The 57,671-nt window shown below is 30.1% G+C and carries 48 protein-coding genes, 1 pseudogene and 1 other annotated feature (1 of these 50 running past the window's edge); of the genes and pseudogenes, 35 read left to right on the top strand and 14 right to left on the bottom strand.

Annotated features, from left to right (window positions below):
* From L3B96_RS21425 to L3B96_RS21410, 4 genes are all read left to right on the top strand, one after another.
* Window positions 1-857 carry the 3' portion of a DUF5050 domain-containing protein gene (locus L3B96_RS21425; protein WP_238948517.1) on the top strand. It extends 550 nt beyond the left edge of the window, so only the last 857 of its 1,407 coding nucleotides appear in the window; the start codon falls outside the window, past its left edge; the stop codon is at window positions 855-857.
* 177 nt (window positions 858-1,034) lie between these two features.
* The gene (locus tag L3B96_RS21420) at window positions 1,035-2,120 is read left to right on the top strand and encodes a MupG family TIM beta-alpha barrel fold protein (RefSeq protein WP_238948516.1); all 1,086 of its coding nucleotides are present in this window, start codon (window positions 1,035-1,037) and stop codon (window positions 2,118-2,120) included.
* A gap of 223 nt (window positions 2,121-2,343) precedes the next feature.
* Complete coding sequence (locus tag L3B96_RS21415) at window positions 2,344-3,129, top strand: pseudouridine synthase (protein WP_238948515.1); 786 nt, start codon at window positions 2,344-2,346, stop codon at window positions 3,127-3,129.
* A gap of 306 nt (window positions 3,130-3,435) precedes the next feature.
* Window positions 3,436-3,774: a DUF2500 family protein gene (locus L3B96_RS21410; RefSeq protein ID WP_238948514.1), complete on the top strand. Its 339-nt coding sequence runs from the start codon at window positions 3,436-3,438 to the stop codon at window positions 3,772-3,774.
* Between the two features lie 2 nt (window positions 3,775-3,776).
* Here the strand turns inward: L3B96_RS21410 and L3B96_RS21405 are convergent, their stop codons facing one another.
* Window positions 3,777-4,568 carry a helix-turn-helix domain-containing protein gene (locus tag L3B96_RS21405; protein WP_238948513.1) on the bottom strand — a complete coding sequence of 264 codons (792 nt, stop codon included), beginning with the start codon at window positions 4,566-4,568 and terminating at the stop codon, window positions 3,777-3,779.
* Between the two features lie 255 nt (window positions 4,569-4,823).
* Between L3B96_RS21405 and L3B96_RS21400 the strand changes: the two are divergent.
* From L3B96_RS21400 to L3B96_RS21360, 9 genes and pseudogenes are all read left to right on the top strand, one after another.
* A pseudogene (locus tag L3B96_RS21400) lies at window positions 4,824-6,217 on the top strand (MATE family efflux transporter).
* Between the two features lie 461 nt (window positions 6,218-6,678).
* A complete protein-coding gene (locus L3B96_RS21395) occupies window positions 6,679-8,313 on the top strand; it encodes a hypothetical protein (RefSeq protein ID WP_238948512.1) in 1,635 nt (544 codons plus the stop codon).
* 584 nt (window positions 8,314-8,897) lie between these two features.
* A complete protein-coding gene (locus tag L3B96_RS21390; protein WP_238948511.1) occupies window positions 8,898-9,614 on the top strand; it encodes a CoA transferase subunit A in 717 nt (238 codons plus the stop codon).
* An 11-nt stretch (window positions 9,615-9,625) separates the two neighbouring features.
* Window positions 9,626-10,279: a 3-oxoacid CoA-transferase subunit B gene (locus tag L3B96_RS21385; protein WP_275297306.1), complete on the top strand. Its 654-nt coding sequence runs from the start codon at window positions 9,626-9,628 to the stop codon at window positions 10,277-10,279.
* A 330-nt stretch (window positions 10,280-10,609) separates the two neighbouring features.
* A complete protein-coding gene (locus tag L3B96_RS21380) occupies window positions 10,610-12,178 on the top strand; it encodes an ABC transporter substrate-binding protein (protein WP_238948509.1) in 1,569 nt (522 codons plus the stop codon).
* Between the two features lie 83 nt (window positions 12,179-12,261).
* Complete coding sequence (locus L3B96_RS21375) at window positions 12,262-13,215, top strand: ABC transporter permease (protein WP_238948508.1); 954 nt, start codon at window positions 12,262-12,264, stop codon at window positions 13,213-13,215.
* A 5-nt stretch (window positions 13,216-13,220) separates the two neighbouring features.
* Complete coding sequence (locus L3B96_RS21370; RefSeq protein ID WP_238948507.1) at window positions 13,221-14,072, top strand: ABC transporter permease; 852 nt, start codon at window positions 13,221-13,223, stop codon at window positions 14,070-14,072.
* A 4-nt stretch (window positions 14,073-14,076) separates the two neighbouring features.
* Window positions 14,077-15,048, top strand: coding sequence for an ABC transporter ATP-binding protein (locus L3B96_RS21365; protein WP_238948506.1), 972 nt, complete (start codon window positions 14,077-14,079; stop codon window positions 15,046-15,048).
* A 64-nt stretch (window positions 15,049-15,112) separates the two neighbouring features.
* Window positions 15,113-16,087: an ABC transporter ATP-binding protein gene (locus L3B96_RS21360; RefSeq protein ID WP_238948505.1), complete on the top strand. Its 975-nt coding sequence runs from the start codon at window positions 15,113-15,115 to the stop codon at window positions 16,085-16,087.
* A gap of 203 nt (window positions 16,088-16,290) precedes the next feature.
* Here L3B96_RS21360 and L3B96_RS21355 read toward each other — a convergent pair whose 3' ends face one another.
* Both L3B96_RS21355 and L3B96_RS21350 read right to left on the bottom strand, forming a co-directional pair.
* On the bottom strand, window positions 16,291-18,534 hold the full coding sequence (locus L3B96_RS21355; RefSeq protein WP_238948504.1) for an FtsX-like permease family protein: 2,244 nt from the start codon (window positions 18,532-18,534) through the stop codon (window positions 16,291-16,293).
* Window positions 18,534-19,232: an ABC transporter ATP-binding protein gene (locus L3B96_RS21350; RefSeq protein WP_238948503.1), complete on the bottom strand. Its 699-nt coding sequence runs from the start codon at window positions 19,230-19,232 to the stop codon at window positions 18,534-18,536. Before L3B96_RS21350 ends, L3B96_RS21355 begins: the two co-directional genes overlap by 1 nt.
* 520 nt (window positions 19,233-19,752) lie before the next feature.
* Here L3B96_RS21350 and L3B96_RS21345 point away from each other — a divergent pair.
* Together L3B96_RS21345 and L3B96_RS21340 are read left to right on the top strand one after the other, a co-directional pair.
* On the top strand, window positions 19,753-20,469 hold the full coding sequence (locus L3B96_RS21345) for a ferric reductase-like transmembrane domain-containing protein (protein ID WP_077830827.1): 717 nt from the start codon (window positions 19,753-19,755) through the stop codon (window positions 20,467-20,469).
* A gap of 524 nt (window positions 20,470-20,993) precedes the next feature.
* A complete protein-coding gene (locus L3B96_RS21340) occupies window positions 20,994-21,143 on the top strand; it encodes a hypothetical protein (RefSeq protein ID WP_170816456.1) in 150 nt (49 codons plus the stop codon).
* 761 nt (window positions 21,144-21,904) lie between these two features.
* On the opposite strand, the gene ilvN is transcribed toward L3B96_RS21340, so the two are convergent.
* Window positions 21,905-22,210, bottom strand: coding sequence for an acetolactate synthase small subunit (ilvN, locus tag L3B96_RS21335; protein WP_012058856.1), 306 nt, complete (start codon window positions 22,208-22,210; stop codon window positions 21,905-21,907).
* Window positions 22,203-23,885, bottom strand: coding sequence for a biosynthetic-type acetolactate synthase large subunit (ilvB, locus tag L3B96_RS21330; RefSeq protein ID WP_238948502.1), 1,683 nt, complete (start codon window positions 23,883-23,885; stop codon window positions 22,203-22,205). Before ilvB ends, ilvN begins: the two co-directional genes overlap by 8 nt.
* 144 nt (window positions 23,886-24,029) lie before the next feature.
* Window positions 24,030-24,289: a binding site (T-box leader), on the bottom strand.
* 491 nt (window positions 24,290-24,780) lie between these two features.
* Between ilvB and L3B96_RS21325 the strand changes: the two genes are divergently transcribed.
* The 7 genes from L3B96_RS21325 to panC all read left to right on the top strand — a co-directional run bounded on the left by L3B96_RS21325 (window position 24,781) and on the right by panC (window position 34,198).
* Entirely contained in the window at window positions 24,781-26,721 is a 1,941-nt protein-coding gene (locus L3B96_RS21325; protein WP_238948501.1) for an ABC-F family ATP-binding cassette domain-containing protein, read from the top strand.
* A 68-nt stretch (window positions 26,722-26,789) separates the two neighbouring features.
* Complete coding sequence (locus tag L3B96_RS21320) at window positions 26,790-26,999, top strand: hypothetical protein (protein WP_065416726.1); 210 nt, start codon at window positions 26,790-26,792, stop codon at window positions 26,997-26,999.
* Window positions 26,996-30,253, top strand: coding sequence for an SNF2 helicase associated domain-containing protein (locus L3B96_RS21315; protein ID WP_238948500.1), 3,258 nt, complete (start codon window positions 26,996-26,998; stop codon window positions 30,251-30,253). The genes L3B96_RS21320 and L3B96_RS21315 overlap by 4 nt, the downstream gene beginning before the upstream one ends.
* Before the next feature lie 33 nt (window positions 30,254-30,286).
* Window positions 30,287-30,994, top strand: coding sequence for an MgtC/SapB family protein (locus L3B96_RS21310; RefSeq protein ID WP_077831483.1), 708 nt, complete (start codon window positions 30,287-30,289; stop codon window positions 30,992-30,994).
* Between the two features lie 369 nt (window positions 30,995-31,363).
* Window positions 31,364-32,353, top strand: a complete 990-nt coding sequence (locus tag L3B96_RS21305; RefSeq protein ID WP_039771024.1) for a DUF2520 domain-containing protein — start codon at window positions 31,364-31,366, stop codon at window positions 32,351-32,353.
* Window positions 32,353-33,180 carry a 3-methyl-2-oxobutanoate hydroxymethyltransferase gene (gene panB, locus L3B96_RS21300; protein WP_065416729.1) on the top strand — a complete coding sequence of 276 codons (828 nt, stop codon included), beginning with the start codon at window positions 32,353-32,355 and terminating at the stop codon, window positions 33,178-33,180. The genes L3B96_RS21305 and panB overlap by 1 nt, the downstream gene beginning before the upstream one ends.
* A 175-nt stretch (window positions 33,181-33,355) precedes the next feature.
* Window positions 33,356-34,198 (top strand): pantoate--beta-alanine ligase, encoded by an 843-nt coding sequence (gene panC, locus L3B96_RS21295; RefSeq protein ID WP_238948499.1) that lies wholly within the window; start codon window positions 33,356-33,358, stop codon window positions 34,196-34,198.
* A gap of 74 nt (window positions 34,199-34,272) precedes the next feature.
* Here the strand turns inward: panC and L3B96_RS21290 are convergent, their stop codons facing one another.
* A complete protein-coding gene (locus tag L3B96_RS21290) occupies window positions 34,273-34,434 on the bottom strand; it encodes a hypothetical protein (protein WP_238899173.1) in 162 nt (53 codons plus the stop codon).
* A gap of 132 nt (window positions 34,435-34,566) precedes the next feature.
* On the opposite strand from L3B96_RS21290, the gene panD reads away from it, so the two are divergent.
* Window positions 34,567-34,941, top strand: coding sequence for an aspartate 1-decarboxylase (gene panD, locus L3B96_RS21285; RefSeq protein WP_012058819.1), 375 nt, complete (start codon window positions 34,567-34,569; stop codon window positions 34,939-34,941).
* A gap of 55 nt (window positions 34,942-34,996) precedes the next feature.
* On the opposite strand, the gene L3B96_RS21280 is transcribed toward panD, so the two are convergent.
* Window positions 34,997-35,326 (bottom strand): hypothetical protein, encoded by a 330-nt coding sequence (locus L3B96_RS21280; protein ID WP_238899174.1) that lies wholly within the window; start codon window positions 35,324-35,326, stop codon window positions 34,997-34,999.
* 411 nt (window positions 35,327-35,737) lie between these two features.
* Here L3B96_RS21280 and L3B96_RS21275 point away from each other — a divergent pair, with 411 nt between their 5' ends.
* The 3 genes from L3B96_RS21275 (at window position 35,738) to L3B96_RS21265 (ending at window position 38,888) form a co-directional block, all read left to right on the top strand.
* Entirely contained in the window at window positions 35,738-36,259 is a 522-nt protein-coding gene (locus L3B96_RS21275; protein WP_238948498.1) for a hypothetical protein, read from the top strand.
* A 187-nt stretch (window positions 36,260-36,446) separates the two neighbouring features.
* On the top strand, window positions 36,447-36,887 hold the full coding sequence (locus L3B96_RS21270) for a hypothetical protein (protein ID WP_012058816.1): 441 nt from the start codon (window positions 36,447-36,449) through the stop codon (window positions 36,885-36,887).
* 468 nt (window positions 36,888-37,355) lie between these two features.
* The gene (locus L3B96_RS21265) at window positions 37,356-38,888 is read left to right on the top strand and encodes a glycosyltransferase (RefSeq protein WP_012058815.1); all 1,533 of its coding nucleotides are present in this window, start codon (window positions 37,356-37,358) and stop codon (window positions 38,886-38,888) included.
* 134 nt (window positions 38,889-39,022) lie between these two features.
* Here L3B96_RS21265 and L3B96_RS21260 read toward each other — a convergent pair whose 3' ends face one another.
* On the bottom strand, window positions 39,023-40,909 hold the full coding sequence (locus tag L3B96_RS21260) for a collagen-like protein (protein ID WP_238948497.1): 1,887 nt from the start codon (window positions 40,907-40,909) through the stop codon (window positions 39,023-39,025).
* Between the two features lie 224 nt (window positions 40,910-41,133).
* On the opposite strand from L3B96_RS21260, the gene rfbA reads away from it, so the two are divergent.
* From rfbA to L3B96_RS21235, 5 genes are all read left to right on the top strand, one after another.
* The gene (rfbA, locus tag L3B96_RS21255; protein ID WP_012058813.1) at window positions 41,134-42,048 is read left to right on the top strand and encodes a glucose-1-phosphate thymidylyltransferase RfbA; all 915 of its coding nucleotides are present in this window, start codon (window positions 41,134-41,136) and stop codon (window positions 42,046-42,048) included.
* Window positions 42,049-42,050: 2 nt separating this feature from the next.
* The gene (rfbC, locus tag L3B96_RS21250) at window positions 42,051-42,626 is read left to right on the top strand and encodes a dTDP-4-dehydrorhamnose 3,5-epimerase (RefSeq protein ID WP_238948496.1); all 576 of its coding nucleotides are present in this window, start codon (window positions 42,051-42,053) and stop codon (window positions 42,624-42,626) included.
* Window positions 42,627-43,044: 418 nt separating this feature from the next.
* Entirely contained in the window at window positions 43,045-43,818 is a 774-nt protein-coding gene (locus L3B96_RS21245; protein WP_012058811.1) for a hypothetical protein, read from the top strand.
* 394 nt (window positions 43,819-44,212) lie between these two features.
* Complete coding sequence (locus L3B96_RS21240; protein WP_087701998.1) at window positions 44,213-45,352, top strand: aminotransferase class V-fold PLP-dependent enzyme; 1,140 nt, start codon at window positions 44,213-44,215, stop codon at window positions 45,350-45,352.
* 66 nt (window positions 45,353-45,418) lie between these two features.
* The gene (locus tag L3B96_RS21235) at window positions 45,419-47,155 is read left to right on the top strand and encodes an NAD(P)/FAD-dependent oxidoreductase (protein WP_238948495.1); all 1,737 of its coding nucleotides are present in this window, start codon (window positions 45,419-45,421) and stop codon (window positions 47,153-47,155) included.
* Between the two features lie 95 nt (window positions 47,156-47,250).
* Here the strand turns inward: L3B96_RS21235 and L3B96_RS21230 are convergent, their stop codons facing one another.
* Both L3B96_RS21230 and L3B96_RS21225 read right to left on the bottom strand, forming a co-directional pair.
* Window positions 47,251-48,345 (bottom strand): DegT/DnrJ/EryC1/StrS family aminotransferase, encoded by a 1,095-nt coding sequence (locus L3B96_RS21230; RefSeq protein ID WP_238948494.1) that lies wholly within the window; start codon window positions 48,343-48,345, stop codon window positions 47,251-47,253.
* Between the two features lie 11 nt (window positions 48,346-48,356).
* A complete protein-coding gene (locus L3B96_RS21225) occupies window positions 48,357-48,764 on the bottom strand; it encodes an FdtA/QdtA family cupin domain-containing protein (RefSeq protein WP_012058807.1) in 408 nt (135 codons plus the stop codon).
* Between the two features lie 322 nt (window positions 48,765-49,086).
* Here L3B96_RS21225 and L3B96_RS21220 point away from each other — a divergent pair, with 322 nt between their 5' ends.
* Genes L3B96_RS21220 through L3B96_RS21205 form a run of 4 tightly spaced genes read left to right on the top strand, consistent with a single transcriptional unit; the run spans window position 49,087 to window position 52,396 of the window.
* Entirely contained in the window at window positions 49,087-49,842 is a 756-nt protein-coding gene (locus L3B96_RS21220) for a class I SAM-dependent methyltransferase (RefSeq protein ID WP_012058806.1), read from the top strand.
* 17 nt (window positions 49,843-49,859) lie between these two features.
* Window positions 49,860-50,537 carry an acetyltransferase gene (locus tag L3B96_RS21215; RefSeq protein ID WP_012058805.1) on the top strand — a complete coding sequence of 226 codons (678 nt, stop codon included), beginning with the start codon at window positions 49,860-49,862 and terminating at the stop codon, window positions 50,535-50,537.
* A 4-nt stretch (window positions 50,538-50,541) separates the two neighbouring features.
* Window positions 50,542-51,453, top strand: coding sequence for a hypothetical protein (locus L3B96_RS21210; protein ID WP_238948493.1), 912 nt, complete (start codon window positions 50,542-50,544; stop codon window positions 51,451-51,453).
* Between the two features lie 7 nt (window positions 51,454-51,460).
* Window positions 51,461-52,396: a GNAT family N-acetyltransferase gene (locus L3B96_RS21205; RefSeq protein WP_238901316.1), complete on the top strand. Its 936-nt coding sequence runs from the start codon at window positions 51,461-51,463 to the stop codon at window positions 52,394-52,396.
* A 191-nt stretch (window positions 52,397-52,587) separates the two neighbouring features.
* Here the strand turns inward: L3B96_RS21205 and L3B96_RS21200 are convergent, their stop codons facing one another.
* The 4 genes from L3B96_RS21200 to L3B96_RS27340 all read right to left on the bottom strand — a co-directional run.
* The gene (locus L3B96_RS21200) at window positions 52,588-54,213 is read right to left on the bottom strand and encodes a glycosyltransferase (RefSeq protein WP_238948492.1); all 1,626 of its coding nucleotides are present in this window, start codon (window positions 54,211-54,213) and stop codon (window positions 52,588-52,590) included.
* A gap of 75 nt (window positions 54,214-54,288) precedes the next feature.
* Window positions 54,289-55,428, bottom strand: a complete 1,140-nt coding sequence (locus tag L3B96_RS21195) for a glycosyltransferase family 61 protein (RefSeq protein WP_238901314.1) — start codon at window positions 55,426-55,428, stop codon at window positions 54,289-54,291.
* A 223-nt stretch (window positions 55,429-55,651) separates the two neighbouring features.
* Window positions 55,652-56,704: a glycosyltransferase family 2 protein gene (locus tag L3B96_RS21190; RefSeq protein ID WP_238948491.1), complete on the bottom strand. Its 1,053-nt coding sequence runs from the start codon at window positions 56,702-56,704 to the stop codon at window positions 55,652-55,654.
* Window positions 56,705-56,969: 265 nt separating this feature from the next.
* On the bottom strand, window positions 56,970-57,671 hold a 702-nt coding region (locus tag L3B96_RS27340; protein WP_275297301.1), incomplete at its 5' end, for a collagen-like protein.

The following is a 57,671-nucleotide window of genomic DNA, read 5'->3' as shown; positions in this document are numbered from 1 at the left end:
CTAATTCATCAGGCAATATTGTAAATGATGGAATGGCTGTAGAAGATAATGATTATATATATTATATAAATAGGGTAGGAGATGTCTATGGAGCAGCTCCTGATTATTTGTACAAAATAAGGAAAAATGATCCTCTTAGGAAAGATTTATGTGATTTAAGTTACAATACACAATTAATTCCAAATAGAGTATGGAACCTTAATCTTGTAGACGACTGGATTTACTATAGCAATTGGAAAGATGCTTTTCACCACAGTATAAATAAAGTTAAAACAGATGGAACAGAGGACACATGCATAGCAAATGAGGCAGTAGGAAATATGTTTGTAGAAGGCAATTGGATATATTATGTTAAAAGAACTAATTCACATTCAATTGATTTAAATAATATATACAAAATATCTTTAGATGGCAGTTGTAGAATTAAACTTAATTCATCTGCTACAGAGGATATGACTGTAAGCAATGGATTGATATATTACACCAATATATCTGATGGATATAAAATCTACAAAATGAGATTAGATGGAAGTGAAAATACAAAAGTATGTGATGATGAAACTTTATTTATGACTGTTTGTGGAGATACTGTTTTTTATAGCAACAAATCAGATAGTGATAAGTTATATAAAGTAAATGGAGATGGAACAGGAAAAGCTAAGTTATCTAATGACAAAGCTACTTTTATAAATGCACGCAAAGATTATGTCTATTATGTGAATTATTCAGATAATGAAAATCTTTATAAAATTCCAGTTGGAGGTGGAAGATCTGAAAAGATTACTAACGAATATGGAACTAATATAACAATTTTAGACGATAAAATATTTTTTAATGGTATGTTTTATAATAAATAAATCACGTCAATTAAATAGAGAAACACTATATTTAAAATGATTGTCAGTGAAAATCTATAAGAAAATATAGATAGACCAAGTGAGACATGAATCTATGCATATAACGCTCCGAAATAAGGAGTATGCTTTATATGTTGTTTATCTATAACAAAAATTTTAATTAAGGGAGAATTTTTAATGAGAAGGCTAGGAATATCAGTTTATCCTATGCACAGTAGTGCAAATGAAATAGAAGATTATATAAAATTGGCATATAAATATAATTTTAAAAGAATTTTCACATGTCTTTTATCATTTGATGGAAGTAAAGAAGTAATAATCAATAATTTCAAGAAAATAATACAATGTGCAAATGAAAATGATATGGAAGTAATAGCAGATATAAGTCCTAAAGTATTCGATGAACTTGGAATTGATTATAAGAATTTAGATTTTTTTAAGGAGCTAGGACTCTATGGTATAAGACTTGATCTTGGATTTACTGGTTTAGAGGAATCTATTATGTCATTTACAAGTAAGAAATTGAAAATAGAATTAAACATGAGCAATGGGACAAAATATATAGATAATATATTCTCTTATATGCCAAATGCAGATAATATATTAGGCTGTCATAATTTTTATCCACACAGATATACAGGATTAAGCTATGAACATTTTATAAAAACCAGCAAGCAGTTCAAATCGTTAGGAATTAGAACAGCAGCATTTATTTCATCTCACAGTGCAGATCATGGTCCATGGCCTGTAAACGATGGATTATGCACTCTTGAAATTCATAGAGAGCTTCCAATAACAATTCAAGCAAAGCATTTATGGACATCTGACTTAATAGATGATGTAATTATTGCAAATGCCTTTGCTAGTGAAGAAGAATTAAAAGCATTAAGTGAAATAGATCCTTATGTTTTGACTTTAAATTGTGAGATAAATAAAAATGCACCTGAAACAGAGAAGAAAATAGTGCTTGAAGAATTTCATTTTAACAGAGGAGATGTATCTGATTATTTAATAAGATCAACTCAAAGCAGAGTTAAATATAAAGACCACAATTTTGAAATATTTAATACTCCAGATATAAGAAGAGGAGATATTATTATAGAAAGTTCATTATATGGACATTATGCAGGAGAAATGCAGATAGCTAAAAAGCCTATGAAAAACTCTGGCAAATCAAATGTAGTAGGAAGAATCGCAGAGGAAGAACTGTTTTTGATTGATACAATAGCTCCATGGCAGAAATTTAAATTAGTAAATAATTAATGAAAAAGATGTTATAATCTATATAGATCAAATTGAAATAAAAGATTTATATGCTTTAAAAAGTTTATTATATTGAGATTTACTTTAAACTATGGATATCCAAATTAATAATTATATTTGCAGAATACAATTTATGATTAGATTTATTAAATAACAAGTTGAAATTAGGGACAAGTTAATTTAATTTTTTAGATTTTTTACATAGGAAGAGATGTGACGATATATGCGATTAGATAAATTTCTAGCAGAATCAGCTGTTGGAAGCAAAAAAAGTGTCAGAAATTATATTAAAGAAGGTATGGTAAAGGTAAATAAAGAGTTAGTTACAGAGCCTGCAATGGAAATTGATGAAAACTGTGATGTCATTGAGTATCTTAATAAGATAGTTAAATATACAGGAAAATTATATTACATGTTTAACAAACCAGCAGGTTGTATTACTGCAAAAACTGATGAGATTCATAAGACCGTATTTGATTTTTTAGGCGAAGCTGGTACGAAAGGAATATTTCATGTTGGAAGGTTAGACAAGGACACAGAAGGATTATTGTTATTTACAAATGATGGAGAATTTGAACATAAGGTCATGTATCCAGAAAAGCATGTTGAAAAAACTTATTTCTTTTGGGCATTAGGTTCTTTAAGCGAAGAAGATAAGAACCAATTAGAGCAGGGAACTTATATTGGACAAGGTAAAATATTAACTAAGCCTGCAAGAATAGAAGTAGATAAGTTTGGCGTATATGAAGATCTTAAACATGAAATGGCCACCAATAATGTGAACAATATAAACTCAAATCATCATACGCAGCCAGTCGTTTCTGGATATCTTACTATTTCAGAAGGACGCAAGCATCAAGTAAAGCGTATGTTAAAGTCCGTAGGCTGCTACGTTGTATATTTAAAGAGAATTTCAATTGGTGGACTAGCTTTAGACAAATCACTAGAGAAAGGCCAGTATAGGTCTTTGACAGAGTTAGAAATTCAAAAGGTGTTAGGAAATTTATAAAGTAGCTGATAATTAATAAGCTAAAATTTTTTGCATTTAAAAAAATCTTAGCTTTAATTTTTAACAAAATATGTATTATAAATAGAAGTTTAATTCATTAAAATTTATTTCGAAAATTTCTTAAATATTGACTTTATTTTAGCATAAATAACGCTTAATAGGTTAATTAATGTAAATTTATGATATAATGGGTATAAATTCGATAAGTATTAAATAAATAAGTTATCAAAATCAAGTTAAAATCAATGAAATGTAGAATTTAAGCTAAAGTAATAGAGTTTTAGAAAGATAGGAAGTGGGTTAATCATGATTGGATTTCAGCTAATATTTTTTGTTTTCGTAGCTTTTATAATTTTTATAAACATCAGTAAATATATTAAAAATGAAAACTCACCAATTATATCCACTAAGGCAAAATTAATTAAGAAGAAAAAAGAAACGTGTACAAATACAGACATCAATGGAGTTATGACAACTACTGAAAAGTTAATTTTAGAATTTGAGTTAGACACTGGGAGTGAAATTAAATTTACAGTTGGAAGACGTGTCTTCAAAAATGTTCCAGAACATGAATGGGGAACATTAACTTTTCAAGGAACACGCTTTTTAAAGTTTAACTCATCAAATGGGGTTGTTGAAAAATAGCATCATATACCTGTTCTAAATTTTGTAGGAGTAAGAGCAGTTAGTTCTTTAAAAATTCTGTTAAAATTTCGCTGACTTTCAAAGCCACATTCTAAAGCTATAACGGTAACTGGAAGGTCTGTTTCGCTAAGGAGTTTTTGAGCTTTATTTATTCTCAATCTATTTATGTAATCATTAAATTGGTAGCCAATCTTATTTGAAAAAATTCTTGAGAGATAAAATTTGCTGAAACCTAAATCTTTCGCTATACTATCTAGTGAAATTTTCTCATGGTAATGAATTTCAATATATTTAAGTAGATTTTGCATTGTACTGTTATAAAAAGTGCTGCTTTTTTTAAATGAAAAATGCGAATCAAGCTTTCCAAGTATGGTGTATAAAAGCCCTTTAATAACATATTTATTATTAGAACTTGTATATTCGTCATGGAGCATATATAAAAGAGAACTTACCCCATCATCGACAATATTTTTTGACATAAATGGATTCTCCAGTGTTTTGTCCATTCGTATACCAAAGAAGCTACGTGTAAGATCTGGTGAGAAAATAAATAGAATAATTTTTGAAAATCCATCACTATTAAAAGTATGTATATCATTAGGGAAACATATAGAAACCTCACCAGCCTTAAGGCAGCGCTGAGTATCGTTTATTGTAACTTCTATAGAGCCTTCAATAACATAAGCTATTTCTACATATGGATGTAAATGTGGAGGAAAACTGAAATTTTCTAAAATTTTTGAACTAAAAAAGTTTCGATCACCAGATTTGTTCGCTTCAAAAAAGGGATACATATAAGACCTCCAAATATTTAATATATATAATTAGTATGTAGATAGTTTAATGGTATTACAAGACATTGATATAAACACAATCCTTGCAAAATTCTAAGAAGACCAATTGCAAAATAATACATACTTAAATTAAATTTAACATAAAAAATATAACATGCACTGCAATATATGTCTATATTGGGTTAATATATTGCCAGCTTAATTTGTTAAATCCATGTAATATTGAAGTAAACAAAAGAAGGAGAGTTTTAAATTATGTCTGTAAAATATGTACATGATATGACTGAAGGTAATGAAGTTTCCCATATTATGAAATTCACTTGGCCAATGCTTATAGGCAATGTATTTCAGCAGTTTTATAACTTGATTGATTCAATAGTTGTAGGAAAGTTTGTTGGTGCTAATGCTTTAGCCGCAGTAGGTGCTTGTGGATCTCTAAGTTTTCTTTTTTTCTCTGTATGCTTGGGATTGTCTGTTGGTATAGGTATAATCATTTCTCAATATTTTGGAGCCAAGAAGGAAGAACAAGTAAAGAGAGCCATTGCCAATTCAACTTATGTGATTGGTGCATCTGGTGTTGTTATGAGTATATTAGGAGTTGTTTTTGCTCGTCAAGTTTTACAAATTTTGAATACACCACCTGAAATTTTAAATGATTCTGTAGCTTTTTTAAGAATAGCATCAGGAGGAATGATCGCTGTAGCATCCTATAATGCTATAGCAGCAATACTTAGAGCATTAGGTGACTCCAGTACACCTTTAGTTTTTCTAATTATTTCTTGCGCAATTAATGTTGTATTAGATTTAATCTTTGTTCTAAAATTTGGACTTGGTGTATCAGGTACTGCCTATGCTACTGTTATTTCTCAGGCATGTGCAGCAATTGGCTGCTTGGTATTTGCCTTGATCAAGAATCCATATTTTAAATTAAAGAAAGAACACTGGAAAATAAGTGAATTAATCATAACTAAATGTATAAGGATTGGAGTACCTGTAGCAGCTCAGAATTCACTGATTGCTGTTTCATTAGTAGCGCTTCAGAGTGTAGTAAATGGATTTGGAGAGACAGCTGTCGCAGCATTTACAGCTACTAGTAAAGTAGAACAGCTAATACAGCAGCCGTTCAATTCATTAGGGGCAGCTATGTCTACATTTGCAGGTCAAAATATGGGAGCTAATAAACTTGATAGGGTAAAAAAGGATATCACAAAAGCATTTTAATAGTAGCTGGATTTAGCCTTTTAGCATTTATTGCAGCTCAATTTGGCGGTCAGGCTATAATGGAAGTGTTTGTTAAAGATGAATCAGTAATAAATCTTGGAGATAAAGCAATAAGGATTACAAGTTGTGCATACTTTCCTCTTGGAATGATTTACGTTACAAGAGGTGTACTCAATGGTACAGGGGATGCATTTTATGCTATGGTTAATGGTTTTGTTGAAGTGGCTGGAAGAGTTGGATTTTCAAGTGGATTAGCTATGATTCCTTTTCTAGGAGTGTGGAGCGTGTGGGTAACTAGTGGACTTACTTGGACTATTACGGCTATAGCAAGCGTAATACGTTACAGGCAAGGTAAGTGGCAGGATAAATCCATAGTTAAACCAGTTGAAAAAACTATAGAGTACAAAAAGTGTGCTGAGAGCAAGTAAATGAATATCCTATAAAGTGCTGTAAGCAAAAGAAGAACAAATTAAAATAATTTTAGGGCAAATATTGACTACAAAAAGGCTGCGTTTTTACGTAGCCTTTTTATTTGGAAATTTACGTTTTATCTGTAGCATATAGTTAAAAATATCCCAACTAGAAATAATGAGTATGATTTTTTTGAGGCCATCATCTTGTATGAAACTTGTAAATATAAACAACTTAAGAATTAGAGTTATTAGATGAATATACTTGTAAATTTGTTAAGACTTTAAGTTCATATATTCACTAGAAATCATAAATATATTTGTGGAGAAAACATTTATGATTTCGGTGAGGTATACGTATAAGTATAGATTATAGTTGGTTTATCTATATACATAAATTAATTAGAATAGTATAATCATTCTGTTAATGATATTTTAGTAAAAGTAATTTTTAACTTTACTTTTAGGGAGGAATTGTTTTGTCAGAAAAAAATAAAAAATATAATATTACTAAAGCTTCAAATTCGAAAGTTAACGAGAGTTCAGGAGCTATAGTTGAAGCTGAAAAGCCTTTATCACAGTCAATGTTATGGAAATTGCAGACAGAATTCTTTGCAAACCAAGGGCCAGAGGCTTGGATTAAAGGTATTGTGCCACAATATATAACAACCAATCCGTATATCGCAAACCAATACGCTAAAACTGTCTTTGGATATTTGCGAGACTATGTTGCAAGAGAAGATATAGATAAAAATACTGTCATATATATTATGGAGCTTGCAGCAGGAGTTGGACGATTTACTTATACGTTTCTAAAAAGATTTTTACATATGATTGAAAATTCTTCGTTAAAAGATATAAAGTTTAAATACATAGTAACGGATTTTGCTGAAAGAAATATTGAATATTGGCAGAATCATAGCTTTTTAACTCCTTATTTCGAAGCTGGTATACTTGATTGTGCAACTTTTGATATATCTAAGGATGATGAAATTAAACTTAGACATAGTGGTGAAGTATTAGCAAAAGGGAAAATGAAAAATCCTTTAATTCTATTTGCTAATTATACTTTTGACAGTCTTCCACAAGATACTTTTTATGTTAATAACGGAGAGATTTATGAAGGAGTAATAACAATAACTTCTCCAGATGAAAAAGGAGATCCTAATGATAAATCAATTCTTGCAGGATTAGATTATTATTATACAGATAAAAAAATTGATGGGAATAGTTATTACGAAGATAAGAAATTAAATGATGTTTTGATGCATTACAAAAATTCTTTAGAGGATACAGCATTCTATATGCCTATAATTGGATTAAGATGTATTTCAAGATTAAGAAAGTTGTTTAATGATGACGTGATTCTAATATCTGCTGATAAAGGTTATAAGAATGAAGAAAGCATGGATAAAAATTATCATCCATTTTTATCAAAGCATGGATGTATTTCTATGACGGTAAATTTTCATGCTATAGAGTTATATTTTAAAGAACTCGGCGGAAAAGCAATACATAGTATATATGAACACGAAAACATAAATGTGTCTCTATTTATGGTAAGTAGTAGTAATAATGATTTTATTGAAACTTCAATGGCTTACAATGAAGTTATAGAAAGTGTGGGGCCAGATGATTTCTATATAATGAAAAAAGCAATTATGCCTTTGAGTAACTCCTTGACTACTAAGGAACTTTTGACTTTTCTAAGATTTACAGTATGGGATTCAAGAACTTTGCTTGAGTTATACAATATTTTAATTGAAAGAATAGAAAATGAAGAAGACTTCCCTAAAGATGAATTTGCTGATGCAATCAATAAAGTTTGGGAATACTATTTCCCTATTGGTGAAGAAGGCGACTTAGGATATTATTTTGGTTCTATATTAGGTTATCTTGGCTATGATAATGATGCACTAAAGCTTTTAGAATCTTCACTAGACTTTTATGGTGAATGCCCAGAAACAAATTACGAAATTGCACTTTGTTATTATAATTTACAACAAATTGATAAAGCCTTAGAGTATACAGAGAAATCTATTGGATTAGATCCAGATTTTGAACAGGGTAAAAACTTAAAGAATATAATTGAAGATATATTAAGCAATAACTAAAATTTTGATTAAACTTCATTTATTCTTAAAAAGATTCTAATAAACCTTTAAACCTTTTTAAGAATAAATGAGTTTTTAATGATTTAAATAAATACATCTTCAAATGAAAGTGTTTTCAAATGAAACATTTTTTAAATAAAAAAAGTTAACAATATACATGCATTAAAAAGTGCGAAGCACAACCGAAAATTTTTATAATTTATAGGAAACATGCAGGTTTAGTGCATTAAAAGATTATTATAAGAACAGATGTGAATTAGGGAAAATTATTCTAATTCACATCTATTTTTTTACTCAAGAGCTCAGTGAAATTCAAATCAATTATTTTATTTAATAAACTTATAACTCATAATGTCATATAAATTGAAAATGGTGATTCTTATATACTTCCATATGTTACAAAATAATTTATAAAAACTTATTAGACGTTATTCTTTCGGTTTTTGGATTTAATTGGAATATAAATTCATAAATAATAATATTATTATAACAGTTAAATTTCTAAAAGGGATAATTGGTCTTAAATAATAATTTTTCTTTTATAATCGATAGCATATTATAAAAATCTGGAGGTGTATAGAGAAATGACAAAGATTAAGACAGTACAGGAAGCAATAAAAAATATTAAAGATGGCATGAAGATAATGACAGCAGGTTTTTTAGGAGTGGGTGCTCCATTAAAGATGATAGAGGAGCTAGCGAATACAAATATTAAGGATCTTACACTTATTCAAGCTGTATCAGCTCAACCAGGGGAGACTCATGATGTTGGTATGCTCATAGCAAATAAACAAATAAAAAAATTTGTAGGTGCACATATTGGGACTTGCCCTGAAGCACAAGAACAATATAATGCAGGCACATTAGAAGTAGAATTTATACCTATGGGAACCATAGTTGAATGTATACGAGCTGGTGGAGCTGGACTTGGCGCAGTTATAACACCAACTGGGCTTGGTACAGAAATTGAGAATGGAAGAGATAAACTTATTGTAGATGGAAAGGAATATTTAGTATTTCCAGCTATAAAAGCAGACGTTGCATTAATTAAAGGTTGTAAGGCTGATAAGTTCGGAAATATTTTATATAGAGGAACAACAAAAGGAACAAATACCAGTATGGCACTTGCTGCTGATTTAGTTATAGCCGAAGTGGATGAAATCGTTGAAGTAGGTGAAATCCCTCCTGATAGTGTTGGAACACCGGGTATATTAGTAGATATAATAGTTCAAGGTGATTCTTTTGAAGATAGAAGAAAATATTTTGAAGATTTATGGACAAGAACTAATAAAATGAGATAGGGGTGAAAATGATGAATGGTAAAGAGATAATTGCAAGAAGAATCGCAAAAGAATTTAAAGAAGGAATGGTTGCTAATTTAGGATTCGGTATACCTAATATGGCTGCCAATTATTTACCAAAGGGAATGGAAATAACACTACAATGTGAAAATGGCGCATTGAAGTTTGGCGCAACTCCAAAGATAGGAGAATCTGACCCAGATCTAGCTAATTCAGGTGGATCTCCAATCACTTTACTACCAGGATCATCAACCTTTGATATGGATTTATCTTTTGCAATAATAAGAGGTGGGCATGTTGACATAACTGCATTGGGCGCTTTAGAGGTGGATCAAGAAGGAAATATTGCAAATTGGAAAATACCTGGAGTTTTTTCGCCTGGTATGGGAGGAGCAATGGATCTTTTAGTGGGAGCGAAATATGTAATAGCTGCATTAAGCCATAATGATAAAAAAGGGAACTCAAAAGTATTAAAAAAATGTACATTGCCTTTATCGGCTGCCAAATGTGTCAATCTAATAATTACAGATAAAGCGGTTATGAAAGTTACAGATAAAGGATTAGTTCTAATAGAAGTAGCACCAGGTTTAACTGTTGATGAAGTGTTGAAAACAACGGATGTCGATTTGATAATAGATGATAATGTTAAGGAAATGGAAATATAATAAAATGATTAGCGCATTGTTCAATATGAATATGCGCTTTTCTTATTTTCAAGAAATTCGTATTAAATTAAAATTTTTCAGCGCATATATAATAAAAAATCATTAAGGAATATTATTTATTTAGATGAAAAAAACGGTAAAAAATATATTGACAAAGTAATTCTGAGTGATATAATCGGAATATAAACCCAGTAAATCTATAAGAATTATGTGAATATACAATAAAAAAAGAAAAGCAGATCTCCATAAAGCTTGCTATTCTAATTGTGTAGTTGTTTTCATAAAATTTTACGAGGGGATTTTATAAGCATAATTTAAGGGGGAAAATAAGTGAAAATAGGAAAGTTATCAAAAATTTTAATAGTAGGAATTGCTGCAATATCTATATTAAGCGGATGTGGAAAGACAAGCAGTAGTGCTAAAACTGAGGCAAGTGCTTCAAAATCTGATACATTCACATATGGGATTGATGGAGATCCAGGTAATTCAGTAAATGTAATAACGACAAGTGATCGTTATGGATTGATGGAAATAAAAGCATTATATTCACCACTTTATATGTATAATTCAGATAAAGTTGAGTATTTCCTTGCAGAAAGCATGACGCCATCTGAAGATAAACTAACGTATACGGCAAAGCTAAGAAAAGATGTTAAATGGAGCGATGGTGTAAAATTTACAGCTGATGATGTAGTTTTCACGTATAATGAGATGCTAAATGAAAAAAATGCTGGTTGGGCGTATAGTCAGCTAATATTTAATGGAAAACCAGTAAAAATCGAAAAGATTGATGATTATACTGTTAATTTCGTTCTTCCAGAAGTTAGTGCCCCAGCGATGGAGCTTTTAGGAGATATTTTTATAATGCCTAAGCATGTATATGAAGGAGAAACAAATTTCGAAAATAGTGAAAAGAATGCAAAGCCAGTGGGTACTGGACCTTATAAATTAGAGGAATATAAAGCAGGGCAGTATGTAAAGTTAGTCAAGAATGATGATTATTTCCTTGGTGCACCTAAAATACAAAATGTAGTATTTAAGACAATACCGGATGCCAATACAGCTAAACTCTCACTTCAAAAGGGTGAAATAAATGCATTAATTGTTCAGTCTAATGATTTAAAGGATTTAAAAAGTGATAAATTAACTTCTTATACCTATGACGAAGGAAGAATAGCTTACATGGTTATGAATTCAAAATCAGTTAAACTTCAAAACGAAGATGTAAGGAAAGCTATATTTTATGCTCTAAATAGAAAGGATATGATAAATGCAGCCTTTGGATCTGATGAATATGCAAAGGAGGCATATACTTTCCTTCCAAATGAAAGCAAGTATCATACTGATGATGTTGAAAAATATGATTATAATCAGGATAAAGCTAAGGAACTCTTAGCTAAAGCAGGAGTATCTGGTCTTAAGCTTAAACTTGGATATGTTGGAAATAATGTGCCTTATCAGAAGGAAGCAGCTATTATTCAACAAAATCTTAAAGCAGTGGGAATAGATGTTGAGCTTTCAGGTGGAGAGGATGCTGCTATTACCCAAAAAATGAAGGATCCAAATAGCGATTATGATATGTTCCTTGGTGGGTATATAATGGGAATCGATCCAGATACATTTAACTCATTATTTATACCTGGTTCACACAACTATAGCCATTTTGATGATAATAAACTTGTTGATTTGTTTAATGCAGGAAGAGTAGAAAAAGATGAAGCCAAAAGAAAAGAAATATATAATGATGCCCAAAAACAAATTCAAAATGATGCGTATTTCTATCCAATTCTTGAGAATAAGAGAATACTTGTTATGAGCTCTAATGTTGATGGAGTAAAGGATGCTGCATTAGTTCCAGTATATACTTTTGAAGATATGTCAAAATTGCATTTTAAATAAAAATTATTACAGGTTAAGCTCATGGGGAATAACAAATAATTATTCCCCATTTATAATTTATCAATAAAGGAAGTGACAATATAGTGGCTAGATATATATTAAAAAGAGTTATTCAAGCAATTCCACTGCTATTAATAATTTCAATAATTTGTTTTACATTTATTAAGTTAGCTCCATATAATGCAATTGATGCCATGGCAACACCAAATATGCCAGAAGAAACTGTAAATTTAATAAAAGCCAAATATGGGTTTGATAAACCAGCTTATGTACAATACTTTTTATGGCTTAAGGGAATATTAAATGGACAATTTGGATATTCAATAGTTAACCACGAAAGTATAGCTAATGATTTAGCAGCAAGAATTCCAGCTACAATGGCGCTAGTTTTACCATCATATTTACTTGCAGTTGTAATGTCAATAGTTCTTGGATTGTTAGCTGGAGCAAATAAAAATAAATTTATAGATAAAGTGATTGATGGATTTTGTTCAATAGGTATAGCAGTACCAACATTTTGGTTCGCTATGATAATTATTTTTATATTTGGGTACAAGCTTGCAATATTTCCTATACTAGGAATGAATACCATTGGGGAGGAAGATTCATTTTCAGACCTTTTAGTTCATTTTATAATGCCATGCTTTGTCTTAACCACTGCTTTTTTGCCTGAGCTAGTGAGATACGTAAGATCATCCACAATAGGACAGGTATCACAAAACTATGTAACAGTTCAGAATGCCTTCGGAGGAAGTACGAGGGAAATCCTCTTTAAACATGTATGCAAAAACGTTCTTCTTCCAATAATTACAAAGATAGGAATTGCGCTGCCAATGCTTGTGACAGGTGGTATGATAACCGAAACTGTTTTTGGCTGGCCTGGAGTTGGTCCATATTTCATAACAGCAATTAAAGGTATGGATTATCCTGTTATCATGGCGATTTTAATTTTATCATCATCATTGGTTATATTAGGGAATCTATTGTCTGATATACTATATAGCTTAGTTGATCCAAGAATAAGAGGAATGAGGTAAATCATATGGAAAATAGACGAATTAATAATTTTAAGTATGAATTAAGAAATAGTAAAACTTCCATATTCTCATTGGCTTTTCTAATCTTTATAGTACTTATTTCGATATTTGCATTTTTAATACCTATAAATCCAGATGCAACTGATACAGCCAATATGCTACAATCACCTAGTATCAGCCATTTATTTGGTACTGATGAACTTGGAAGGGATTATTTAACTAGAACTATATATGGGGGAAGGGTATCACTTATAGTTGGAGTTCTTGCAATGATAATTTCTACTTCAATAGGTGTTTTAGTTGGAACAATAAGTGGATATTTTGGTGGAAAAATAGATAATCTATTAATGCGTTTTGTAGATATAATATCTTCTATACCTTGGCTTATATTAGTAACCGTAATTAGTATATTTTTGAAACCAGGCCTACAAGCTATAATTATTGTTATAGGATTATTTACATGGATGGAAATTGCGAGGCTTGTTCGTGCAGAAACGCTTTCAGTGAAGGAAAGGGAATATGTGTTGTATGCTATCTCTATTGGACAATCTTCAAGAACAATAATACTTAAGCATATTATTCCAAGCGTTTTCCCAACTATTATAATTGCATCAACAACAAGTATAGCTGGAGCTATAATGACTGAATCTTCATTAAGTTTTTTAGGTCTTGGAATTCAACAACCAATGTCTTCATGGGGAAATTTACTTCAAAATTCACAATCAAATCTTCAAAATGCTCCATATATGGCAATATTACCAGGGCTATTAATAATTTTAACAATATATTCATTTAATAAGCTTGGAAATACTCTTAGGGCAATTGTAGAGCCAAGAGTTGTTGGAGGTGAAAAATAGTATTATGAGTAAAGAAGCTCTTCTAAAAATAAAAGATCTAAAGACTAACTTTTACATTAAAAATAATAAAATAGAAGCTGTAAGAGGGGTAGATATTGAAATAAAATCTGGAGAGGTTTTAGGTATTGTTGGTGAATCTGGGAGCGGAAAAAGTGTTCTTATGAAATCTGTAATGCGAATTCTTCCTCCAAATGCACAGATAGATTCTGGAGACGTTTATTTTAATGATAATAATATACTGAAGTTATCTGCTAAGGATATGAGAAAAATTAAAGGGAAAGAAATAGCTATGATATTTCAAGACCCTATGACAGCATTAAATCCACTAAAGAAAATAGGAAATCACATTATAGAAGTTTTAGTTAGGCATAAAGGAATTAACAAAAGAGATGCCAGAAAAATGGCAATTGATGTATTAAAGGATGTAGGAATACCAATGCCAGATAAAAGAATAGATCAATATCCTCATGAATTCAGCGGAGGTATGAGACAAAGAGTATTAATTGCAATGGCGCTTGCATGTAATCCTAAACTTTTAATTGCAGACGAGCCAACAACTGCTTTAGATGTAACTATTCAAGCTCAGATATTAGAACTTTTAAAATCACTTAAAATTAAGAATAACATGTCAATAATTCTTATAACCCATGATCTTGGAGTTGTAGCTAGTTTATGTAATAGAATTGCAGTTATGTATGGAGGCCTAATAATGGAAGAAGGAACAGCGGAAGAGATCTTTTATTCATCAAAGCACCCATATACAAAAGCATTACTAAATTCTATCCCAAAGGTTCAAGATGATGAAAAAGCCAGGCTTAATCCAATAAAAGGTTCAGCCCCTTCTCTTTTAAATCCTCCAAAGGGATGTCCATTTGCAGAAAGATGCGAATTTGCAAAATCAGAGTGTTTTAATAAAATACCTGAATATAATAGTTTTAGTAAAACCCATAGAAGTATGTGTCTTCTTGCTAAATGATTTGGATATTTTGCGTTATTAATTATTTGATACAAATTATTAGTTTATTAAGGAGAGAAAGAGAATGGGAAAGAAAAATGATATATTAATAGAAGTAAAAGATTTAAAAAAATACTTTCCAGTTAAAAATGGAATTACTAAAAATAATTTTATAAAAGCTGTGGATGGAGTTTCTTTTTATATAAGAAGAGGGGAAACTTTTGGATTAGTTGGAGAGTCCGGGTGGGGAAAATCTACTTTAGGAAGAACAATAACAAGGCTTTATGATGTAACATCTGGTGATATATTCTTTGAAGAAAATAATATTGCCAAACTAAGAAAAAAGCAAATGAAACAATATTATAAAAAGATACAAACCATTTTTCAAGATCCATATTCCTCACTTAATCCATACATGAATGTAAAGGAACTAATTGAAGAGCCGTTAACTTTACACACTGGATTAAATAAATTAGAAAGAAAAGAAAAAATTGAAAATCTTCTTGAAATGGTTGGTTTGAAGAAAGATGATATGGATAAATTCCCGCATGAATTTAGTGGAGGGCAGTGTCAAAGAATTGGAATTGCAAGAGCAATATCGACAAATCCGGACTTTGTATTATGTGATGAACCAATATCAGCCCTAGACGTATCAATACAAGCTCAAGTTGTTAATATGCTTGAGGATTTGCAAAAGGAAATGGGATTGACTTATCTTTTTGTTGCACATGATTTATCCATGGTAAAGCATATTTCTGATAGAATTGGAGTTATGTACTTAGGAAGTATTGTCGAAGTAGGTAAAAGTGATGACTTATATAAGAATCCACTTCATCCATATACCAAAGGGCTTTTGTCATCTATACCTATAGCTGATCCTATAAAAGCGAGAGAATCTAATTTAAATATTATTAAAGGAGATATACCAAGCCCAATGAATATACCTTCTGGTTGTAGATTCCATACTAGGTGTCCATATGCAAAACCAATATGCAGTAATGTTCAGCCAATACAAAAGGAAATAGGAGCTGATCACATGGTAGCATGCCATTTATACTAATAGTTAAGAGTAATAACTGTGAATATTTATTCAATAAAAAAGTTATTCGCATATTTGGTAGTTGTTATGAGCTTCCTTTCGTGCATTCAGGGTTGGTCTGTTAATAAGTTACTAGAATTTTATAATTATTTTTCTTGTAACGGCGTAACAGACCATCTTATATTTTGATAACCTATACTATATAAAAAAACATATTATCGTGTTTATTCTACTCTAGATTTCAATGCTTCAGCCATTGAAATTTTGTTTATCTTTTTCCTGCTAAGTAATTTTGATAGTTCAAAGGTTAAGTATATTATTACGAAACCAATTATAATATAGATATAATCAAGTGTTACAGGGAAAGATATGCTCATTTCTTTTGTCATTGATTTAAATAGTGCAGTTAAAGAACCAAGTAGGAGTGGTACTCCTAGTATATATCCAAGCACTACTATAAACCTGGAACTATTTAAAATTAATGAGTAAATCTCTTTTTTTCTATAACCTAAAACCTTTAAAAGAGAAATATTATCTTTATTTTCCTCTATAGTTAAAGAAGTAACAACATATATTACGATAAGCCCGATTATAAAGGATATGAAAGCTATACTTCCTATTATTGCTTGAAGCGGTTTTGTCATTGTATCAAAGGCTTTTTTCATATCATCAACAGTTACAACTGTTAAAATTTTATTTTCTGGAATGTCTATTTTTTCCGTGCTCCATAATCCAATATAACTTCCAGAAGGGAAACCAAGCATATTATTAAGACTATCAAGTGGCATATAAACATATTGACCTACAAATGTTTCTGCAATGCTGTCAACTGTTATGTTGTACTCTTTAGAATCTAATCTGTTGATTACTTTTAATGTATCCTTTGGCGATATATTAAGTTTATCAGCTAAAGGTCGTGTAATGATGATTCTATCAGGTTTTAATATATTACCTGATTTATCCTTAAAGGAAATATATTCAGAATCTGGACTCACACCATATACTGTAAAAGTAGTTTTATCATCATATTTCATTGCAAATGGCATTTCCAAGAAAGGTTCTCCTTTTTCTGGCTTACCATTTTGGATAGAGTTAAATACATAATGATAATTATACTTAAAGGCTTCATTAAAAGATTCTTTAAGTAAGGAATCCATTGAACTCTTAGATGCAAAGCCCATGAGTAGAAGCATTGTTGACATAACTATGCCAAGTAACAAAAATATACTTCTAGGTATGCTTCTTAGAAGCTCACGTATTTTAAATTTATTATTAAAATTTAATCTTTCAAGGTTTATTTTTCTTTCTAAGAAACCAACTTTATTATTTTGAGCGCCACCTCGCATTAGCTGGATTGGTGAATTTTTTAGGGATTTATTAACTACAAAATAACTGCAGATTACTAAGAAGAATATTGGTAGTAAAATGCTTACTATAATATATCCTATATCATAGCTTAAATAACCTACTGGAATATTAAAAAATGACACATAATAGTTCATCATAGGTCTTAAGGTTAGTAATCCAAGGAGAGTTCCTAGAATACCGCCTACAAGTGAAATGACTATGGGGTATAGGAGATAATGCTTCATAATCTCCTTCTTTTTATAACCCAAGGCATAAAGAGTTCCGATAATAACAGCTTCTCTCTTTAACATTCTATACATAACTATTCCTGTTAATATGCAGGTTAAAAGAAGTACAGCTATAGGCATGGAGGAACTCATTTTATCAATTCCAGAAAGCTTTGCTGTAAAATACGTAACTCTTGGGTTGTCACTTGTGTTTATCCAGCTGAGAAGAATAGTATTTTCACTTCTTAAATAATCTTTAAAGTCAGATATCCTATTATCTATACTACTTCTGTCGCCATTAAATCTTATGGAATAAGAAACATTGCCTTTATTTAAACTATTAAAATCATCTTTACTCATAACAGCTATTCCAAAACTGTTTGGATCATTCATTATATCTGATTCACTTTTTAGTGGATAGATATAGTTAGGAATAGACATAAAGCCTGATAATATAAAATTTCTATCATTAATTTTTATATTATCCCCGATATTTAATTTATTAGCTTTTCCATATGAGGGATCTATAAGGATATCACCGCTATTTAGAGCTTTTCCTTGAATGATAGCAGGGATATTAACCTCTTTATTTTCACTGAATATCCTTAGGGTTTTATCCTCTGATACCAAGTAATCAAATGACTTTGTTTCCTCAATACTCATATTAAATTTTATTTCCAGAGCTTCAATATTAGTTATTCTTGGAGTGGCTATAAAATTTGCATCTTCTTGCTTGTAATCTCTTTCAAAGGAAGAAGATAGTTGTGTAAGATTTCTTGAAACCAAGTTAAACATTGCAAAAAGTAAACAGCTAAAAACAATAAGTACTAATGAACCAATATATTGTGATTTGCCTTCCAGCATGGTTCTTCTAATTTTTTTATTAATAATCATTACCACTCAATCCTTTCTGCTGGTATGGCGGTGCTGTTAACTATGCGCTCTACAATTTCACCACTTCTAACCCTATAAACTTTATTAGCCATAGCACTAATTGCAGTGTTGTGAGTTATCATAAGTATAGTTGTATCAAACTCTTTGTTTACCTTTTGAAGAAGCTTTAAGATTTCCCTTGAAGTTGAAAAATCTAGAGCACCTGTTGGTTCATCGCATAGCAAAAGAGTAGGATTTTTAACTATAGCTCTTGCAATAGAAACTCTTTGCTGCTCACCGCCACTAAGTTCCCTTGGAAATCTATGCTTTTTATCAAGCATATCCACAGCTTTCAGCACCTCGTAAATGTTAAGCGGTGATTTGCTTATATTTGAAACAACTTCTATATTTTCACCTACAGTAAGATTAGGGATTAGATTATAAAACTGAAATATAAAGCCGATATTTTCCCGTCTGTAATCTGTAAGCTTATTATCATTTAGTTTAGTAATATCTATGTTATCAACTGAAACCATACCTGAATCACATCTGTCAATTCCTCCAATAATATTAAGAAGTGTTGATTTTCCAGAACCAGAAGGCCCAAGTATTACTCCTATCTCACTTTTATCTAAACTTATATCGGCTCCTTTTAAGACAGTAGTAGTTATATCACCTGTATTATAGCTTTTTCTTAAATTTTCTACTTTTAAAAACATTATTTATATTCTCCCATCACTAAAGTTCTGTTAATTAGAGAAATATTCTTTATATGATTCTAGTAAATAAATATATTTCTTTAGATATAGTGTTCGCTTAAGATCAAGGCCTTATTCAATATAAATATGGTTTTGTAGACTTACCAACATGACCAGGTTTAGGATTTATTATTGATGAGAATAAAGTAAAAGAAGTTGCCAGGTAAGGTCTTAACTGGTGCAATCCAAATTGAAAAGATTATGATGGAACAAAAGCTGAATGGTAGAATAATATAAGTTATATAGGAAATAAGATTAAGGGATAACTATAATAATTATGGTTATCTCTTTTTCAATGTAATAGTGCACCAACATATACCAAATTTAAATCGATATACAAGAAAAGTGATTGTAATTTCATTCTATTTTATTTCCTAGCAATTAGATAAAATAAAGATTGCTAAATCTTGACGTAATAGCCATGATAAAATATAATTGTTAGTGATATTCATTATCAATAATAATTATAAGGAGTAGAAATATGATCTTTATTTGTACATTAATTCTAGTAACGATTTTATCATTACTTTTAACATCATCTATTAAAAAACATTATTATCTTTTTTATTCGCTGGCAGCGGGTATTGCGATAATCACATCATTTTATGAAATACTACGAATAACATCTAATGCAAAGCTTGATGGGGTTATTCTAACTCTTGAAAAAACTTCAATAAGAGGATTGATATCAGTATCATTTTTTATATTAGTAATGTATGCAGGAGCTTTAAATCAAAAATGGACAATAACAAAGAAATTACGCAGCATTAGGGCAGAATTAGCTATTATAGGTACAATCATGCTTTTACCTCATGGAACAGTATATTTTATTCGCTTTATAATACTCAAGCTTCCTAAAATCATCAATGAAGGTTTGTTTCCTGTATTATACTTAAGCTATATAGCAGTTGGAATTATTGGATTTATTATAATGATACCATTATTTATAACCTCATTTAAGAAAATAAGGCGTAAAATGCAAGGAAAGCAATGGAAGAGGCTTCAAAGATGGGCATATTTGTTTTACTTTTTAACATATCTTCATATTTTACTCATACTTTTAAATGAAAAGGAAATAGATTGGGTAAGATTAAGCAGCTACACTATAGTTTTTATTAGCTATATGGGTTTTAAGTTATTAAAAAATAAAGAGATTAGTATAGTAAAATCATTAAAATTAAGTAAAATGAATAGCTAATATTTAATGTAAAATTTATGAAGTGAAAATATCAATTTATCGCTAATCGAGTTTGTGATATTTTCTTATCATATTTAGAAAACAGCAACAACATGAGAGTATTCAATTTAATTATATAATCAATTATTTATCTTTATCACAATAATTTTAATATTTTATAGAATAATTAAATAAACATTTCTTATAAATTAGCTTATAGCTTAATTATTTTCGAACAAGCTCTTTATATGAATAAAAATGTAGAAAAATAAATGATATAAACTTGAAGTTATTTTCACATAAAGACAATAAGTTACAAGCAAATAAGTTATAATGTCAAATGAGAAAATACAATAGATTATTTGCATAATTAGTTTATCCCTATTTCGAGCTAATTTAACTTTTAACTTTTTGTAATATTATATTAAGGAATTATTAACATAATCTAAAGATAATAAACAGAGATTTATAGTAACATATAAACATGAAAAAGCTGTACTAAGTGATTTAGAAATAAAACAATATTAAGGCGGTGATTTTATTTTATGAAAGATGTAAATGTAGATACAATCAAAGAAACAATAAAATATCTTCCAGAAGATGAACAAGAGATAATATTACATTTAACAGAAATATTTGAAGGCGAAGAAGAAAATATTAATGAATATGTTAAAAATGAATTAATTAGTGAATAAAACAAGCAGTATTAGCAATGATTTTTATTTATGGCGGTATCTATTTATTAGGTTCATTAGCTAAAATATAAATAATAGAACTAAACTAATTAATATATGATCTAAGCTTTAAGGGCTAATGTTTATTTACATTAGCTTTTTTATTCTTTATGAAATTATAATGCAATTAAATCTGTGGATAACTTTTATAGTAGTATATTTTACTTGGGTTAATTACTATAAAAGAATAAAAAAATAGATCATATTCGCCTGCCAAATTTTTCTCACATGCGTTCGAAAAGGCAGATGCGTGAAAAAAATCTACACATAGAACAAAAGTGGCTGCGCCACGCTCTTTCTTTATACCATTTTTTACAGGTCAATATCCTTATAACCATTGGTATCACTGGCTCTCAAAATCAAAAAATTCTATACTTTCCTAGACAATGAAAAGAGTGCGAAGCACAATACGGAACTTAACAACAGTCGCCTGTGATTTTTTTATTATAAAAAGTATTTTTGAAGAGCTTTTTATATAATATCTTTTTAAAATAGTATACAAAACAGATAAAAATAGTCTTGTATAAATTTTAAAACTATGTTAATATTAATTTACACAATGCTAACATTATACTCCCAAGATAATTACAAACTTTCTTATAGAGCGGTTCATTTAATGAGGATAATAAACAGTAGAGATATTGTTTATTATCCTTATTTTTATTTCTGAATTAAAACTAAGTTTTATTTATTATTCTAAGCTTAAGTTATAGAATCAAATCTCAAATATCCTCTTGTTTAAGCTTTAGTACTTTATTTAAGTTTTCAAATACAGATTGATCATAATCTTGGTGTACTGAAACTTCGATAACATCATAGAGTTTTTCTAATTGCTTTATTATTTGATCAAGCACAGAATCATTTTTGACAAGTAAATACATTTTACTTGTAGAACCATCACCTATTTGTGCACATAAAATTCCTTCTAAATTAAATGCACGTCTTGCAAAAAGCCCAGTTATGTGGCTCATAACACCAGAATGGTTTCTAACATGTAGCTCTATAAGATAAAATTTAGTATTAATCATTTAAATTTTCACCACCAATCATATCTATATTTGATTCACCAGGAGGAACCATAGGAAGTACATTTTCGGTTTCTTCAATAGGTATATTAATTACACATGGTCCATCTGTAGTTAACAATTCTTTTAATTTTTCTAAAGGTTTTTCCTCATTACATAAATCACAAGATTGTATTCCAAAGCCTTCTGCTATCATTTTGAAGTTAGGATTTGATATAAATTTTGATGCTATATAGTGCTCATTATAAAACAACTGTTGCTGTTGACGTACTAGGCCTAAATGATGATTATTTAAAATAATTACTTTTATATTCAGATTAAAGTCAGCAAGGGTAGCTAGCTCCTGAATATTCATTAAAATAGATCCATCACCACAGAAAGAGATTATAGTCTTATCTTTATTGGCCAATGCAGCACCTATGGCTACTGGAAGTCCAAATCCCATAGTTCCAAGACCACTAGAAGTTAGTAAAGCCTTTGGTAATTTAAAAGGGTATCTTTGAGCTACCCACATTTGATGCTGCCCAACATCAGTAGTAATAACTGCATCCCTAGGAACTATGTTTCCTACAAAAGGAATTATATTAGCAGGATGCAGTATGTTTTTATAAGAAGGGAGTGGATATTTAGATTTAAAGCATTTAACTCTTTCCCTCCAAGTGTTTCGACTTTTACTTTCAATATGTGGAAGTATATCTTCTAAGAAGTCATCAACATTTGCAATCATAGATAAACTACTGGTTTTAACTTTATTTATTTCAGAAGGATCAATATCAATATGGATTATAGAAGCGTTAGGACAAAACTTTTCTATATTACCTGTTGCTCTATCATCAAACCTTACTCCTAGGGCCAAAATTAAGTCAGCTTCGTTTAGAAGATAATTTGTATATGGTGCACCATGCATTCCAAGCATTCCAATACTCAATTCATCATCACAAGGAAAAGCACCAAGTCCCATAAGACTTAAAGAAACTGGTATATTATTTTTCTTTGCAATTTTATATAAGTTAGATGAAGCATTTGAATTCACTACACCTCCACCTGCATAAATTATAGGCTTCTTTGAATCATTGATTAATTCAGCTATGCAATAAAGCGTAGAACTTTTTATTAGATCTCTTTTAGGCAGATTTTCAGATGCAATTTCAGAAGGAAAGTCTTCTAAGTCTATAAATTCATTCTGAATATTCTTAGGAATATCAACAAGTACTGGTCCAGGTCTTCCTTCTAAAGCTATTTTGAAAGCTTCTTTTATAACCGTAAAAAGTTCATTTATGTTCCTAATTAAGAAATTGTGCTTAGTAATTGGAATTGTTAATCCATAAGCATCAACTTCTTGAAAAGCATCAGTACCTATTGCTGATAGAGGAACCTGGCCTGTTATAGCAACAAGAGGAATTGAATCAAGTTTAGCATCTGCAATAGCAGTTAGAAGATTAGTTACTCCTGGGCCAGAAGTTGCAAAACATACTCCAACTTTATTTGTACTTCTTGAAATGCCTTGTGCAATAAATCCAGCACCTTGTTCGTGACGTGCTAGTATATGTTTGATTTTTTTGCTTTTATATAAAGCATCATAAAGTGGGAGATTGAAGCCTCCTGGAATGCCTGATATATATTCAACTCCTTCGTTCTCTAATAATTTAATAACTATTTCAGCACCATTATATTTCAAAGAAATCACTCCTTACATAAATATCTTAGAATATTTCATTAACGTTTATTTATTAAATAAAAAGTTCGATTTTACTATTTTTTATTACTTGATATAAGATTAAATATTATTTTGTGTAAAAAAAAACTCCCAATCCTATAAATATTATAGGACGAAGAGATAATCACCGCGGTACCACCTAATTTTGTATAATCAAATACACACTTATTAATAATACGGGTTAAATAACCGATATTATTGTCCTTTTAACGGTGGACACTCCGTTTAATTCTACTCTCTAACAATTAAGATTTCGATTAAAAACTCCAAGGCTACATTCCATATATACATCATGAGAATTTCCAGCAATCATTCTCTCTCTTTATTTCAATAATATATGTACTCTTCCTTTTCACAGTTTTTAAATTATATGTGTTTGTATAAATTATAGTCAAAAGATATAAGCATTGTCAATAATTTTTTGAAAATTCTGCAAAATTATAAATTAAGAAAATAGTAATCAAGAAATTTATGTTAATAGAAATAAAAAAAAGCAAAATAGTATATCGTTTACATATAGATTGTGCTATAATAAATATATAATCAGATCCATATTAAAGGGGGAATAATTATGCTAGGAATAGTAATTTTTGTTTGTGCTTTATTGATTGGTTGTAATGCTTTTTATAATACAGAAGATAATGAAGAAAGATATGAAATCTCAAGTCAAAATCTTAAAAAAAATAAGTGAATCATTAATATATACAGTAATTATTTGAAACAAGATATGTTACTTTTAGACTATCTATATTATAATAGGTAGTCTTTTTTTGTTTAAATTCAATCTAAATTTCTGTTTATGAGCATCCTATGTTAAAATAGTATGTATATAATCACATAAAGGAGTTTAAAATTAATGAATATAATTACTTTGGAAAATATAAGCAAAAATTATAGTGATAAAATATTATTAAATAATGTTTCACTAGGAATTAATGATGGAGATAAAATTGGTTTAATTGGAATAAATGGTGCTGGTAAATCAACATTTTTAAAAGTGGTTTCTGGCCGAGAGGAATTTTTTGATGGAAATATAGTAAAGGGTAAAAATGTTAGAATTGAATATCTTGATCAGAATCCTTTATTTGATGAAGATGCAACTGTTTTAGAACAAATTTTTAAAGGTGACACTAAAGAAATGAAACTTTTAAAAAGATATGAGGCGTTATTAGATAAGATTAATAGTTGCAGTGGTGAAAACTTTGATTCTTTAAATAATGAATTACTTAAGGTTCAAAGTGAAATTGACTCCTTAAGCTTATGGGATATGGAGAGTGACGCAAAGACAATTTTAAATAAACTTGGAATAAAGAATTATTCAGAAAAGGTCGGAAATTTATCTGGAGGACAAAAGAAGAGAATAGCACTTGCTTGTTCGCTTATAACACCATGTGATCTTCTTATATTAGATGAGCCTACCAATCATCTAGATTCAGATTCCATTGAATGGCTTGAAGAATTCTTAAATTCTAGGAAAGGCGCTCTTTTAATGATTACTCATGATAGATATTTCTTAGACAGAGTAACAAATAGAATTATTGAGCTGGACAGAGGAAATTTATATACTTATCCTGGAAATTATACTGCCTTCCTTGAAAAAAAGATTGAAAGAATTGAAGTAGAACAATCACAAGAAGAAAAGAAAAACGCTCTTATAAGGAACGAATTAAAATGGGTTAGACGTGGTGCTAAAGCCAGAACTACTAAGCAAAAGGCAAGACTTCAAAGATTTGACGAGTTAGTAAGCGAGGAAAGCATTAAAAGACAAGAAGATGTGGATATATCATTTGTTGGTTCTAGGCTGGGGAAAAAAGTAGTTGAATTATACGATATATCTAAGTCATTTGGAAATAAAGTTATAATTAAAGACTTTAATTATATATTTTTGAGAAATGATAGAATTGGTATCATTGGAGAAAATGGGGCTGGAAAAACAACTTTAGTTAATATTCTTAGAAATAAACTTCCAATAGACAGCGGAAAAATTGAAATTGGTGATACAGTTAAAATAGGATGTTTTGCACAAGATAATAGTAACATGGATCCTAAACTAAGAGTAATTGATTATGTTAAAGAAGGCGGAGAATATATACCAGTAGAAGATGGAACTAAAATAATGGCTTCTACTATGTGTGAAAGATTTCTATTCGATAGTACTATGCAGTATACTCCGATTGAAAAATTATCTGGTGGTGAAAGAAGAAGACTTCATCTTTTAAGAGTATTAATGGAATCACCTAACTTTTTAATATTAGATGAACCTACTAACGATTTAGATATCGAAACATTAAAAATATTAGAAGACTTTTTAGATAAATTTATGGGTGTAATCATTGTTGTATCCCATGATAGATATTTCTTAGATAGAATTTGTACGAAGATATTCTCTTATGAAGGAAATGGGTATATCAAAGAGTATAACGGTAACTATAGCGACTTTTTGATTTCAAAAGAAATTGAGAAGATTAAATCTGTTGAGTCAAATGATAAAAGTGGCAATGAATTTGCGGCAGATAAAGGAAAGGGATTTAAAGAAAAAACTAAAGATAATAAACCTAAGTTTACTTTTAAAGAGCAAAAAGAATATGAAGCTATAGATGAAGATATTGCTAAGCTCGAAGAAAAAATCAATTCTTTAGAAAAGGAAATGGCAAAGAATGCTTCAAACTATGGGAAACTAAATGAATTGATGCATGAAAAAGAAGAAGTACAAAGTGAACTAGATAATAAATACGAACGATGGGAATATCTAAATGAAATAGCTGAAGCAATTGAAGAATTCAAAAATAATAACTAAATATAATTTAAAAGGAGGGTACTGGGATTATTTTTAAATTACTAATTTAAATAATCTCACCTAATGAAATGGAAGTACATATATATTTAAAAGGAAAAAATGAACCTACTATATTTAATGCTGAAAGAATTGATATATTAGATATAAATATTGAAGGTCGTGACTATAAGCAAATAAGATATTTTAGAAAAGGGGTTTCTAAATCCCAATATATCAGTGTAGATTTAATTAAAAGAATTAAAGAAGTTAAAAATAAAAATGCAGGTGATAAACATTGATAAAACAAATTTTACTAGAGGGTTTTAATAAGAACATAACAAATTCATCTCTTACAAAAGGTCAACGTGTTCTAAAAAATGATTTGTTAAGAGAAATAAATGTTAAAGTAGATAAAGATTATATAAAAATAAACTCAAATGTAGTTTCAGAAAGCCTTCTTAGTGAATATTCGTGTAAGCTTGAAATTGATAATATGACTAAAGAAATTATAGGAACCCATTGTAGTTGTCTAGACTTTGAGAAAAACGAATTTTCTCGTGATAATTACTGTTGTAAACATATAATAGCTACTTTTTATACATTCTTAAGAAATATTGATGAAGATGAAGAGTTAAGAACCAAGTTAAATAATAATTTATCTCTTAAAGATAATAAAGCTAGAATTAAGGAGAATTCTAATGATGATTTATTATCTTTACTTGTTGGGGATACGGATAAGGAAAAGCTAAAATTCGAAGTTATTATTAATAAAAACAATTGGTCCTCTAAACTTCAAATCGAGTTTAAAATAGGATTAAGAAAAAGCAATAAAATGTATATAGTTAAAGATATTAATCAATTTTTGACATGCGTTTATAATAAAGTACCAATTAAGTACGGGAAAGAATTTATTTTTGATATAAAAACTCAAAGTCTTTCTTATGAAGATAGAAGATTAATAAAATTCATGAATAATATAAAAAATTTAGCAGATCATGATAGAAATTTTAGACGTTATCAGGATAAGTTAATAGAAGGAAAGACCCTTACAATTCCTGATATGATGTTTAAAGAATTTTTATATATTATAAAAAAGAATAGAGTTTTTTTAGGCGATGGATTCTTTTATAGAATATTAGAATCTGAAATAATAGAAGGGGATATGCCTATTCCATTTGCTTTATTGAGTAAGAATAGCAATATAATTTTAGAAGCTCCTAATGGAATACCAGAATCATTAACTCAAAATGAAGATGTATTCTTATTCGGCACTTCAATATATATTCCATCAATAGAACAATGTGAGAGATTATCGCCATATTTAAAAATATTTAATGCCACTAACAAAGTTAGTTTCAATAAGATTAATGAAAGTAGAATTTTGAAAGAATTAATACCTTCGATTCAAAAAGTAACAAATGATTTAGTTTTATCTAAGGATATTAGAGAAAAAGTTGTAATCGCACCTGTAATCTTCAGGTTTTATTTTGATAAAGATAAGGATATTTCGTTGTTGTTTAAGGTATCATATGAAGGACATGAATTTAATTTTTTTGAAGAATACAAAGATAAAATTATTTACAGAGATACTAATAAAGAATATGAAGTTTTAGGAGTATTAAAAAGTCTTGGATTTGAAGAAGTTAATGGAAGATTATTCTTTTTAAGAGATGATGATGAGGCTTTTAAATTCTTTAAATATGAAATAGAAAAGCTTCAAAGATATGGTGAAGTATTTTATTCTGAGAGATTTAAGGGAATAAAAGATATTAAGAAATCAGATTTTGTTGGGGAAGTTAGAAAAGGTAAATTCAACTATTTTGAGTTTGAATTTAAAATTTCTGATATATCTCCAGAAGAAACTGCAAAAATACTTAGAAGCTTTAGAGATAACTTGAAATATTACAAGCTTGAGAATGGAGAATTCTTAGACCTAGAAGATGAAGCATTGAAAGAATCATTGACCCTTATAGATAATTTACTTTTAGAAGAAAAATTAAATGAGAATCTCATTAATGTTCCAATTAACAAGGGAGCTTATCTTGAAGATTATTTAGAAGACAAAGAGTTAAGGTATATAAATAGTTGTGATGAAATTAAGGATCTTAAAGAAAGATTAAGTAACATTAAAGATAAAGCCTTTCAACCTCCATATGGACTTCAAGCTAAACTTAGAAAGTATCAAAAAGAAGGCTATAATTGGCTTAGAACTTTAGATTACTTAGGGTTTGGTGGAATACTTGGTGATGAAATGGGACTTGGAAAGACACTGCAAACAATAACATTATTGCTTTCAAAGCCAGATTCAAAAACTCTTATTATTGCACCTACTTCTTTAATCTATAATTGGAAAAATGAATTTAATAAATTTGCTCCATCAATGAAAATTGCTATTTGCAATGGGGTAAAAGAAGAAAGAGAAGAATTGATTAATAACTATAAAGAATATGATATAATCTTAACTACCTATAATTTATTGAGACGTGACATAGAATTATATAATATGAATTTTGATTACTGTATCTTAGATGAGGCTCAAAACATAAAGAATCAATCTTCTTTAAGTTCTAAGTCAGTCAAGGAAATAAAAGCAAGAATAAGATTTGCGTTGACTGGAACACCAATAGAAAATTCATTAATGGAATTATGGTCAATATTTGATTTTATAATGCCAGGGTATTTATATAACGAGAAGAAATTTGTAACTAGATATCATAGAAGGCTTGAAGAAGGACCAGAAATTCTTGAAGAGTTAAATAGGCTTGTAAAACCATTTATTCTTAGAAGGTATAAGAAGAATGTAATTAAAGAATTACCTGATAAAATTGAAAAAAGACTTCTTGTTCCTTTAAGTGATGAGCAAAAAGTCGTATATGAAACCTATGCTAACTATACTAAAGATTTAATTCAAAAGAAAGTCGAAGATTTTGAGTTTAGTAAGAGCAAAATAGAAATTTTGGCTTATATAACTAAGCTTCGTCAGATATGTTTAGATCCGTCTGTAACTATGGATAATTACTTAGGAAGTAGTGGAAAAATTGATGCATTAATTGAATTATTGGAACAAAGTATAGATGAGGGACATAAAATATTAGTATTCTCGCAATTTACTTCTGTATTAAAGAATATAAGCAAAATACTTAAAGAAAAAAATTTCTTATTTTCATATTTAGATGGATCAGTTTCATCAATCAATAGAATGAAGATGGTTGACGAATTTAATAATGGTGAAAACACTGTATTCTTAGTATCCTTGAAAGCTGGTGGTACGGGGCTGAATTTAACAAGCGCGGATATAGTGATACATTTTGATCCATGGTGGAATCCTGCTGTTGAAGATCAAGCAACTGATAGAGCACATAGAATTGGTCAAAAAAATGTGGTAGAAGTGATTAAGTTAATTGCCCAAGGAACTATAGAAGAAAAAATAGTGGAATTACAGGATTCAAAAAGAGAGCTAATAAATAAGATTTTAGGTGATGATTTATCCGTAGGAGAATTCATACATTCGTTAAATGAAAATGAAATTTTAGAATTATTTAATTATAATTAACAATAAGATACCAGCAATTATGAAGGTGGTTATATGGAGAATACAATAAATGAACTGACAAACTACTTGAGGGAAGTTAATACTGCATCTATAATTTTAAGGCTTACTCTTGCTACAATTTGTGCAGGGATTATTGGGCTTGAAAGAGGAAGAAAAAAAAGGCCGGCTGGTCTTAGAACTCATATATTAGTTTGTATTGGTGCAACTTTAATTATGATAACAGGACAATACATGAGAGATATATTACACATTCAGGATGATGTAAGCAGAATGGGTGCTCAAGTTATAAGTGGTATTGGGTTTCTTGGAGCGGGTACTATTATCGTAGTTGGGCGTAATGAAGTTAAAGGCCTTACAACTGCAGCTGGTCTTTGGGCCTGCGCATGTATGGGACTTGCCATTGGAATTGGATTTTATGAAGGCGCTATTATTTCATGCTTTTTTCTATTAGGTGTATTAACAGTACTTCATAAAGCAGATTTACATTATAGGGCTAAGTCTAACGAATTGGATATATATGCTGAACTCAAGCATATAGCAGGCGTTACAAACTTTATGAATGCAATAAAATTAGATGGAACAAAAATTTCTAATCTAGAACTTAAGAAAGCTAAAGAGCTTGACAATCATATAATTGGGCTTAAAATGACTTTAACATTACCTGAAAAAATTAATCATTCAGAGTACATTTTAAAGCTTCATAGCCTTGAAAATGTAATTACTATAGAGGAAATTATGTAAATTTTTATAAAAATACGAGAAAGCAAGAATTAAAAAGTAATCTTGCTTTTTTTTGTATTTAAATAAAAAAATCGCAGGCGACTGTGGAGCAGGAGATTTTTTTCACGCATCTGCCTTTTCGAATGCATGTGAGAAAAATCTGGCAGGCGAATAAGATTTTCTTTTTATTCTTTTTTAAATACTCAAACTATCCAATCAACCTTTTTTAAGTTACCCATAGATTTTACAGGAATATAAATTCCTAAAGAATAAAAAAATTTATCATTGTTAAAATCAAAACATAGTGGTAGAATATCAGTGGGTAGTATCGAAAAAGAGTTACACCAAATTTTTTAGCATTAATTATATATAATACAACTCATATCTATAATGAATGAGATTGAAATTAGGATGTTGTATCACTCACACGTATATGGAGGTGATACCATTAAAATTGGATTTATTGGCCCAGGGAAGGTAGGCGTGAGTTTAGGACGCTACTTTACTCATAAAGGGATAGAATTAAGCGGCTTTTATGGAAAAGATGACTTAAATGCCATAGATGCAGCAAATATTACAAAATCTAAATTTTATAACAACATTCAAGATATTATTAAAGATAGTGATATATTATTTATTACAACTCCTGATGACATCATTTCAATTATAGATATTGAATTATCAAAATTTGATCTAAATAACAAATCTATTTGCCACACAAGTGGTTCACTCAAATCAAATGTATTATGTAATGCGAAACATTCTGGTGCAATGATTTATTCTCTACATCCAATATTTGCATTCTCTAGTAAAGAAACAAACTTAAAAGAATTGGAAGATATATATTTTTCAATTGAAGGTGATATTTTAGAAGATTCATCTATTATTAGTGTACTTAAGCTTATTGGAAATAAGTACTTTGTTAGAAAAGCAGAAGATTCCTCAACATATCATTTAGCTAGCGTTTTTGTATCTAACTTAGCATTATCTTTGCTTGATATAGGAACGAGTTATTTAAAAAAACTTGGACTAGATGATGAAGAAGCTTTAAATGCTTTAAAACCTTTAATAAAGGGTAACATTGATAGTATTTATGCAAAAGGGTTTGTTAATTCTTTAACAGGTCCTATAGCAAGGGGAGATATTACAACAATTGAGAAGCATATTTCTGTTTTAGAGGACAAAGATAAAGATTTATATAAGATATTATCTTTTAATCTATTAAAACTTGTGGCTTTGAGAGATAAAAATAATGCAGATATTACAGAAAACATAGAAGAATGTTTCTATGACATGAAAAATAAGAGTCAAATAGAAAATGTATTAAGTAATTCAAAAAAGCATTTGGAAATTTATAAGTTTTTAGGAGGCGTAAATTAGTGAAAAATACAGTATTAACTTTTAAACAAGCCAAAGAAGAGAAAAGAAGATTAAGTATGCTTACAGCATATGATTACTCAATGGCAAAAATCATTGATGAAAGTGGTGTTAACGGGATTTTAATTGGAGATTCTCTTGGCATGGTTATTAAAGGTGAAGAAGATACATTAGCTGTTACTATGGATGAAATCATTTATCATACAAAAGCTGTTAAGAAGGGTGCTAAAAATGCTCTTATTGTAAGTGATATGCCTTTTTTATCATATCATGTATCTATCGAACAAGCAGTTTTAAATGCAGGAAGATTAATAAAAGAAGGTGGCGCTAATGCCGTTAAGCTTGAGGGTGGTGCGAATGTTGCAGCCCAAATTAAAGCTATTGTAGATGCTCAAATACCAGTTATGGGACACATAGGATTAACTCCTCAATCAGTAAATGCTTTTGGAGGATTTAAGGTTCAAGGAAAGAGTGAGGCAGCTGCAAAGCAGCTTATAGATGATGCTGTACTTATTGAGAAAGCAGGGGCGTTTTCAATTGTTCTTGAGGGAATTCCTGAAAAAGTTGCAGAGCTTATAACAAATGCAGTTTCAATTCCAACAATAGGAATAGGAGCTGGAAAATATTGTGATGGTCAAATTTTAGTTTATCAAGATATGTTAGGCATGTTTAATGACTTTGTGCCAAAGTTCGTAAAACAATATGCAAATGTAGGTAACGTTATGAGAGATGCCATTAGCTCTTATGTTAAAGAAGTACAAGCTGGAGATTTCCCAGAAGAAAAATACACTTTTAAAATAGATGAAAATGAATTAAAGAAATTGTACTAAATCTTAGATTTATGCGATAACTCACGAAATGAATAATATACTTTTGTTTGGAAGATATTTCATGATCTAAGTATAGTTTAAGATTGTAGTATCTATATAGATATTCAACTGTAAGTTTATACTTATGTGATAATGAACCTAAATTTTGGTATTAGGATGAGAAGGGTGATCAGTAATGTTAGTTAAAGAGATTAAAGAGCTTAGAAGCTTGATTAAGGCATGGAAGAGAGAGGGGCTCTCTGTAGGGTATGTTCCAACAATGGGAGCTTTGCATGAAGGTCATGAGAGTCTTATAAAAAGAGCTGTTGAAGAAAATGATAAGGTCGTTGTAAGCGTATTTGTAAATCCAACACAATTTGGTCCAAATGAAGATTTTGATAGTTACCCAAGAAACATAAATAAAGATTTGGAACTTTGCATTAATGCAGGCGCAGCAATAGTGTTCAATCCAGAACCAAGTGAAATGTATTATGGAGATAAATCTACAAGTGTTAGTGTATCAGGTCTTACAAGTGTACTTTGCGGTGCTAAAAGACCAGGGCATTTCGATGGAGTATGTTTAGTTGTTTCAAAATTTTTAAATATAGTTACTCCGGATAAAGCTTATTTTGGAGAAAAAGATGCTCAACAAGTGGCTGTTATAAAAAGAATGGTTAGAGATTTAAATATTGATGTAGAAATAGTTGCTTGCCCTATAATCCGTGAAGAAGACGGACTAGCAAAAAGTTCAAGAAATGCTTATCTTTCTAAAGATGAAAGGAAAGCAGCATTAGTATTAAGTAGAAGTTTAGAAATAGCTAAAGATGCATTAAGAAAAGGTGAAAGAAATGCTAATAATATTAAAAATTCAATAAAAGAGGTACTAAATTCAGAACCATTAGCAAAAATAGATTATGTAGAAATCGTAGATAGTGATTCACTAAAAAGCGTTGAAATCATTGAGAGAAATGTATTGATTCCAATTGCAGTTTATATAGGAAAAACAAGATTAATAGATAATTTTACATTTGAAATATAATAATATAGATATCTGAGGTGAAAATGTACTTATGCGTAAAATCCACCGAAATAAAGATCATGCATTTGTTCAGGTTACTGAGGATTAAGCTGTGAATTTCTAATAGCAGGAGTTGCACCATTTCTGCATGATCCTGAAACGAGTTCAGGACAAGCAAAAATGGAACAACTTCCACTAAAGAAATATCTACAGCTAAATCCTCTAATGTAACGCTTCCACAAAAGCATGACCTTCATTTCTGATATGGAATATACTTCAAAAGATAAGTTCAATTTAATGAGAGTATCTATGAAGATACCGAAAAGGAATATATACTAATTTGATTATTATGAACAGATAAATAAACAGATTTTCAGGAGGAAATTTTAATGATACTTACAATGTTAAAAGGAAAAATACACAGAGCTACAGTTACACAGGCAGAATTAAATTATGTAGGAAGCATTACAATAGACAAAACATTAATGGAAGCAGCAGGTATCTTAGAAAACGAAAAAGTTCAAATAGTTGATATAAATAATGGTGCAAGACTTGAAACATATGTGATTCCGGGTAAAAGGGAATCAGGAGTTATTTGTTTAAATGGTGCTGCAGCAAGGTTAGTACAACCTGGTGATAAAGTTATTATAATAGCTTACGCACAAATGAATGAGGATGAAGCTAGAAAATATAAGCCTTCAGTTGTTTTTATGAATGATGATAATACAATAAAAGAAATAACTAATTATGAATCAAATGAATAAAATTTTATTTATATCTTTGTAGTTAAAGAGTGAGATTAATTTAAAATCTCACTCTTTAATTTATTACACGAATTATGATATTTTCTATATGTCTTCCACCAAACTCATCTTCAATCAGTACTTGTATTAAATCATAACCACAAAATCCAGCTGTTGGCTTATATACAAGAATAGAGGGTTCAACTGAATATAGCTTACCATTGTGAGGACATGATTTTATCCTTAAACGGCTTTTAGCACTATAACAATCTAATACTTGTAAGTCTAAAAAAATATAATTTCGTGAGTGTACATAAAAGGGCTTTATTTCTTTAATATTAACTTTGAAGTTACAAGGATGTATATTAAATTCATAATTTTCTTTTTTAGTTTCGTTATCCTTCAAAATCCCACTTCCTTTCACTAAAGAAAATAAATCGCTACTAAATATTAATTCTATAAATTTAAAATTAATTTAGTCTACAATGTAATAAAAAATTTTATTTTAATACATATTATGTTTTTATATTACCTTTTGTACCATTTCTAATAATATTTAATACATTATTATATAAGAGAATATAAAAAAATCGCAGGCGACTGCATGCAGTAAGTCTTTAATTGACTTAATGCTCTTTTTATAGGAAATTGATCTTAATTGCACTTCGTGCTCTTTTTATAGGTGTATATTTTTTATTCTCTTTCTGTACAGAACCTAATTAAGTATCCTTTTTTATAAGTGTCCACAGATTTTACTTTATTATAAATTTCTAAAGAATAAGCTAAATCATTAATACCAGTAATTGGAGGAAGTAGAATGGATAATGAAAAAGAGACATACAATAAAAATGAACCTAAAAAAATATGTAATGACGAGAATTTTGTAACTGATGATTTTTTTGATATAGAATGTGACTATTGTTTGAACGAAAAAGAAAATGTAGAAAATTGGGAGAAAGAGGAAAATAAAAAACATGACACTTGTTGCCAAGGAAGCGAACCTAAGATTTATGCTAGTTGTAATCTAAAAGTGGATTTCGATACAATAAATAAAATGCTTTATTTAATTCCAGGCGAATCTCAATTTTTTACAGTTGATGTATCAAAATGTTGTGGAGATGTAACTATTAGATATAATGGATGTTCTTCAAATAATGGAATTCGTGGAAATCTTGCAGTATATAAAATAGTGCACTCTGGGATTATAGCTGAAACTTATTCCAAATTAGATCCTAAAAAAAAAGATATCTTACATTTCACAGCCACAGACAAGTGTAGTCATGAGTCTTATGATTTTGTTGCAATATTCTCGTGTAATTTATGTAGACGTTATTGTTAAAAAACCTAAATTTAAATGAAATTATTAAAATCTAATGAGCAGTTTATAACAAAGTAGATTGATTAAGTGTAACAATTAAAAAAATTGTTTATATAATAAAATATAACAGTTATAAATAAAGTGATGAAATTAGGAAAAACAATTTATAGAAATAAACAGTTATACTCTAAATTCTAGGAGGAAAATTATGGGTATTGAAGAAAAAGAGATTATTGAAGAAAAAGAAACTGATAAATCATGTGATAATAAGTGTGAAGCTCCAGTAATGAAAATAAATTGTAATCTAGAAGCTAGCATTGGAAATGAAAATAAAATAATTTATGTTTATCCAAACAAATTACAATATTTCACAGCTAGTGCAATATGTTCTTCAAACTGCGATACACTTGAAATAATATACACTGGCTGCAATAAAAAATGTATTTGTGATGAAGTTTTTATTTGTGGACGCCTAGGATATTATAAAGTAGTTAGTTCAGGTATAATATTTATGCCAAAACACAATCTAAAAAAGTTGCTTAATTGTGGTTATCCATCTGATATCTTACATTTTAAGGCTATAAATAAATGTGGAGATAAAATTGAATTTGTTGTAGTGTTTACACTAGGCTCAATCTGCTACAAATAATAACTGTAAAAATACAATTAAGTATATACGCTTCAGAAATATCTAATATAATTATATGACTTTTCTTATATAAGAATATCATGCGATTATTATTATAATAACGCAATTGAATAGTCTGTGTACTTTATGAAAGATAATTATAAAAGATTATCCTAATAAAATATACATAGACTATTTTTGTGTTTAATATTAATAAGAAATACAACGATGCTGTAACTTATTCATAAAAATATAATATTATATAATTAATTGAATTCTTAAGCAAAATAATATAACAGAATCCCTTTACATTGATAAAAGCAAGTAGTAATTATTATATAATCTGGAAACAAATCATTTAAAATAGATGTCTTAATAAAAATGTATTGAATTTTGTTTGATTAACATAAGTCTAAATATACGTTGGATATCTATAAATTCACAAAAGATCTTGGCAAGTTTAACTTAATAAATAAAAGGAGGATAAAAATGCACTTTAATGATGTTCCATTATTAACAGTCCATATGTTTGTTGATAGAAAAATTTCATTAGATGAACTTGAAAAAATGTTGAAAGAAATTATTGAAAGTGGAATAAAAGTTGAATTATACAAAGTAGAAAATACAACCTTAAAAATAAACCCTAAAGCCCCACGTGTATATGTTTCAATAGGAGGCGATGCAGACCAGTTTACAACACTATATGCATTACCATATCATGAAAGAAAACGCTGGCTACATTATGATTCAATAAAGGATATTCAACCATCTCATTTATTCTATTGCTGGCTAAAATGTACAGATCTTCTTCCAGAAAATAAAAAAATACCAATTACTAAGTTTTCTTCTGATGTTCCATTAGTATCAATTTTTACAGCCGCATATAAATCTAAGGATAAGATTAAACGCGTATATAACTCACTTCTGAATCAAACCTACTCAAATTGGGAATGGATAATTGTAGACGATTCTGGTGATAATGACACCACTTACAATCAGGACTTACTAATTCTGGATGATCCGCGTGTAAGAAGATATAGGCAAGATCACCGCAATGGTTATATAGGTGCCACAAAACGCTATGCTGCTGGTATATGCACTGGTGAGATCTTATTAGAAGTAGATCATGATGATGAATTGACACATGATTGCTTAGAAAAAATTGTAGCTGCATTTAAACGTCATCCTGATTGTGGATTTGTATATGGAGATTGCACTGAACCATATGTCGGAAGCAATATTTCAAATTGGTATGGATGGGATTGTGGATATGGATATGGTGTATATTATCGAGTCTGGGTTCATGAAATGCACAGATGGCAAAATGTATTAAGAAATACAGTAATAAATGGAACAACCATACTTCATTTAGCTGGATTACCAAATCATCCTCGGGCATGGACCAAAGAGTGCTATCACATGCTTGGAGGGCATAGAGAAGAACTATTAGTTGCAGATGATTACGATATATTAGTTCGAACATTTCTTTGCACAAAATATATATGTATTCCTGATTTGCTATATATACAATATAGAAATGAAAATGGAGATAATTCAACTTTTACCAGAAACAAACAGATTCAAATTTTAATAGGAGAACTGTATAAATATTATAGTGAGAGAATTCACAAAAGAGTTGAAGAGCTTGGATTACAGGAATTTATATCATATAATCGTGTATGGGAGAGGGAAGAAGGAGACTTAGCTTTAAAATCAGCGAATATAATTGATGAGAATTCTAATAAACTTTCAATAATCTTTCCAATTCCATACTCATCTCCTGTAAATGTAAATAAAAAATTGATAGATACACTAAAAAAAGGATTAGAAACTAACTTTAAAGATATTGAGGTATTGGTTGTCGGGCGTATTCCTGAGGAAATTGAGCTTTTTGCTTCTAAGGCACCTATGGGATCAATTCGTTGGTGGCCTATGGAACCAACGGATTCGCTGGAAACATGTATTAAGTACGCAAAATTTTGCTCCTCATGCAACGAGAAATTGGTTGTAATTCCAGAATAATAAAATTATCTGCAAAATTAGCAGAGCTACTTACTACTTAGTACATTGTTTTTCGTCCCCAAATTAAACAATTAAGAATAGAGTGTTGATTTTATTATCAACACTCTATTTTTAATTAATTAGGACTTTGATATTTATGGTAAAGTTAATATAATAGTAGCTGTAACTCCGTTAATTAAATCAGCAGTGTTACCAACTCTAGAAATTCTAACACTTAATAAATCGCATTGATTTACAGATAAATTAGCAGGGACAGATGCACAACAATTTGTAGGATTTGGTCCTGTTACTGTTGCTATGATTCCTGTTGCTGTAGAATTAACACCACAATTTGTGCTTCTATATATCTCTGCACTTACAGATTGATTTAAATCCAAAGGCTCATTCCTAATACTAAAAATTAGCCCAGTAATTGTAGCGTTTTGAGGTACAACTACACTGCTTGCTTGGAAATCAATCGAGTCTATACCTATTCCAAAGAAATAATTATTAGGAATTGATTGTTGTGAACTAAGATAAATATTAATTACTCTCGAGCCTTGAGGTCCTTGAGCACCTTGGAATCCTTGAGGTCCTTGAGTTCCTTGTAATCCTTGAGGCCCTTGAGGTCCTTGAGCACCTTGAAGTCCTTGAGTTCCTTGTGGTCCTTGAGCTCCTTGGAATCCTTGAGGTCCCTGAGTTCCTTGTAATCCTTGTCCACCTTGTGGTCCTTGAGCACCTTGTGATCCCTGTGGTCCTTGTGCGCCTTGGAATCCTCGTGGCCCTTGGGTTCCTTGCAATCCCTGTCCACCTTGTGGTCCTTGAGCACCTTGAGTACCTTGAAGTCCTTGAGCTCCTTGTGATCCTTGAGCACCTTGAGCACCCTGAGCACCTTGGAATCCTTGAGCACCTTGTGATCCCTGTGGTCCTTGTGCGCCTTGGAATCCTCGTGGTCCTTGAGTTCCTTGTAATCCCTGAGTACCTTGAGGTCCTTGAGCACCTTGAGCACCTTGTGGCCCTTGAGTTCCTTGAGCTCCTTGGAATCCTCGTGGTCCTTGAGTTCCTTGTAATCCTTGAGTACCTTGAGGTCCTTGTGCGCCTTGAGCACCTTGAGCTCCCTGAACTCCTTGTGCGCCTTGAGGTCCTTGAGATCCTTGAGCTCCTTGTGCGCCTTGAGCACCTTGAGGTCCTTGAGATCCTTGAGCTCCTTGTGCGCCTTGAGGTCCTTGGGATCCTTGAGCACCTTGAACTCCTTGTGCTCCTTGTGGTCCTTGTGCACCTTGAGCTCCCTGAGCACCTTGAACTCCTTGTGGTCCTTGTGCGCCTTGAGGTCCTTGGGATCCTTGAACACCTTGTGCGCCTTGAGCACCTTGTGCTCCCTGAACTCCTTGTGCGCCTTGAGCTCCTTGAGCTCCTTGTGCACCTTGAGCTCCTTGTGCACCTTGAGCTCCTTGTGCACCTTGAGTACCTTGTGGTCCTTGAGTACCTTGTGGTCCTTGAGCACCTTGTGCGCCTTGAGCACCTTGAGCTCCCTGAACTCCTTGAGTACCTTGTGGTCCTTGGAATCCTTGAGCTCCTTGAGATCCTTGAGCACCTTGAGCTCCCTGAGCTCCTTGTGCACCTTGAGCACCTTGAGCACCTTGAGCACCTTGTGCGCCTTGAGCTCCTTGAGCACCTTGAGCACCTTGATCACCTTGTGCGCCTTGAGATCCTTGAGCACCTTGAGCTCCTTGTGGTCCTTGGAATCCTTGAGATCCTTGAGCACCTTGAGCTCCTTGTGGTCCTTGGAATCCTTGAGATCCTTGGAATCCTCGTGGTCCTTGAGCACCTTGAGTACCTTGTGGTCCTTGAGCTCCTTGTGCGCCTTGAGCACCTTGTGGTCCTTGTGGTCCTTGTGGTCCTTGTGGTCCTCTCTTACAGTTATCAAAATCTATTAATCCCATTAAGCATTCTAAGTCATATCTATCGTCATTTTTTTTATCAATAGAAGAATATTTTCTTTTGTTATCTATATTCTCATCAAAAAAATCATCGTATCCCACAATTTTTTTAACCCCCTTTATAAACAAGCATAGCATTGTATGCCATGCTATTACATAGTATGATTTGTATTATATTTTGTTACAAATGGGGGATATTGCATTAATGACAACTTAAATTTTATGATTTTAGAAAGTAACTATATAATATACTTTTTCATAACATAATTAATAAACGAATTTATTCTGAAGTTAGACAATTAATCAGAATATTATGGGGGATTAAAATGAAAGGAATTATTTTAGCAGGCGGTTCTGGGACTCGTCTCTATCCAGTGACAAAATCGATATCTAAACAAATGGTGCCAATATATGACAAACCAATGATTTATTATCCAATGTCAGTATTAATGCTTTCGGGAATTAAAGACATTTTAATTATATCAACTCCAAGAGATATAAAAAATTTTAGAGAATTATTTAATGATGGAAAAGAATTAGGATTAAATATTGATTATGCTATTCAAGAAAAACCCAATGGCCTTGCAGAGGCATTCATTATCGGTGAAAAGTTTATTGGTAATGATAATGTAGCAATGATACTTGGAGATAACATTTTCTATGGGCAAAGCTTTTCAGAACATTTAATGAAAGCGGCTAATCTAGATAGTGGAGCATATATATTTGGTTACTATGTTCAAAATCCAAAGGCCTTTGGAGTGGTTGAATTTGATGCTAACGGCAAAGTCATTTCATTAGAAGAAAAACCAGAAAATCCAAAATCAAAATATGCTGTACCAGGTCTCTATTTTTATGATAATACAGTAGTCAAAAAGGCTAAAGAGTTAGAACCTTCTGCCAGAGGAGAACTAGAAATAACAGATCTAAATAAAGCCTATATGAATGAAGGAAAATTGAAAGTTGATCTACTAGGAAGAGGAATGGCTTGGCTAGACACAGGAACACATTCATCTATGCTTCAAGCATCTAATTTCGTTGATGCAATTCAGAATACCCAAGGAATATATATAGCGTGTCTTGAAGAAATTGCTTATAGAAAAGGCTGGATAACATCAGAAAAAGTTATAGAACTTGCTAAATCATTAATGAAGACAGGATATGGAAAATATTTAATGGATATGGTAGAGGAAGGCGAAGTTCATGAATATAATAACAAGTGTATTACAAATTTAGAGGTGTGAATATGGGAAATTTCAGTTTTTACGAAAGCAAAATAAAAGGCCTTTATATAATAGAGCCTAAAGTTTTTGGGGACAATAGAGGTTACTTTATGGAAAATTACAATAAAAAACAATTTGAAGCAGCTGGCTTTAATATGAATTTTGTTCAAGATAATGAATCTAAGTCAGTTAAAGGGGTTCTAAGAGGGCTTCATTTTCAAAGAGAGCATAGTCAAGGTAAGCTTATAAGAGTAACAAAAGGTGAAGTTTTTGATGTGGCCGTTGATTTAAGAAATGGCTCCAAAACTTATGGTAACTGGGAAGGAATCGTTTTAAGTGAAGAAAACAAGAAACAGTTCTATGTTCCAGAAGGTTTTGCCCATGGTTTTTTAGTGATTTCTAATGAAGCTATACTAAATTATAAATGTACAGATTATTATGCAAAAGAGTATGAATGCGGAATTATGTGGAACGATCCGGATATAAATGTTAATTGGCCTTTAGAAAATATAGAAAATGTGATTTTATCTGAAAAGGATAAAGCTAATTCAATGTTAAGTGAGTTAGAATTGAGTAAATATCCAGATTATAATATATGATTTAAATAGGTATAATTTAAACTTATATATATTGCAAAAATAATTCTTCAGGATAATTCTAAAAATATTTCAAGAATTTTAGCCGTAATTGTGAAATGTGTATTATGCATTGCGATATATATGTAATTTAAGAATAATACTCATTTTTGAACTTACCGAAATTATAAATATTTTTATTCTGAAAAAATATTTATAATTTCTAGTGAAGATATTAACTCAAAGCCACTGCATAGCCCTAAGTTATATATCTTTTATCTATATCAGATGATTAAATAATTATTTTTATATGAGTAATGTTATTAATTAAATGGAAAAAATTTTTTTTTAAATGTCACCACTTTTATGTTCACACATATGATGTACTATAAATACTAAATAAATTTACATTTATCATAATCTTTCAAGAGGAGGAAAATTTATGTCCATTAACTTCAAAAAATTCTCACCACGTCCTGGTATTGTAAATAAACAAGGACGTTTACCAGATCCTTCTGAGTTAGTTTGCGTTGAAATACCTAAAATCTTTGATCAATGCTTAATAAAAAGATGTCTTGTATACTGCGAAGGTCCTGATACAAATACTACAGATTGCGAATTAAGAAGCGATCCACTAATAGATCCAAAGAGATATATTGGAAGTAGAGACTTCAATGTAAAATTAATATCGGTAGATAAGATTCCACTTAAAGGAAAACCTGGCTTTAAGAAAATAGTCATTTCTTACATTATTTCTTTTTATGCAGATTATATTGACTGCAATGGTGTAAACAAAAGTGAATTATATGAAATTAATAGAACGGATGTAATTGGTAAGTTCTATTGTCCAGATTCTGTAGCACAAATTTCTGCAAGTTATGTACCAGTTATAGATGCACAAGATTTAGATTCTAATATAATAAAACTTGAAATGGTTGCTCAAGCTTTAAATGGTGAAATAGTTGAAGATGAAAATTGTGACAGTGTTTTAGATATAACTTTAGGTTACTACATTGTTGTAAAATGTGAACTTATTGTACAACTTCTCATTCCTGCTTATGATTATTGTCCAGTACCAAAAGAACCATGTAAAGAAGAACCAGAGGAAGACCCATGTGAAAAATTTGTACGAGCTCCAATTCCTAAGTTCTATCCTGATCAAAACTTAGAGCCATTGTTCCCAGATTGTGATGATAATGCTGACGAGAACAATTAGCAAATATTTCTTTTAAATGATAATCTTCTAAAAGTTTCTTTTAGCTCTATTAAACCTTGTTCTATAACAAATATTAGAAAATAGACCTTTTAAGTTCTTTTAAAGAAAATTAAATTGTGATTTTCAGAATCATTTGTAAGAGCTTTGTCTACAAGGATGATTGTTATTATTTCGAAATTAGAAATTTTACTTTTAGATGTTTCTTCTATTTTGTATAGAACTATGCATTATTACATTATACAAATGATTACTTAATATAAAGTAAACTCTAAAATTTCAATCATCCTTTTTATTATTGAGTCTAATTTCATTACAATTTATTGTGTTAAATATTAATAGAGTCTATTAGAACAATTGAATTGGTATAACACTTATATTTAATAAGGAGCTTTATATGATTTATTTAGATAATGCGGCTACGTCATTTCCAAAACCATCAGAAGTTTATAATGAAGTACTAAAATGTATGAAAAGCTATGCTGCTAATCCTGGAAGAAGTTCATATGACATGGCTATAAAAGCGGCTTCGAAAATTATGGAAACAAGAGAAGAAATATGTAAGTTATTTAATATTCCTAGTCCATTTAATTTGATTTTCACAAGCAATGCAACAGAAGCTTTAAATATAGGAATTAAAGGAGTTTTAGAAAAAGGAGATCATGTTATAAGCACAGTGATCGAACATAATTCCGTTTTAAGGCCACTGCACTCTCTAAGTGAAAATGGGGTTGAAGTAACATTAGTAAGTGCTGATAAAGCTGGTTATGTTAATATTAGGGATATTAAAGAGGTGATAAATAAAAATACAAAAATGGTCATTATTAATCATGTATCCAATGTACTTGGGAGTGTTCAAGATATCAAAAACATAGGAAACCTTTTAAAGTCAAAAGGAATTATATTTATGCTAGACGCATCTCAAAGTGTTGGAGCCATTCCAATTGATGTAGAAGAAAATAATATTGATTTATTGGCTTTTTCAGGACATAAGGGATTGTTGGGACCTCAAGGAACAGGCGGCCTATTTATAAGAGAAGGAATAAAATTAAAAAATTTTAAAGAAGGTGGAACAGGAAGCAATTCTCATTTCATGATTCAACCAGACTTCATGCCAGATCAGTTTGAAAGTGGAACATTAAATACACCTGGTATTGCTGGTCTTGGAGAAGGTATTAAATTCATTAATCGAATTGGAATAGATAACATACAAAAATGTGAAAAGGAATTAATATCATACTTATTGGAAGAACTGAAAAAACTTTCTTATATAAAGATCTATGGAAGTGATTCTGTAAAGAGAAGAGGATCAGTAATTTCATTCAATATAGATGGAATTGATGCTTCTATTGTTGGTGACCAATTGAATGAAGAGGGAATTGCTGTACGAACAGGTTACCATTGCGCACCATTAATACATGAACTTATTGGTACAGAATATGCCGGCACAGTAAGAGTTAGTCCTGGATATTTTAATACATTTGATGATATAGAAAAACTATTAGTGGCAATAATGAGAATTTATAAAACAGGATAACATCAGACTAAAGAAGCGGTACATATATAATTATATATGTAATAAAGATATTAGGATGTGAAAGTTATGAATTCTTATAATAATTCAAACTCTCCTTACCAAATAGATAATCCTGGTGAGTGCGAAAGACATACCATGCTTGAATATATACTCAAGTTACAAAATAGATTAGATGATCTAGAGAATATAATTGATTTAATGAGCCCTCCAGAAGAGATAACAAATATTTGTCAAATAGGAATAGCTAAAGATACAAAGGTAGCAGTAATTGGTGCTGGAGAAGCTGGTTTAGCTGCTGCCTTTGAACTTAGAAAGACAGGATGCAACATTACTTTATTTGAAGCAAGTCAGAGGATAGGAGGAAGAGTATACACCCATTATTTTGATAGAAATAAAAAATATTATGGTGAATTAGGGCCAATGAGTATACCTATATCTCATGAAACTACTTGGCATTATATAAATCTCTTTAAACTTCATACAAGTCCCTTTGTAAATAATAATGATAATGCTTTGTTATATGTTAGAAATGAACGAGCAGTAAATGATGCTAAAGGAAAAAGTGTAGAAAATAATATATATTCTAAATTTAATCTGAGTGAAACAGAGAAAAAACAAATATGGTTTGAATTTTATAGAAAGATATATGAAAAATATTTGAAATCGCTCCCTACAGAAGTAAGAAGGGAATTAATTCAAGTAAAAGCAGAATACTCAGATAGTATAATAGACATAGATAAATTAAGTTATAGAAATGCGTGTAAGAATATGGATGTCAGTCAGGATTTTATAACAATGCTTGGCTGCTTGGGAGGTAAAGAACAATTTTTTAATTTAAGTCTTACTGAGATGCTTCAGCAATATTATACAGCAGATTTTGAATATAATTATCGTATTACTGAAGGAATGATAAACTTACCTCATTCTTTATATGAAGCGCTTTGTGATAGAAATGAAGAAGCTTATAATGGCATTAGTAAAGAACAATTAGGGAAAATTGAAATAAAAATGGGGTTCCCTATTTGTGGAATATATAATGATTCTACAAAAGATAAAATTATACTTAAATATACAGATAATAGAGATAATAGAAAAACATCTGAAGAATTTGATTATGTAATATGTTCAATACCATTTTCTAGCTTAAGAAGAATTGAAATAGAACCTCTTTTTACAACAAAAAAAATACAAGCTATAAATGAAATGAACAATGAGACATCACATAAGATATATCTATTTCTTAAGGAAAGATTTTGGGAAATGGGAAATGCATCAAAAAAGATAATAGGAGGATGTTCGTTTACCGATCTTCCATTAACTTCAATTTACTATCCTTCTGATCACTCTAAAGCTGTAGTTAATAAATATGGTAAATGGGTATTAAAACCTGGAGTAACTCCAAATGAAGCAGGCGTATTATTAGCTAGTTATACTTGGTGTCAGGAAGCAATGAGACTTGGAAATGAAAGTCCAGAACTATTAATTGATGATGTAATAAGGTATATAGAAAAAGTTCATGGCCTTACTCCTCATTATCTTGATGACAAAGTAATTGATTACAAATCATTGATTTGGTCAGATGTACAGTATATATGGACGGCAGGAGCATTATCAAAGCCTGAAGACAAAACACTGTTTTCTTATGATGTAACGGTTCCTGAAATGGAAAATCGAGTATTTTTTGCAGGGGAGCATATATCACAAAAGCATGTAAGTCAACAAGGTGCCCTTCAAACTGGGATGATTGCTGCAAATGAAATCGCAAAACAAATAAAAGGTAAATTAAATAAAGAAAATAATTAAGTATTTATATAAAAGGATCTACAAAATAAAAATGTAGGTCCTTTTGAGCATTTGCTAGTATATTACTAAAGAAAAAAATTTTATTCTCGCGATATTTACCACTTGTTTAAAGTATCTATTATATAATTAATTTCATTTTTATTCATTCCATACCACAAAGGCAAGCTTAATTCGGTATTTGATATATCTTCTGCCACTTTAAAATCGCCTGGTTTATATCCTAAATCTTTATAGGCTTTTTGAAGATGAATAGGTACTGGATAATGAATTAAAGTGCCAATTCCATTAGTTTTCAAATAACTTTGTAGATCATCTCTAAATTCTGTTCTTATAGGAAAGACATGCCATATGGATTCTTGAGCAGAGTCTACATATGGAAGAATTATTTTATTATTATTAATTCCTTCTAAATAAAGTTTAGCAGTCTTTTGCCTATCAAAATTCCATTTATCAAGATACTTAAGCTTTATGCTCAAAAATCCGGCTTGTATTTCATCTAGCCTGGAATTAACTCCTTTATATTCGTTATAATATTTAATTGTTGATCCATAATTTCTTATAGCTTGGACCTTCTTAGCCAAAATATCATCATTTGTTAAGATAGCTCCACCATCACCTAATGCACCTAAATTTTTTCCGGGATAGAAACTAAAACCAGCTGCATCACCAAGATTGCCTGCCTTCTTTCCACCATATATAGCACCATGAGCCTGAGCAGCATCTTCAATTAGCTTTAAGTTGTATTTCTCGCATAATAATTTTATTTTATCTGTTTCTGCCGGTCTACCATATAAGTGAACTGCAATAACTGCTTTCGTTCTTGAAGTAATAGCAGCTTCAATTTTACTTACATCTATATTAAAGGTTTTAATATCGGGTTCTACCAGAACCACTTTAGCACCGACATAAGAAACAGCAAGTGAAGTTGCAATGTAAGTGTTAGAAGGTACAATAATTTCATCACCTTCTCCAATATCATATCCTCGTAAAATTATTGAAAGTGCATCTAATCCATTTCCACAACTTATACAATGGGCGACATTGCAGTATTTAGCAAATTCTCTTTCAAAAGCAGTTACACTATCTCCTAAAATAAAGATATTTTTATCATATATTTTTTCGAAAGCAGATAAAATTTCATTTCTTATTTCAGCATGCATTCGTTCAAGTTTTAAAAAAGGTATTTTCATAAAATCACTTCCTAATATCTAGTTGCAGCTTCATTCATATAAAAATCAATATTTCGTATATAATCATTTTCATTATAATAATCCGATGCAAGTACTAAGAGAATCGCATCCTCACTAAAATCATACATTTCTCTCCAAACGTAAGGACCAATATATAATCCATCAGATGAGTCGTTTAATATAACTTCTGATTCTTCCTTAGGATTTTTTAATTTTATTTTTACAGAGCCGTTTATACATATGAGCACCTGATGAAGTCTTCTATGAGCATGAAAGCCTCTTGATACACCCTGTGGGACATTAGTAATATAATAAATTCGTTTTATGTCAAAAGGAACATCAAATACCTCCTCAATAGGCGTTAGATTTCCATAGTTGCTATTTATACTTAAAAATTTAAACATGGAACAATTATACATTTATTCATCTCCATATCATAAAAAAATTAGCTCATCTATATATTCTATGCTGATAGCAAGAAAGTGTACTTAAAGCTTACATGGAATAAATTTAAAAGCAAATTTTAGAATATAAACTTGTTTTTTTATTTGATTTTATATTAATAGCATTTTTAATAAAAGATTATTGGATGGTCTATAATGGTGATAAAAAACATAAATTAGAAAGTATGATATATATGTTGCAATTCACAATCACGACTAAAATTCTTGAAATACATTTAATATTATGATGAAGAATCATTTTTGCAATATATGATAAATATTTAAGGAGAGGTATAATGTGGACTTAAAATCAGATATATTTGAGGATTTGAGTTATGAAAAATTTAAGGAATTAGCCCAAAATGATAAATTAAATGATATTGAAAAAGTTGGTTTTCCAATTGAATATAGACAGAATAAGGAAAAAATTATATTTGATGACATAATAACTAAGCTTGGAATGGAAGATGAAAAAAATAAAACAATTTTAGATATTGGATGTGGTTGTAGTAACTTAACTTTAATGCTAATTGAATACTGCAAGACAAATAAGCATAAGTTAATACTCATTGATTCAGAAGAAATGCTGAATCATCTGCCGGAATATGATTTTGTATTAAAAGTCAAAGGATATTATCCTAAATCATGTGAAAAATTTATACAAAATTATATAGGAAAAATTGATTGTATTATAACTTACAGCGTAATTCAATATGCATTTACTGAACAAAGTATATTCAATTTTATTGATACCTCACTTACTCTTTTAAAAGAATTAGGAGTAATGCTTATTGGAGATATCCCTAATATATCAAAAAGAAAAAGATTTTTTTCTTCAAATCAAGGTATAAAGTATCATCAAAATTTCACAGGTACTAAAGAGCAACCTATAGTAAAATTCAACAATATTGAGGCAAAAAATATGGATGACTCGGTTGTAATGTCAATTATTCAAAGGTGTAGGCTAGCAGGATTTGACAGTTATATACTTCCTCAGGATAAAAAGCTTCCAATGGCAAACAGGAGAGAAGATATATTAATTATAAGACCTTAATTTAGGAGGATAAATAAATGGATAAAAATAAAAAATTAATAATTATTGGTGATAGCGCATTTGCGCAAATAGCATATGAATATTTTACTTATGATTCTGATTATGAGGTTGTAGCCTTTTCTGTTGAAAAAGATTATTTAAAAGATGAAGAAATGCTTGGATTACCAGTTATTCCTCTTGAAGACATAGAAAAATTGTATAATCCAGAGAATCATTATGTTTTTGTTGCAACAGTCTATAAGAAATTAAATAGATTAAGGACAAGATTAATGAAGGAATGCAAAGATAAAGGATATAAATTAGCTTCATATATTAGTTCACATGCTTTTGTATGGAAAAATGTAAAGATAGGAGAACACTGCTTTATATTTGAAAACAACGTGGTGCAGCCATTTGTTGAATTGGGTAATAATACTGTTTTATGGAGTGGAAATCATATTGGCCATCATTCAAGGTTTGGAGATAATTGCTTTGTAGCATCTCATGCAGTTGTATCCGGATTTTGTAATATAGGCGATAATTGTTTTATAGGGGTTAATGCAACGATAATAAATAATATTAAAATAGGAAGTGACTGTATTGTTGGAGCAGGTGTTTTAGTTTTAAAAGACATTGAGAGTGGCAAAATTGTAAAAGGTAAAGCATCTGATGTGGAATTTTTATCTGAAAGAACAAAGAATTCTTTAAAGGAATGATTTTATGAAATGGAATAAGCAAGGGTTAATATTTTCACCTAAAGGTGAATTTGAGTGGATGCAGAGCTATGCACTCATCCCAACTGCAGATATTATAAGTAATGACACTATAAGAATTTATTTTGCCACACTGGATAGAGAAATGTATGGTAGAATCGGCTATATTGATGTGGACATGTTAAACTTAAAAAATATAAAAAATATAAGTGAGAAGCCAGTCTTAGATATAGGAAATATTGGGACCTTTGACGATTCTGGGGTTAATCCATCCTGCATCTTAACAGTGGATAACAAAAAATATTTATATTATTATGGGTGGCAAAGATGTGAAAGAGTACCTTATATGCTTTTTGCAGGTTTAGCTATAAGCGAGGATGGGGAGAATTTTACTAAAATCTCCAAGGTGCCTGTTCTTGATAGAACGAAAGAAGAACCGTATTTGCGTTCTGCAACAAGCATAATAGTAGAAGATAATATTTTTAAATGCTGGTATGTTTCTGCTATAAACTGGATTCTAGTAAATGATAAAAGTTATCCTAAATATGTTATAAAATATGCCTATTCATATGATGGAATTGAATGGATTAGTGAAAATCATACATGTATAAGCTTTAAGAATGAATATGAATATGGTTTTGGAAGACCATGGGTTGTAAAGGAAAATGATATGTATAAAATGTGGTATTCAATAAGAAGCACCAATGAACCATATAAAATTGGATTTGCAACATCAAAAAATGGACTTGATTGGACAAGACTAGATGAAGAAGCAGGAATTGAAAAATCGGAAAGTGGCTGGGATTCAGAAATGATTTGTTATCCTAATATAGTAAAATTCAATAGTAAAACTTACATGTTTTATAATGGAAATAGGCATGGTAAGACAGGCTTTGGCTATGCAATTTTGGAGGAGTAATTATTTAATGTATTTAGAAGTGTATAGTGAAGATAAAAAAAGCATTTGGAATGAATTTGTAAGGAAAAGTAAAAACGCTACATTTCTTATTATGAGAGAATATATGGATTATCATAAAGATAGATTTACTGATATGTCTCTTATGTTTTACGACAATAAGAAAAATTTGATAGGGATACTTCCAACAAATATAGAAGGTAATGAGCTTATGAGTCATGGCGGGTTAACCTATGGTGGCTTTATATTAGATAAGAAAATGAAAACTACTACTATGTTAGAAATGTTCAATTTACTAATTAATTTTTGTAAAGGGAAAAATATTAAAACAATCTTATATAAGCCTATTCCTTATATTTATCATGAAATTCCTTCACAGGAGGATTTATATGCATTATTTATAAATAATGCTAAACTCTATATTAGAAATATTTCATCTTCAATAAAATTAAATACAAAGAATGATTATGAAACCAGAAGGAAAAGACAGATAAATAAGGCCTTAAAAAATAATATAATTGTCTTAGAAACTAATGACTATGATAAATATTGGGTGATTTTAGAGCAGAATCTCATGGAAAAGCATGAATCAAGACCTGTTCATACAGTAAATGAAATTAAAAGTCTTGCTAGTATCTTTCCTAATAATATAAAGTTGTTTTGTTCTTACAAAGATAATACTTTATTAGGCGGAGTAGTAGTTTATGAAAATAAGGAAAATGTTCATGTTCAATATATATCGGCATCAGAAGAGGGTAAAGCAATAGGTGCTTTAGATATTATTTTTGATAAGTTGATTAATGAAATTTATAATGACAAAGAATATTTTGATTTTGGTATATCAAATGAAAACAAGGGAAGATATCTAAATGAAGGATTAATAAATCAAAAGGAAGGTTTCGGTGCATCAGCTGTGGCATATGATCAATATATACTTTATTTATAAGATAAAATTACCTATCAATATAAATAATTTAAACAATTATTGGACTTAAGCTTATATCAAAACATTGAAGTTAGGCACATGAAAATAAATAACGAGTCCCAAATAGCCTTGCAAGTGGACTTGTTATTTATTTGATAGTATCTTATATTAAACTTCGATTGATATAAGCTTAAGTTTAGTAAATGATGCAATTACTCTAATAATATATTTATAAATTTAGTGTAACAACGTATATATTCATCTTTAAGTTTCATTACTTCTTCATTATTTTCAGCTTCATTATTATATTGTTCAATAAATCTAATGAGGTCTCCATTATATTCTTTATACCATGCTAAAAGACTTTGTAGAAGCTCTCTTTTATCTTTAAGAAAAAATCCATCTTCATATGAAGAAATAATCAGCTTAAAAAAATCAAGTGAAGCCCAGAAAGCTAAAGTGGTATCTTGAATGCTCTGAGAATTATGAATTCTAAAATTACTTAAAGGTTCAGAAATATACATCATATTTCCTTTTTGCAATAATTTAAGCCACAAGGATATATCACCTAAACAGTATATTTGGTATTTATCATAGTCGATTAAATTATGGTTTTCACAGTCAAATTCCAAGGCTTTTCTTTTAAACATAGCAGTAGTCAGTTCACCAATATAGTTAATCATTGATAAAAGAAGTTTTTTCCCAGCTTCTTCTCCGGTTAAGAGAGTATCATAAGAATATTGACAGACAGTTCTAAAATTATCGTTATAATAATTACCATTCTCATCAATCATTTTTCTATAACTTGTTACTAGAGAGAGGGTATCATCATAAAGAAAATAATCAATCATTTTAGCTATTTTATTAAAGTCCCAAAGATCATCGTGTAATAAATAGTTTATATATTCACCTGATGACTCTCTAAAACACTTATTAACGTTAAGCTTACCTCTATGACCAAGTGGACCGCCATTATTAAAATACTTAATTTTATTGTTTTTTAACATATATTGTTCAATCAAAGCTTGTACATCATTGGTAGTACTATCATCACATATAATAATTTCAGTATTTCGGTATGTTTGGTTTAGTGCGGAGTCAAGTGCAGACTTTAGATATTTAGTCTGATTGTAAGCAGGAATTAATATGCTAACTAAAGGAAATATGTCTTTAGAGTAAGTATCCAAGAACTTATTGCGATATTCTTCAAAGCCGTTTGTTGTATTTACAATTCCGCAATCATGAATGCACCACGGAAATTTTTGATTAGGAACTACTACCTTAAAGCCCTTTTTTATAAATTCAATGCTCTGTGAGGCATCATAAAAATGCCATCCATCAAAAATATCTTCTATCCAGAGAAGATCATATTGTGTTATCATCATAAATCCATCTATTCCTTTTACTTCGGAATATAAATCATTAATTTTATTAAAAATTAATAAGTCCATGGTTCCACTATGACTGTCGTAGACTTTTCCTACTTTTTTTGAATCCTCCCACCATATTCCTGATACTGGAATGATTTTTGCTCCAACCATACCAATAAGTCCTATATTTGAATCTTTTTTAAATATATTTAATATTTCATTTATAAAATTGTTATTTTGTATATAAACATCTTGATGAAGATAAACCTTATATTTAGAGTCACTTTTTTGAATTGCTTCATTATATGCAGAAGCTATACTTTTGGCGTCTCTTATAGCTATTATTTCAATTTCAATACCACTAGGTACTTGAAGTTTATTAATATACGATAGACTTCTTTCATATGAAGCTTCATCATCTACGCACGTAATAAATGCGATTTTATTTTCATTTATATTTATTACCATTTGATACTGCACCTTCCCTAACAGCTTAGTTACTTAAAACTACTTTTATCATATTAATATAATAAAAGAGTTTATCTAGTTAGTTTTTAAGAGAGTGTTTAGAAAATTTCTTAAATATTCTTCATTTAATATAAAAGTACCTTGATAATATGGCATATTGGAGTGCCCTGAAAGACCTCCATCTAGAAAATAGTATTTTAATTCAGATATACCAGCTATAGTTGAGTACCATGGTGATTGGATGTTCTTTGGCTGTATAAATATTATATTTGCATTTTTATTTGCAAATATTACATTTGTAAGTCCAGCACCAGATGCACCAGCTATGAATTCTGCTTCAGAAAAAGTCTGCAATTGATCATGAAAAGACATATCTTGAGGAAATATAATTTCGAAACCAAAGGATTTAAAAATATTTTCTACTTCAATTTGATTTTCTAACCTTGGTATGGGAGATTTTCTTCTTGAAATATATAATTTTCTATGAAGATTATTATTTTGCATTGATAAATTTTTATTTAGAGGTTTAATAGCCAGATCATCAATGATAATATCTTCATATTTTACTAAAAAGCCCGGTTTTAGATTTAAGGGATAAATCGCTAAATCCGAAACGTATATTAGTTTATTTACTTTATAACTATAACCGCTAATTAAAGGGATAATCTCTCTTCCTTGCTTATTTAACATTTCCAATTCTTCTTTTAACTGAGGTATAGTAAGACAAATCGCATCAACTAATATTGGAATGTGGTTATATTCGGAAATTTCATTTACAAGTAATAATTTAGAAGCTACTTCAATTTGAAAGTGGGAATAATTAGAAGAGGCACTGGAAGTAAGCATTATTCCTTCCTTAATAATTTTAGATGATTCAGTATAACCAATAAAAGCTTGACGATTTCTCATGTCAAAAATGTTATTGCCTCTAAAATCAAATTTATTCTCATGATTCTTAAATGCTAAATCATAGATACAAAAATTTTTATCATCAAAAATTATAGGGTTAGCACCAATTAAATTTACATTAGATAATTCAGCTGTATAAATTTCAGGAAATTTACTATCTATAGACGCAATCGCTTCGGTATTATCACTATAATTTGGCAAGTATATTTTCTGAGGATGTGCTTCTTTTATAACAGAATATTTATAATTATGAGAAGTACAATATTCTTTACAAGTAATATTTGTTAAAACTTTTTGGACATGCATTAATCATAAGCCACCTTTCAATTTGGCAATAATAACTTAAATTCATTTGTTTTTTTATTACATCTGTAGCAGCTATTTATAATATTAAATAGGTTCTTTAAAATATTCGGTTTATTTATAATAGACAATTTAAAATTAATATATTTTATGAATTTCATAATGCTATTGTTACTTGAAGTTTAATAAAAAAGTACAGAGTAACATAAAGATACTCTGTACTTTTTTAACCAATTCCTATACTTTTAAAATAGTTTCTATTGTATAGTATGCGTGAATCATTAGGCCTAAATTTGGCAGCAATTTCATTATGCTCATATGCTAAGTTGTGATCTCCAAGTCTATCATAGCAAACACATAGTTGTAAATGAGGTAACCATGTCCAACATGCATCATTGAAAAATCCCCAGCTGTCTTTTGGTTTTTCTAGTTTTGTAGCCTGTTCGTACCAAAAAGCTGACTGCTTATACTTCTTTTCATGTAAAAAAGAAAAGCCTATTTTACAGCAAGCTTCAGCTCTAGGAGTGTCATATTCGAAGCTCCTAAATGCATATCTTCTCCCATCTTCTACCTTATCTATTGATTGATAATAATCACATATTTTTTCACAGACTCTGATATTATCTTCAAACCAGCCTTGCTTTGAATCCAAAAATTTATTATAGTATTGCAATGCTTCATCAAACATTCTATGGTCATATAATTCATTACCGTAGTAGAGAATATCTCTTGGTGTAAATACAACTCCTTCTTTTAATTTATTCTGATAAATTTCTAGATTTCGTTTTGGAGTTTGTTTTAACTTTCTATGAGTTATTGCAATTTCACTATTGATTATATTTCCCCCAACTGCTAGATATTCATGAACGAAGCCAAACCATTGAAAATTATTACTCCTCTTAACTAGGCGATTACGCCTGTAACTTGCAGTGACATTTCCGTATTCATCAAAAGCTGTATTATACTTGGCAGTTACAGAATCAACAGTAGGATCTAAAGTTTCTTTTAAATCTTTGAATTTCTCGCCATCTTCAGGCAATACAACATCATCAGCATCTAACCAAAGAATATAATCTTTGGTAGCTTTACTAAAAGCAAAATTTCTTGCGGCAGAAAAATCATCAATCCATTTAAAATCATAAATTTTATCTGTATATCTTTTAATAATTTTTTTTGTCTTATCATCAGAGCCAGTATCAACAATTATCATTTCATCGACTATATCTTTTACTGATTCCAAGCAGTTTGCAATTACATCTTCTTCATTTTTAACTATCATACAGAGACTAATAGTTATCAAATAACCACCTTCTTTAAAGTTTTACACTATATAATATGGTAGTAAAAATATTTTGATACATATTGAATTGCTAATAAAGAGTCTAATTTTACTTTTTGGTCAGCAGTAGTAGTTAATCTACCTTGCTTTAATATATGTGAAATAATATATTTCTATATAAAAGGAAAAAAGATTCTGTTTTATTAAAAAACAAACAGAGGAAAGGATGCTCAAGAAGAGCATCCTTATAAAAATTAAAAAATCATTAGAAAGCTATACAGTTTAAATATCTATTAATTGCAGTGGCAGAAGCGACATTAGTAGCTGTTAGAAAAACAAGTCTTACGTCATAGGTCGTTGTTCCTGTTGTCGTTGCTGTGTCAACGTAAGTGTTACTAACAGGGAAACGCTGAGTTCCAGCACTTGAAATTACTCGCTCAACTTCTCTGGACGCAACCAAAGTACCATTACTGTATAGTCTTAATTGGAAGGCTATGGAAGAATTTGCAGTAGTAACTACCTGAATGCCAACTGCAAAATCAACTTTAACATTCTGACCAGTTGTCGTACTTATATTTGTACTTACTACTGAGGTTTCAGTGCCAATAGTAATAGAAGCAGCAAGTGTACCGCCAGCATCGGTGAAGGCTAGTTGCGGTGCGCCAGTAGGTCCAGTTACACCGGTAACTCCAGTAGCTCCGGTTGCGCCAGTAGATCCGGTAGAACCTGTAACTCCGGTAGCTCCGGTTGCACCAGTAGATCCAGTGGAACCTGTAATTCCGGTAGCTCCGGTTGCACCAGTAGATCCAGTGGAACCTGTAACTCCAGTAGCTCCGGTTGCGCCAGTAGATCCGGTAGAACCTGTAACTCCAGTAGCTCCAGTTGCGCCAGTATATCCAGTGGAACCTGTAATTCCGGTAGCTCCGGTTGCACCAGTAGATCCAGTGGAACCTGTAACTCCAGTAGC

The organism is Clostridium sp. YIM B02569 (assembly GCF_022320765.1).
GTDB lineage: Bacteria > Bacillota > Clostridia > Clostridiales > Clostridiaceae > Clostridium > Clostridium beijerinckii.
The sequence above is the reverse complement of the archived record's forward strand: the minus strand, read 5'-3'. Positions and strand labels throughout refer to the sequence as shown.

Coding starts and splice junctions, on each gene's coding strand:
- L3B96_RS21420 (WP_238948516.1), top strand. CDS start 1,035: ATGAGAAGGCTAGGAATATCAGTTTATCCTATGCACAGTAGTGCAAAT.
- L3B96_RS21415 (WP_238948515.1), top strand. CDS start 2,344: ATGCGATTAGATAAATTTCTAGCAGAATCAGCTGTTGGAAGCAAAAAA.
- L3B96_RS21410 (WP_238948514.1), top strand. CDS start 3,436: ATGATTGGATTTCAGCTAATATTTTTTGTTTTCGTAGCTTTTATAATT.
- L3B96_RS21405 (WP_238948513.1), bottom strand. CDS start 4,568: ATGTATCCCTTTTTTGAAGCGAACAAATCTGGTGATCGAAACTTTTTT.
- L3B96_RS21390 (WP_238948511.1), top strand. CDS start 8,898: ATGACAAAGATTAAGACAGTACAGGAAGCAATAAAAAATATTAAAGAT.
- L3B96_RS21385 (WP_275297306.1), top strand. CDS start 9,626: ATGAATGGTAAAGAGATAATTGCAAGAAGAATCGCAAAAGAATTTAAA.
- L3B96_RS21370 (WP_238948507.1), top strand. CDS start 13,221: ATGGAAAATAGACGAATTAATAATTTTAAGTATGAATTAAGAAATAGT.
- L3B96_RS21365 (WP_238948506.1), top strand. CDS start 14,077: ATGAGTAAAGAAGCTCTTCTAAAAATAAAAGATCTAAAGACTAACTTT.
- L3B96_RS21360 (WP_238948505.1), top strand. CDS start 15,113: ATGGGAAAGAAAAATGATATATTAATAGAAGTAAAAGATTTAAAAAAA.
- L3B96_RS21355 (WP_238948504.1), bottom strand. CDS start 18,534: ATGATTATTAATAAAAAAATTAGAAGAACCATGCTGGAAGGCAAATCA.
- L3B96_RS21350 (WP_238948503.1), bottom strand. CDS start 19,232: ATGTTTTTAAAAGTAGAAAATTTAAGAAAAAGCTATAATACAGGTGAT.
- L3B96_RS21345 (WP_077830827.1), top strand. CDS start 19,753: ATGATCTTTATTTGTACATTAATTCTAGTAACGATTTTATCATTACTT.
- L3B96_RS21340 (WP_170816456.1), top strand. CDS start 20,994: ATGAAAGATGTAAATGTAGATACAATCAAAGAAACAATAAAATATCTT.
- ilvN (WP_012058856.1), bottom strand. CDS start 22,210: ATGATTAATACTAAATTTTATCTTATAGAGCTACATGTTAGAAACCAT.
- L3B96_RS21325 (WP_238948501.1), top strand. CDS start 24,781: ATGAATATAATTACTTTGGAAAATATAAGCAAAAATTATAGTGATAAA.
- L3B96_RS21320 (WP_065416726.1), top strand. CDS start 26,790: ATGGAAGTACATATATATTTAAAAGGAAAAAATGAACCTACTATATTT.
- L3B96_RS21310 (WP_077831483.1), top strand. CDS start 30,287: ATGGAGAATACAATAAATGAACTGACAAACTACTTGAGGGAAGTTAAT.
- L3B96_RS21305 (WP_039771024.1), top strand. CDS start 31,364: ATGAATGAGATTGAAATTAGGATGTTGTATCACTCACACGTATATGGA.
- panC (WP_238948499.1), top strand. CDS start 33,356: ATGTTAGTTAAAGAGATTAAAGAGCTTAGAAGCTTGATTAAGGCATGG.
- L3B96_RS21290 (WP_238899173.1), bottom strand. CDS start 34,434: ATGAAGGTCATGCTTTTGTGGAAGCGTTACATTAGAGGATTTAGCTGT.
- panD (WP_012058819.1), top strand. CDS start 34,567: ATGATACTTACAATGTTAAAAGGAAAAATACACAGAGCTACAGTTACA.
- L3B96_RS21275 (WP_238948498.1), top strand. CDS start 35,738: ATGGATAATGAAAAAGAGACATACAATAAAAATGAACCTAAAAAAATA.
- L3B96_RS21270 (WP_012058816.1), top strand. CDS start 36,447: ATGGGTATTGAAGAAAAAGAGATTATTGAAGAAAAAGAAACTGATAAA.
- L3B96_RS21265 (WP_012058815.1), top strand. CDS start 37,356: ATGCACTTTAATGATGTTCCATTATTAACAGTCCATATGTTTGTTGAT.
- rfbA (WP_012058813.1), top strand. CDS start 41,134: ATGAAAGGAATTATTTTAGCAGGCGGTTCTGGGACTCGTCTCTATCCA.
- rfbC (WP_238948496.1), top strand. CDS start 42,051: ATGGGAAATTTCAGTTTTTACGAAAGCAAAATAAAAGGCCTTTATATA.
- L3B96_RS21245 (WP_012058811.1), top strand. CDS start 43,045: ATGTCCATTAACTTCAAAAAATTCTCACCACGTCCTGGTATTGTAAAT.
- L3B96_RS21240 (WP_087701998.1), top strand. CDS start 44,213: ATGATTTATTTAGATAATGCGGCTACGTCATTTCCAAAACCATCAGAA.
- L3B96_RS21235 (WP_238948495.1), top strand. CDS start 45,419: ATGAATTCTTATAATAATTCAAACTCTCCTTACCAAATAGATAATCCT.
- L3B96_RS21230 (WP_238948494.1), bottom strand. CDS start 48,345: ATGAAAATACCTTTTTTAAAACTTGAACGAATGCATGCTGAAATAAGA.
- L3B96_RS21225 (WP_012058807.1), bottom strand. CDS start 48,764: ATGTATAATTGTTCCATGTTTAAATTTTTAAGTATAAATAGCAACTAT.
- L3B96_RS21215 (WP_012058805.1), top strand. CDS start 49,860: ATGGATAAAAATAAAAAATTAATAATTATTGGTGATAGCGCATTTGCG.
- L3B96_RS21210 (WP_238948493.1), top strand. CDS start 50,542: ATGAAATGGAATAAGCAAGGGTTAATATTTTCACCTAAAGGTGAATTT.
- L3B96_RS21205 (WP_238901316.1), top strand. CDS start 51,461: ATGTATTTAGAAGTGTATAGTGAAGATAAAAAAAGCATTTGGAATGAA.
- L3B96_RS21200 (WP_238948492.1), bottom strand. CDS start 54,213: ATGGTAATAAATATAAATGAAAATAAAATCGCATTTATTACGTGCGTA.
- L3B96_RS21195 (WP_238901314.1), bottom strand. CDS start 55,428: ATGCATGTCCAAAAAGTTTTAACAAATATTACTTGTAAAGAATATTGT.
- L3B96_RS21190 (WP_238948491.1), bottom strand. CDS start 56,704: ATGATAGTTAAAAATGAAGAAGATGTAATTGCAAACTGCTTGGAATCA.